The sequence below is a fragment of the Thalassospira sp. genome (assembly GCF_048059015.1).
GTDB lineage: Bacteria > Pseudomonadota > Alphaproteobacteria > Rhodospirillales > Thalassospiraceae > Thalassospira.
Genome location: NZ_JBLLNT010000004.1, coordinates 192843 through 247557, shown reverse-complemented (window position 1 = coordinate 247557; position 54715 = coordinate 192843). Strand labels below are relative to the sequence as shown.

Here is a 54715-nt window from a genome sequence, read left to right as displayed (position 1 = left end):
TATTGCGCCAGATAATGCAGTTCCTGTTCGGCCTGCCGGATGGCGGTCCGGTCCGAGACGATAGACACGAAATGGGTTAGCTCCCCATCATCGTCTTCGACGGCAATGATCTGGGTTGCCAGCGCAATCGGGTCGCCTTGGGCGTTGCGGGTATCGATATCGCGGTGCCAATGGCGGCGATTGCGAAGTGTTGTAAACAGCTCCTGATAAAATTCGGCCGAGAATTCTTCGGGGGCGAGAAAATAGGGGGGCTTGTTCAGCGTGCTTTTCGCGGTATGCCCCGTGATCCGGTAATACGCCTGATTGGCGTTGGTTACGGCCAGATCAGGATCAAGGATCAGGATGCCATCCTGGGTCGTTTCGTAAACGGCCATGGCTTCGCGAAGCTTGTCCTTGGTGATGCGCTGATCGGTGATGTCTTGCATCATGCCAATGATGCGTTGGGTGCCGTTCGGACTGCTGACAAAGGATCGGCCGCGCGCACGGAACCAACGATAATCCCGGCTTTCCCCGTTGCTACGGAAGACAACGTCATAAAATTCGCCGTTATGAACCGCATTGCTAAAGGTCTTGCGCACCATGTCGCGGTCTTCAATCGCGACACGGTTCAGGAAATCATCCCAGCTTTCGGTGACGGTTTCGGTTTCCTGAAGCGGACTGACAAAATTGCCAAGGCCTGTGCTGTGCATTTCACGGGTGGCGACATCAATTTCCCAGCAACTCATTTGCGCTGCTGTCATGGCAAGTGACAGGCGTTGCTGCGCATCACGCAAAGCCAGTTCGGCAATCCGGCGCTCCAACGCCATCTGGATGGTCGCATGGAGTTCACGGTCGGAGAACGGTTTGATCAAAAAGCCGTAGGGGCGGGTTTTCTGAGCCCGCGACAATGTCGCATCCTCGGAATGGGCCGAAAGATAAATGACCGGGATCATCAAGTTCTGGGGGATACCCGCCGCAGTTTCAATCCCGTCAATATCGCCATCAATGCGGATGTCCATCAAAATGATGTCGGGTGGATCGCGTTCGATCGCGCGGAGTGCGTCATAACCCTCGGTATGAACGCTTGTGCGCTCGTAGCCCAGCTTTTCAAGCTGCTTGCGCAGATGCAGGGCTATGATGCGTTCGTCTTCGACAATCATGACATGAACTGGATGACGCATCGTTCTCAGTTCCTTATCGCGAATGTGATGACAAAGGTGGTCGCGTCTTTGGTGTCGACCTCAAGCGTGCCGCCAATCTGATCGACAAGCAGTTCAATCAATTGCAATCCAAGGCCGCTATCCTGCCCCAATTTGAAGCCGGCAGGCATGCCGCAGCCGGTATCGGAAACGGTCAGTTCGACGATGTTGTTCTCATCGCGCTTGGTCGAGACGCGAATTTCGCCCTGGTGGCCATTCGGAAACCCGTGCTTGAGTGCATTGGCGATCAGTTCGTTGGCGATTAAGCCGCATGGCACTGCCTGATCAATCGCCAGTTCAACTTCGGCCATATCGCTGACGACGTGAATGCGTTCGAGGTCAATGTTATAGGCCGCAAACAGCGATGAAATCAGGCCTTCACAGAAATTGGCGAAATCGACTTTGGCGATGTCTTCGCTTTGATAGAGCGACTGGTGGATCTGCGCCATTGAGCGCACCCGGTTACAGCTATCGATCAGTGCATCGCGTGCACGTCTGTCTTCGACAGAAGCGGTTTGCATATCGAGCAGGCTGTGAACGATCTGGAGGTTGTTTTTAACCCGGTGATGGACTTCGGACAGAAGCGTTTCCTTTTCTCGAAGGGATCTTGCGATCTGTTCTTCGCGGTGTTTGCGTTCTGAAATATCGGAGATGGCCGCAAGGATTTGATGGCGTTCGCCACTTGTGATCGGGTTTAAGCCGATTTCCACGGGAAACTCGCTGCCATCTTTGCGAAGGGCAAATAAATCGCGCCCCGGACCCATCGGGCGCGGGGTCGGGTTATGTGAAAAGGATCCACGCAGGCCCGGATGTCCGGCGCGAAAACGCTCCGGGACGAGCATTTCGATCGGCTGGCCAAGCAGTTCCGCACGGGCATAACCAAAGATGATTTCCGTTTGCGCATTGACCATTTCCATCAGGCCTTCGGCACTGATCAGGATCATCGCATTGGGCGCGTATTCAACAACGCGTTCAAATCTTTGATCAGCACTGTCGACCGCAATTTTGTCGGTGGACTGCTGTGAAAGGCTGCCGCCAAGCGACATTTCGTACCTCATCTTACTGCATATAATCAGTAGTCCGGCGCGGCTTGTGCGCCCGTTACGAATGTCAGATACAAACGTATTAGTTTTGACTAATTCTGCAATTCGGCCCAATTGCGCGAATCTGCATCAATTTGGCGATTAGGTGGCGTTGTAATCGCGTTATAGTTGGATATCTGCCGCTAACAGGTCAGTTTCAACTACACTTAGGAGTAGGCGGGGCTGTTTTGGGTACTATTTTTGACCCGTATTTTCCGCAGATGCGAAAATGCGTGGAATTCCCGGATTATTTGGCAGCTATGCGCAACAGAAGCTTGATCTTGGCCACTGGTGAGGTATAGCTTCGCGCACGCGCGTGGTCCGGGTGACTATGCGCAGCTACGATTTCCAATCAAATCAACGATCAATTGACAAACAAGGTTTCAAAAATGACAGCCGATCTTCGAGATGCCGCACTTAACAGCAACGTCTGGGCCTTTCAGGAAGCCAGCAAGCTGGTCAAGCGGTATAAACAGAAGGCGCCTGAAAAGGGCTATGTCCTTTTTGAAACCGGTTATGGTCCGTCGGGTCTGCCGCATATCGGCACCTTTGGCGAAGTCGCGCGCACAAGCTATGTCCGCCGCGCGTTCGAAACCATGTGCGATATCCCGACCAAGCTGTTCTGCTTCTCCGATGACATGGACGGGCTTCGCAAGGTTCCCGACAACATCCCGAACAAGGACATGGTTGCCGAACATCTTGGCAAGGCCCTGACCAGCGTTCCGGACCCGTTTGGCACCCATGAAAGCTTTGCGCATCACAACAATGCGCGCCTGTGCGAGTTCCTCGATAGCTTCGGGTTTGAGTACGAATTCAAATCATCGACCGAATGTTACCGTTCGGGCATGTTTGATGCGGCACTTCTGCGCCTTCTGGAACGTTATGACGCGATCCAGAAAATCATGCTGCCGACCCTTGGTGAAGAACGCCGCGCGACCTATAGCCCGTTCATGCCGGTCGAGCCTGAAACCAACAAGGTTCTGATGGCGAAAGTCACCGAGCTTAATGTTGAAGCCGGGACCATCGTTTATGAACATCCGGAAACCGGCAAGCTGGTTGAAACCCCGGTGACGGGCGGTGCGTGCAAGCTGCAGTGGAAGCCTGACTGGGCGATGCGCTGGTATGCGCTGGGCGTGGATTATGAAATGGCGGGTAAAGACCTTATTCCGTCGACCGAACTGGGCAACAAGATCGTCCGTGCGCTTGGCGGTACCCCGCCGGAAGGCTTCAATTACGAGCTGTTCCTTGATGAGAACGCACAGAAAATCTCGAAATCCAAGGGCAATGGCCTTTCGATGGAAGATTGGCTGAAATATGCGCCGGAAGACAGCTTGTCGCTGTTCATGTTCCAGAAGCCGAAAACCGCAAAGCGTCTGTATTTTGATGTTATCCCGAAAACTGTGGATGAGTATCTGACCTTTGCTGAAAAGCTGAAATCCGAAACCGATCCGACCAAGATCCTGCAGAACCCGGCCTGGCACATTCATGCCGGTACCGCACCTGATCGCGACATTCCGCTGTCGTTCGGTATCCTTCTGAACCTGGTTTCGGTTTGCAACACCGATGACCGTGATCTTCTGTGGAAGTTCATTTCGCGTTACGCGACCGGCGCAACCCCGGAAACGTCACCGTATCTCGATAAACTGGTTGGCTATGCCATCAACTATTATCGTGACTTCGTCAAACCGACGAAGAAATACCGTGCCGCAACCGAGGCAGAGCAGGCCGCACTTAAGGACCTGCGTGATACCCTTTCGAAAATCGAACAGGGTACTGACCCGTCTGACATCCAGACCGAAGTTTTCACCGTGGGCAAAAACCACAATTACGAAAACCTCCGCGACTGGTTCAAAACGCTTTATGAAATCCTGCTCGGTCAGGAACAGGGCCCGCGTATGGGTTCCTTCATCGCCCTTTATGGCATTGAAGAAAGCGTTGCGCTGATTGACCGCGCACTTGCAGGTGAAGACCTGTCGGTCTGATCTGATCCGCAATAAACACCGATTAAAAACGGCTCGCCATTTGGTGGGCCGTTTTGCATTTGGCCTGTGGCCCATATCGTTCAATACTTGGCGGGTTTGATCGGCTATGCCGATCCTTTGCGTCACCAGCAAGGAATTGAATGTTATGGGATTTTGGCAGAAATCAATGATCGCGGTTGCCTGCTCCAAGCCGCTTCGCGCCATGGGCGAGGCGGCCGGTCGAAAGACCGGACTATCGGATCAGTTTGTCAGTGCCGGGGATGCGGATGGCCATGTCGCGCGCGCCTTGGCGCTTCAGGCCAGAGGTATTCGTATCTCAAGCTTTTATCTCGGCGAATATGTCGAGGATATCGGTCAGGTCCGCGAAACCGTTGATCAGCTTACCAAGGTCATGCCGGGCCTGCATCAGGCCGGACTTGATGTGCATGTCTCCATCGATCCGTCGCAACTGGGCTATATGCAGGACCCAGCGATTTTGGCCGAGAATGTCGATCTGATCGCAGCCCAAATCAAGGAAATCGCGGAACAGGCAGATAGTGCGCAAACCATCCGGCTGATGATCGATATGGAAGATTTCGACATGGTCGATGACACGCTGGCACTCCATCATCGCCTTTGTGATGCGGATGTGCCGGTTGCTCAAACGCTTCAGGCCCGATTACATCGGACCGAGGCCGATTTGGGCGACATGATTGCGCGCGGTGCGATGGTAAGGCTGGTCAAGGGGGCGATGGCCCCGCCCGCCAGTGTTGCCTTTACCAACCGTGATCAGATTGATCGCAATTACATGAAGCTGGCGGGCATGATGTTGTCTGATACGGCCCAGCAAAGCGGGTTTTTCCCGGTGTTTGGCAGTCATCACCGCGAATTGGTCATGAGCATCGCCAAGCTTGCCGATCAAAACGGCTGGTCGCGTGACGGGTTTGAGTTCGAGATGCTGTATGGCGTCAATCAGCCCCTGCAACGCGAATTGCTCGAAGCCGGATATCGCCTGCGCCTTTATGCGCCGTTTGGTCAGGACTGGTGGGCTTATGCCTGGCGCAGGGTAGGGGAGAACCCCAGAAACCTTGGGCTTTTGATGAAGTCGGGCTTTAACCGATAACGAAAACGGGGATCGTCACTTGATGATCCCCGTTTTAATTCTTGCTCGAAGTCCGGCCGACTATTGCTTGTCGGCGGCGTCCTTTTTGATGTCCTCAAGCGCCTTGACGACATCGTCAAGTTTGCCCTCCAGGACTTGCGGATCAATCGGCTCGTAACCCTTTTCGATTTCTTTGAGCAACAAAGCCGTTGCAGCCTGCATTGCCGCTTCGTTCGCGGCTTTATAGTCAGCAGCGGACAGAGCGCCATTCATATGAGCAAAGCAGTTATATGATCGCGCATCGCGATAAAACTGGATCGCCGCAGTCCGACGCAGAAGTGGTGTGATGTTTTCTGCTACAGCGCGGGAAAATTCAGCTTTGCCTTCAGCGTCAAGTTTGGAGCTTTCAAGCGACAGTCCTGCGGTGAGGGCCGCTGTCACGGCGACGGCAACATCAGGCGGTGGTTCCGGGCAGACGCGTGAGTCCTGATCGAATTTGGCAACTACAGTTCGATAAGAAGCCGTTGTCGACAGTGCGCCAACCTTTGGTTCACCGAGTAATGCGCTGCCACCGACAACCTGATCATGAATATCGCCACTGCATCCCGCCGTTAAAAACGACAGTGCTGTGACCCCCGCAAGCGATAACATTCTGGCTTTGTTCATCGTTGATTTCCTGAGAACGGGTTGATGTTACATATCCTATCAACGGACGCTAATGTTAGTTCAGGTTGTTGTTTATCTGCAAGTGGCAATCATAGGTATGCAAATCCTTGGAGGGTGATCCGGATTTTCGTGCGGATTGACAATCTGGAAACAACGATGTATTGAGTAAGTTAACTTACTCATTTTTAATTGGTGATGATCATGTCGGTCAAACTCAGCTCCGAAGAAAAGCGTAAGAAGCTTGCGCGTGCGGCGATGAATGTGATTTGGCGCGATGGCTATCACGGGGCCACCATTCAGGCTGTCGCCAAAGAGGCCGGATTGCCCGCCGGTGGCGTGTTTTATCGTTTCCCGAAAAAGCATGATCTAGCCCGGGCCGCGCTTGAAACGATGGAGGCCGAATTCACCCCGCTTTTGGGCAGTATTGCGACCAAGGGTACGGTTGATGAACGGCTTTCGATCTTCTTTGATTATCTGGATGCGATGACCCCGCGCCGGGTTAGCCATGGCTGCCCGCTTGCGCGTTTGATGCTCGATCTTCCCGATGATCCCGACTTTGCCGAGGCGCGCAAGATCGGGCAGGCAGTGTTTAATTCATTGATGGATTGGGTGTCGGATCAACTGGCAAAGGGCGGGCTTGATGCCAAGCGTGCAGCGATTGAAGGCCGCCGGATTGTTGCCCGCTGGCAAGGGGCGATTGTGCTGGCCCATTCGATGAATGATCGCAGCATTCTTGATGATGAAATCAGCGATCTGCGCGAAACCGCATCGGCGTTTGTCGCCGGGAATTAGAGTTCCGTTCCGGGCCGCCCCAGCCCGACGGTTCCCCAAGCCGACTTAAAACCAAATCCCCCTCGCAAGCCACCAACGCGAAAGTGCCCCACATGCTTCATACACCCCGTGTGCTAACCACAGACCTTGGCCGTGATCCGAAATCGGCCCTGATTTTCAACTTCGTCCGACTTGGCATTCGCGACAAGCTTTATGGGTTGCGCCAATGTATAGGGTTTGGCCGCCCCGATCGCGCGGTGCTGGATCATTTGGGTGTACCTGATAGCGCGATTGCGACCAAGGCAACCGAATGGGCCGCATCGATCCAGCCTGATTTCGTACAGTATCATGGGCTGCGCAGCTTCGCCTTTGGCGTCGCCTTGGCCGAATATCATGATGTTCGCTTTGATCGCGAGATGCTGTATATCGCAGCGATCCTGCATGACATTTCCCTGGCATCAAGTGCCCATGATGGTCCGGGCTCGTTCGAGGTGGAGGCCGCCGGATGCGCCCATCGCTGGTTGGCCGAACAAGGCTATGATCAGGAAAAGGCGGATGTCATCCATGAGGCCATGGCGCTTCATTCCGCAGTGTGCCACACCGGCCCGCGTGACCCGGAAGGGTTGCTGTTGCATCTTGGTGCGGGTGTTGATGTGGTCGGCATGCAGGTGATGAATATTCACCGCGATGTGCGCGCCAAAATCCTGCGCGATTATCCACGGACAGGCTTCGTGAAGGATTTCGGCCAACTGGTTGTTGATCAGGCCTATCACAAACCGCAATGTCATATCGCCGGGCTTGTGGATGTCGGTTTTAAGAAGGCTTTGGCATCAAACCCGTTGGACCGACCGGCGTGAATGCTTCTATCCTTGCCATGATCACGGCATTTTCTGGTGATGAAATCCTGCCTCTCACACGTCATATCATATGAAGGCGTGTGGTGGGCCGCATGCCATGGATGGACAAGGGATGGTGCGATGACGACGGTAAAACTTGCGATTGCCGGATTGATGGTCTTGATGCTGGGGGCTTGCGCCACAGGTCCGCGCGTTTACACCGATGCCGATCCGGCAACCGATTTCGGCCAGTTTGTCAGTTTTGCCTTCATGGAAGGGGCAGGCAAAAGCGGGTCTTCGCAATATCAAACCCTCCGTGGTCAGCGGATCGAAGATGCGATTTCAGCATCCCTTGAAGCGCGCGGATACGCCGTGGATATCCATAACCCCGACCTTTTGATCAATTTCCATCTTAAGACCGAAGAAAAAACGCGAACATCTCCGCCAGTCTATTATGGCGGCTATTACGGCTATCGCAGTGGCGTCTATATGGGCTGGCCGGGATATGTGGAGCCGGGCCATGTCGATACATATACCGAAGGCACGCTCAGCATTGATCTGGTCAATCGCCGCACCAATCAGATGGTGTGGGAAGGAACGGCAGTTGCCCGCGTCACCGATACATCCATGGCAAACACCGATCAGGCCGTGCGCGAAGCAGTAGCAGCGATATTTGCGCAATATCCGTTCGTTGCGGGAAGCGGGGTTCCAATCGCGCCCGCGCAATAAGATGTTTCCAAGTGCACAACGAAAAACGGGCCGGAAATCCGGCCCGTTTGTAATTAAATCTGCTTGTGATCAGTCTTCGCTGGCAGCGGTAAAGGCCATGTAAAGGTCCTGCGCACGCCGCGTGATCGGGCCGGGCTGCAGGTTGCGGTCGTCCAGTTTGACGCAGGGGGCGACCTTGTAATAGTTGCCGGTGCCAAAGATTTCGTCGGCGACTTCAAGTTCTTCGTATTTGCAGGTTTTCTCAATCACCTCGACACCGTTTTCACGCAGCAATGTAATCACGCGCTGTCGGGTCAGGCCATTAAGGAACGTGCCATTGATCGCCGGGGTATAGACCGTGCCATCCTTGGCGAAGAACAGGTTGGCGTAGGAAAACTCGGCCACATTGCCAATCGGATCAAGCATAACACCGGTATCATAGCCAGAACCGGTTGCCTCGGTCACCGCACGGCCGACATTGGGATACAGGCAGGCTGCCTTTGCCTCGGTCGGCGCACTTTCCGGCGACGGGCGGCGGAAGCTTGATTTGCGCGCGCTAAAGCCGGTTTCAACGGCTGCGGGCATTTCCGTGATCGAGATGCACAGAACGAACTGAGCACTTTCAGGTGTCGGAGCAATGAAGCCTTCGCCACCATAGACAATCGGCTTGATATAAAGGGCCAGTTCCGGGTCGAACTTCTGAACGCCTTCCTTCACGAGTGCGACGATTTCCTCGGTTGTGATGGCCGGTTTCAGGCCCATCAATTCGGCCGAACGCAGCACACGCGCACAATGCGGATAAAGGTCGGGCATCTTGCCGTTCATGCGGCGCGCACCGTCAAACACGGTCGAGGCCATCCAGACGCCATGGGTTTGCGGACCCATGATGTTGGGGTTACCTTCGTGCCATTCGCCTTTGTACCAAGTCCAGTTGGTGACGGTGTCAGAAGAAGTATCGGTGGCGGCGTGACCCATTATTATGCTCCTGATTGTCTTTTGGGGTTGCCAGCAAAGCTGTGCCTGTGGGGCGGTCTTTGTGTGTGGCCACAGAATAGGGTTTTTGCCCAAGTCGGGTCAAAGAAAACATCGTTCCGATACGCGTCGTAAAATTGTCATGAAAAGTTTCAACCATGCAGGGCATGTGATTTTGTATAGCTGTCTGATTCTGATCCGGTTTTGCCACCAATAGCTAGCCGACCAACCGATCCAAAAGGGGATGCACCATGGCCAATGACGTTAAACTTAATATCGACGCGCGGTTCGATCATGCCCGCGACGTCATCAAGGCCGCAGGCAAACGCGCCATGGAATATTATGACGGGATTGCCGGTGATCTTCAGATCGAAGCCAAGGCCAATGCGCTTGATATGGTCTCCATCGCGGACAAAAACGTTGAAGCCATCATCCGGGATCGTATTGCCGATGCCTTCCCCGAAGACGGGTTTTTGGGCGAGGAAATGGGGATTGAGAAGGGCGATAATGACTGTCTTTGGGTGATTGACCCGATTGATGGCACGGCCTGCTTTGTTAATCAGATCCCGACATGGTGCATTTCGGTTGCCCTGATGGTTGGCACTGAAGTCGTCATTGGCATGATCTATCACCCGTGTGGTGATGAATTCTTTAGTGCCAAGAAGGGCGAGGGGGCGTTTGTAAATGGTGAGCCGTTCAAGGCCCATGATGCCAAAACGGTGGGTGATGGTTTGATGGGTTTTGGGGCGTCGCATCGTACGACAAGTGCGGAGATTTCAGGCTTTGTTACTGATCTGATCGATCGCAAAGGCATGTTTGTGCGCAATGGATCAGGTGCGCTTTCGATGGCCTATGCCGCTGCCGGGCGTTTGATTGGCTATTACGAGCCGCACATCAATCCGTGGGATTGCATGGCCGCCATCCTTTTGATGCGCGAAGCAGGCGGTTGGACCAATGATTATCTCGGCGCGCCGGATGTTTTGGAAAAAGGTGCGCCGATCCTTTTGGCTGGGCCGAATGTGGCTGATGAGCTGTGCGAGATGACGGGTATTGCGCGCGGCTAAGGCAGCGTGTCTGGCGCTATTCGCCCACCGTTTCAAATCCTTTGCGGCGTTCGGACAGCATCCGGCTTTCAAGGCGGGTGAGTTCCGAATTGATCGCGTTGATATCAAGCGGCTTGGTGCAAAACGCATCAAACCCGGCCTCTTGGAAGGTTGACAGGTTATCGTTTGAGATATCAGCGGTCAGGGCCAAGACAGGAATGGTTGATTTGATCGGGTCGCTGAATTTGCGGATTTGACGGGTGGCTTCAAGACCGTCAAGGACGGGCATATGCACATCCATCAGAACCGCGTCAAAGTCCTGTTCGGACAGGATATCAAGGGCGACCTGACCATCCGCGGCCGGGGTGATTGAATGGCCCTGCTGTTCCAGCAGTTTCTGGGCGAGGATGCGGTTGATTTCGATATCCTCAACCAAAAGCAGGTTCCAGCCAACCACACGTGGTTTTTCATCCTGCGGGGTGTTTTTGTCCGCCGGATTGGCCGCGTCAAATTCTTTTGCCTCGGCTTCGGAGCTGCGCGGCAAGGTGACATCAAACCAGAAGATACTGCCTTGGCCTTCGGTACTTTCGACCTTAATCAGGCCGCCCATGGTCTGCACCATGCGTTGGCAGATTGCCAAGCCCAGACCCGTGCCGCCATAGCGCCGCGTGGTCGACGTATCGACCTGGGCAAAGGCCTCGAAAATGGCTTCCTGTTTATCCTTGGGAATGCCGATGCCTTCGTCGCGCACCGAAATGCGGAAGGAAAGCTGATCATCGGTCACGACAAGGGGCATGGCCGCGACATGGATATTGCCATATTTGGTGAATTTGATCGCGTTTGACACAAGGTTGGTCAGAACCTGTTTCAAACGGACCGGATCACCGACAACCCAGCGTGGCATTTCCGGATCAATATCAAGATGAAGCGTGTTTTCCTGCGCACGGGCCGGGACCAGCATCATGGAGGTAACTTCTTCACAGATGCGGTGGATGTTAAGTGGCACTTCTTCAAGGATCAGCTTGCCGGCTTCGATCTTGGAAATATCAAGAATATCGCCAATCAGGGACAGGACATGCTGGCCCGCACCACGAATGGTGGTCAGATATCCATGAAGGGTGCTGACCGATAGTTCCTTATCAAGGCTGTCGGTGGCAAGCTGCGTATAGCCTAGGATAGATGTCATCGGGGATCGGAATTCGTGGCTCATATGGGCGATGAATTCTGATTTTGCCCGGTCGGCATTTTGCGCCTGGTTCATGGCCTGTTCGGCGGCTTCGCGCGCATCTTCAAGTTCACGCGTGCGCTGAGACACCAGATCAACAATCTGCTTTTCCGTGCGATTAAGCGACCGCAGATAAATCAGCAGAAGAATACTGACCGTGCTGCCAAACACAAAGATCGCCCAAGGCTGCCAATAGAGCAGCGAGCCCAAGCCAGTGCTTGATGGATGAAGGACAATCGTCCAGTCGCGATAACCAAAGGTGAAGTTCGAGACATTCGGGTTGAATGGCTGTTCAAGTTCGGTCCGGACGTGGTTGATCGCATATTCGGCCAAGCGGTTCGAATAGATCAGTTTCTGGTCACCCTTGGCGTTCAGGTCAGCCAGATGAACTTCGAAATCAAGGGGAATGCGCGCCACACGTGATGCGCGGCTGATCATATCGGTCAGGCGCAAAACGCCAACAGCCACGCCAAGTGGTGGTCCGGTTCGGTCCCGTCTGTTTTCAACGGCAAGAAAAGCCAATGAAGTGATCACAGCCGAGTTTGCCTGCAAAAGCTTGACCGGTTCCGTCAGCGTGATGTTGCCGGTCTGAAGCGACGTTTCAAGTGCTCTGCGGCGTGATTCTTCGCTTAGCAGATCAAAGCCAATGATCTTTTCATTCCCGGACCGCGGGAAGACGTAAAAGATCGGGAAATAGATGTCTTTTTCCGAAGATACCTGAAGCTTGCCATCGACCAGTTCACGGATCGCGAAATCTGACACGCCGCGCAGTTCGGCGTTCTCTTCCATCAGTCCGCGCGCACGGCGCTCAACATGGGGTGCCCATTCAAGGGCGGCGACGCCAGGTCGGCGGCTGACCCATGGGGCAATCATCGCATCATAGGTATTGGCCGATACATCACCATGCACATCAAACAGGGTTCGGACGGCCACCAATGAGTTTGTTGCGCTGCCAAGTTCTTCGCGAAGGGATGCTTCAAAGGCAAGGCGATATTGCTCGGTCGAGGCACGGTCAGCCGAAACAAGCTGGGTATATGTGTACCAGGATGCAAAACCCGAGAAACCAAAGCCGATGACACCAATGACAATCGAAAGCGTGCGGCGCAGGCGATGCACATCATCTGATAGTCGGCCATCTCTGGTGCGTGTGGTGATGGAGGCAATCCGTTCCATCCCTGCAGCCAGGAACAGGGTGCCGATCGAAATGGCAATCACATAGCCATAAAGATTGCGAAGCCCTTCATTCAGGCCAATTCCGATAAAGGTTTTATTGCCCGCTGCGGCAAAAATGATGATGTCGGCAACAATGATCGCATTGATCAGGACCGCGCCCAAAAGGCCAAACCGTACCGCGCCCCAAACAACGAACGGCAAAGAGACAAAGACAAACAGATATTCCGGTTTGGAGATCAGGGGCGTGGTCTGTACCGCGGATGCCAGAATGACCGTTGCGATGGCTATGAAAGCCAGCTCGCCATATTGCTGGAACGAGCGTTGCGACATCCGCCAATTCATCAGTCGCAGGGCAAGCGGACCCACCACAACAGCGCCAACCAGATCGCCAAGGAACCATCCCTGCCAGATTTGGGCGAACTTCGAAAAGTCACCAATGACCAGTGTGCTAAGTGATGTCGTTCCCAAAAGGGCGGAAATGGCCGGGCTTGCGACGCCGCCAAAGGCAAGAAAGATCATCATGCCGCGGAACTTGGTAAGCGGATATTTGCCAGCCAGTCGGTTGATCAGCAAACCGGGCAAAACCGCAGCCAGCGTATTACCCGCCGCAATCATCACAGCAGCCGGAACCGATGGCGAGGTCGCCAGATTAACCAGAAGGGCACCGATAAAGACAGCCGGGAAATACCGCCAGCCCCAGAAAACCATTGCGGCAATGGCAATGCCCGAAGGCGGCCAGACCAGTGTGACGCTTGTGCCAAAGAAAGGAAGCTGCAATCCCGCATAGCCGGTCGCGAAATAGCAAAGTGCAATCACCAGGGAGCGCGCAATATATCGGTGTTGCAGCGTCAAGCGATCCTTCCTTTCCCCATATGTCAGCGGTTTTTAGTTGTTCGCTTTAATGTAGGGGGAGTTGGGATAAATTTGAATACACCATTCGCGTAATTCAATTTTTACCCTGCACTATTGGCTGCACCATAAAACGCGCGCGACCCAATCGATCTGATCAGCGGGAATAAAACGGTCTTCAAAGGCCGGGTTAAAGGATTTGAGTTCCACACCCAAAGCGCCGCGCCGCACCAGTTCCTTGGCCAGAACTTCGCCTTCGATGGTTTTGACAACCACGCGGTCCTGCGGGCGGATGTTGGACGCCGGACTGACAATGATCAGATCGCCATTGCGAAACACCGGCGCCATGGAATCCCCTGATATCCGTAATCCATATGCGGTCGGGTCGTGCAGGGCTGGAAAGGTGATGTCTTCCCATGATCCGCCGACCGGATAACCGGCATCATCAAAAAATCCCTGATTGCCAGCCTGGGCAAAGCCGATCACGGGAATGCGCCCAGCACCATTGCCATCAACCAGTTCGGAAAATTCGCGGAAACTGACATCGGTGACCGAAAGAACCTTTGAGATGCTTTCAGTCGATGGCCAGCGCGCCTTGCCCTGATTGGTGGTGCGTTTGGACCGGTTGAATGTTGTCGGGTCCAGTTGCGCCAATCGTGCCAGACCGGACGGTGTCAAACCGTGGTCCTTGGCGATTTGGTCAAGGGCTGCCCAAATTTGCTGATGTCTGATCATGCCCCATCCTAACAGGGCGGCTATCCGCTGGGAAAGGAATTCATTCCTTTCACGCGTCGATGTCACAGAAATTTCGGATGGTGGTTATTGAACCGTCAGGCGGCACAGGATCGTGTTGCTTTGTTCAAGATCCGGTCCCCAGATCAGGCGTGCATCGCGATCCCAGCGTATCCGATCATAGCCATCCTTGGGTCGAACCGCGCGTTCGGAATATTCAACGGCCTTGGGCCAGCTTGATGCATCAAATCCGGCCTGATCCCATCCGGCGGGTTCGGGTTTGGCGTCAAAGGTGCAGGGGCCAATGCCTGGTACCGGATTGCGTTCACGCGCGCAGGATTTATCAAGCGGGGCGGTATGAATGACCATGCAGGACCAGCCAGAATTGCTGACAGCAATGCTGTTTCCCGCAGAATCCCTGACTTGTACGATTACACCACCATCGCCCATTTGCTGACGGCGGGTGCCGATATATTCAAGGCCAGCGTCATCCTGTTTGAAGTCCTTGGCGACCAGACCGATGGTAAAGGGGCGGTCTGCATCGAAGCTGAAACTCTCAGCGTTAAAGGATCGCTCGGTCGTGATGGGAACGCTGTCTTCGGCAACTTTGGTGCCGTTAATGCGCATCTCAAACCAGTTATCGGCCCAGACATCGGTGCGGAATGTTTCCGCCATCAATGGACTCGTCGCAAGGCAAAGGAATGCGGTCTTTGCGAGAAGGCGTTTCATCACTTGGTCCCCGGATTTCAGCATCATTTGGGCCAGCTTAGCATGGAAATGGCATCCACAAGAACGCACTGTTTGCCGAAAACCGGCATCGAGCGCGATATGGGAGGCAACAAGGTTTCCGATCAGGTGCCGGTGTTTGCTATGTCAATTCAATGGTTTGGCATTGGAATTGGCAGAAGATCCGTTAATGCGGTAGGCGTGATACTCCCTTTGAATAGGAAATTAATCCTTTACAATGAGAACAAAAGTGGATTATAGCTTGCATATCAACACCGGAACTGCATCCAGAAGTAAGTCCTGACGCACAAGTCGGGCAGGACGTGGCAGCGGGCGTGACATCGTTGCCGGAGTTGGGCGGTACTGCCGCCTTTGGGGAAATCATTCAAGACCAGTCTGTCAGACATCCGCGATCCTTGCGGGTGAGCGAACAGCTTTGCCGTCCTCCATGAAATTATATGGTGGCGATCGGTCTTTGGCGGCTTTTTCCCGGATTGCATGGTCGGCGTTGGGACGTGAATTGAACCAGCAGGAGGGCGACGTGACCGAACAACGACTTTTTCCAAAACCCCTGTCCGAACGCGAAATTACACCGTTTGCCAGTGCCCGTCAGGCGTGGTTCTGGTTTGTGCGCTGTCAAACCGCACGCTTTGAAGGCGCACGTGTTGTCGCCGATGCCGGCGAGGTGGTGCGACCGTGCGATCCCGATGATGTTTATAATGCGGTCATGCGCCTTAAACAGGCCGGAACGCTTCATGATCGACATTTGCAGGTGATCGAATATTTCGGCCTTGTTGAACGCGAACCCGATCCGCGTGACCCGCGTGAAAAGGGCAAGGATACACTGTGGCAACAGGCAATGACGGCGCTTGAAAATGTTCTGATCACGCGCGGGATAGTCAAGCGCGGGCGTGAAGACAGCTTTCATGATGACGAGGTGATGGTGCAACTTTCCGGGGATTTGTCGCCATGCGGGATATGATGTCAGATCCGCAAACCGATATTGACGCGCTTGCGGATCAATGGGGTGCGCAATCCTCATCAGGGCGTGAAATCTCGGTCCTGGTGGTGTTTGCCGATGCGCCCGAAAAGCCACTGTTGCGTTTGCTGAAACCGGGCTTTCGCCATTGCTTTGTGCTGGTGTCGGGCGTGCGGGCAGGGGAATGGATTTGCCTTGATCCGCAAAGCCATCGGTTGCGCCTTGAAAGCTGGTGTTATTCGCCGATCTTTGACCCGGAAGCTTATTACCGCGCCCTTGGTCATCATTGTGTTTGGGTGTCCTATCCGCGCGACGTCACCCGACAGGTCCGGTTTGGCCCGATAAGCTGTGTCGAAATCATCAAGCGATTGCTGGGCATTTCGGCATTTTCGGTCATTACCCCCTGGCAACTTTATCGTCATTTGACGGCAGCCGAGCACGCCATTGAAATCGGCGATGTTTATTTTTCTGAAAAATGTTCTTGATTTGTTCTTTTTAGTGTGACATAAGAGACAAATCAACGCCAGAGCTGCGCCCGCAGGGTTCTTACCCTTGCGGGCGTTTTTGTTTGGGGTGGAGCGCGCTGCTCTGGGTCCCCGCCTGCGCGGGGATGACGGTGTTCAATTCCTTGCATGGAACGAATGTCATTCCCGCGCAGGCGGGAACCTCGAACCACAAGCTCTAGCCGCCATATTGATCTTCACACTCCGGAGGCCCCAATGGGAAGTTTGTTTTCCACACCAAAGCCGGTTGTGCCAGCAACCCCGGCGGTGGTCAGCAATTCGATCAGTGATGCCGACGATACCAGCGCCGAAGAAGCCGCAAGCAAGGCGCGCAAAGAGGCGCTGGAGCGTCGCCGTTATGGCCGGTCCAGCCTGATCGCCACCAGTTATCGCGGGCTTTTATCTGATCGGATCAATCAGGCTGCTGGCGGCAAGAACCTGCTGGGGGATTAGGGATGAAAAAGGACGTTTCGAAATCAGCAACACCAATCGATGATGCCGATGGTATTGCCGTCGATCACTTGCGCCAGCGCTATCAAAAGGCGCTTGGCAATCGCCGCAATTGGTTGGCCCATTGGCAGGAATGTTATGAATTTGCGCTGCCACAACGCAATGGCGCGGCAAACCAATCAAACGGTGGCAAGCGCCTTGATCGGGTGTTTGATGCAACGGCACCCGATGCGGTTGAACAGCTTGCCGCAAGCCTGATGGCCGAAATCACCCCGCCTTCGGGTGGCTGGTTTGATCTTGAAGCGGGTGGCAATGTGGCGGGTGCCGACCGGCAGGTTTTGACAGAGCAACTTGGTCGCGCGGTGCGTATCCTTCAGGGGCATTTTGACCGATCGAACTTTGCGGTCGAGATGCATCAGGCGTTTCTCGATCTGGTCACGGCGGGAACGGCCTGTTTGCGACTGGAAAAGGCTGATCTGCAAAGCCCGTCGGCCTTTCGTTTTACCGCCGTACCACTTCGTGAATTGGCGTTCGAAGAACGATCTGATGGCAAGATGGACGGCGTGTTTCGCAAACTATCGCTGACCCGATCCGAGATCGAACGCAATTGGCCAGATGCCAAGAACTTGCCGGGTAAAGCCAATGATGAAGACGGGCAAAAACGCTTTGCCGTGATCGAGGCGGTCGTACCGGCCCCGAATGGCAAATCGGGCTATGACATCGCTGTGTTTTTCGAAGAGGGGAGTGCGTCTGATCAAGGCACGCTGATCTATCGCGACCGGTTTGAAGTCTCGCCCTATATCGCCTTTCGCTGGATGAAGGCCCCGGGTGAGGTTTATGGCCGATCGCCTGTAATGAAGGCGCTGCCTGATATCAAAACCGCGAATAAGGTGGTTGAGCTGGTGCTTAAAAATGCCTCCATCGCGGTGACCGGGATTTGGCAGGCCGATGATGACGGGGTGTTGAACCCGGCGACCATTCGCTTGGTTCCGGGCAGCATAATCCCCAAGGCGGTGGGGTCGGCAGGGTTAAAGCCGCTTGATGCGCCGGGGCGGTTTGATGTGTCTGATCTGGTCCTGTCGGATTTGCGCGATCGTATTCGCCGGTGCTTGCTGGCCGATCGATTGGGGCAGGTCGATCAACCGGGTATGACCGCGACCGAGGTGCTTGAACGGGCTTCGGAAAATGCGCGTCTTTTGGGCGCGACTTATGGCCGGTTGCAGGCCGAATTGCTGTATCCGTTAATGCGCCGTGCCCTTTATATCCTGACGCAAACTGGCGAGCTTCCCGACATCCCGATTGATGGAGATGTGGTGGTGTTGCGCCATTCCGCACCACTCGCCCAATTGCCCAAGCGCGTGCAGGCAGGCCAAGCCCTTGATTGGCTCTCAAAGATCGCCGGTCTTGGCCCTGAAGCCTTGGCCGAGGTTGATCTGCCGGTCATGGTGCGTTGGCTTGCTGATCAGTTTGGCGTGCCCGATCATTTGCTCCGCCCCGCTTTGCCGACCAGCGTTTTGGAGGCTTCGTCATGACTGAACATGGTTGGGAATGGTTTGAACCGGCGGATGAATTGCCATCACGTGACGGCATCGATCATTGGCAGGCCTGCTTTGCCAGTGCAGCGGGCGAAAGCGTGATGGCGGAGCTTAAGGCGCAGATCGTAAATTCCGCGCTTGGGCCGGAGGCATCAAATGCCGCGATCTGGATGCGCGAAGGGCAGCGTGCCTTGGTCCTGCATATGATCCGGCTGGCAAACCCGCGTGATGAGAATAAGGAGGTTGGCGATGACTGAAGACATGCTTGAAACCGAAAGCCTTCTAACGCCCGATGCCGTGCCGGTTGAGGATGCTTTGGATGGGGTGGAAGCAGAATTGCCAGCACCCGCGTCCGATGAGCCGGTTTTCGATCCGCTGATCGTGCCAGACCATGCAAAGGACTATGTGCTTCAGATTGACGAAGCGCTGGGCGAAATTGATCCGGGCCTCAATGACCGGCTGCATGAAGCAGGGTTTAACAATGCGCAGGCCCAGCTTGTTTATGATCTGGCGGCCGAAATCATCCCATCCATGGTCGATCAGGTCAGTCAGGCAGGCCAACGTGCTGCAGATCGCGCGACCCTGATGGCCGAGTTTGGCGGGGCTGATCAATGGCGGCAGCTAGCCACCAAGCTTGAAAATTGGGGACAGGCCAATCTACCCAAAGACGCGTTTGATGCCATGTGTCAGACGGCCGATGGGGTTCGATCCCTGCATCGTTTAATGACAGGCGGGCAAGAAGCGAAGCTTGCCGGGGGTGGCGCAACTGATGCCATTAGCGACATTCGTGCAGGCATCCGGTGCAAGATGAATGATCCGCGGTATTGGCGTGATCGCAACCCGGATATTATTGCCGAAGTACAGGCAGATTTTGCCCGATTATCAAACCCCTAACGGTGTTTTGTCCTGCACATTTTTTACGTGCATTGCGCAAGCCCGCATCAATCAATGGCTGGTATAAAGATTGCATTGGATTTGGTAATAACCAAAACTAGGAGGACACGATGATCGGCGCTACCAACTCCGATGCGATCAGTATCTTTTCAACTGGCCGCAACCAATCGACCACGACCGGTGGGACAGCTCAGGCTTTCGCCCAACAACTGACATCTTCCATCGAAAAATCATCCCTGCAAAGCAATCACACCACATCGGGTGCACCGGCGGGTGGCACTGCAGCCTTTCAGGCGGCTTTGCTTCAGGGCAAGGATAACTTGGGGGATGACGTGGTTGGCGCAGATGCCAATGACGGTGTGAATGGACGACCGGGCATTCCCTTTGCCAATGCGCCCGCTATGGAAGACTACTATTCCAACGATTACACCATGCCGGCCAATGGCAATTTGATCGATATGGCACCGCTTCGCATGCCAAATGCCGAGGATATTTCGGCACTGAGCAGCTTTGTTTCAAACAAGTTCAATCAGTTCCTGTCTGAAAACAGTATTCCAAAAGCCCCGGAAACCATCCGCTTTGATGATCACGGGCAGATGGTTTTGCCAGATGATTATCCCTATGGGGAGGAGCTGAAAGGCGCACTTGCCAATAATCCGGGGATGGAGCGGGCATTGCGTGATCTTAACGGCCTATCAAGCCAGTTTGCCGAAATCCAGAAACTGAAACCCTATCTTGATGAAGTTGCCGGGGCGACAACACAGGCCGAGGCCGACGCGATTGTTGCCAAATATATGCATCTGTTTGATCAGAACCGGCCAGCTTCGCAGATCGCCCTGCGGTTTTCCGATAATGGCGAGCTTGCGGTAACTGCCGATGGCACGCCCTTGGACCTTGGTGCTGAAAGTGTCGTGGCCTAAGCTTTTAGCGACCTAAACCAAAAGAAAAAACGCGATCGGCACGCATTGGTGTCGGTCGCGTTTTTGTTTCTGTGCCGCACGTTTACGAGCCGATCAGCCTTCACTCTCGCTGCCAAACAGCAGTGACGCGCGGTTTAACACCGCATCAATATAGTCCGGGACCGGCGTAAGCGGCAGGACGAAATAGGCGGCAACGCCAAGCCCGACGAGGGTGAAGAATAACAAAACCGACTTTCGCACAACGACACTCTTAACTTCGATTTTTGCGCGCAGGATTGACCGTACGGTGCAACAGGTCGGGACAAATCCTGCACGTGTCCCGGATCGGGACCGCACTCTTTAATCACGAAACCATGACCGGAAAATGACCAGTTTGCGGGCAATTGTGGCACCGGCTGCAATTGGGGACTGGCTGTGCGCGCGATCTGGTTTGAACGCCATTTGCAACAAGGGGATCAAGACCGATGACAACCACGATTGATCAAAGCTTTGTCGATCATTTTCAGGCCGATGTGCATCAGGCCTATCAACGCATGGGATCAAAGCTTCGCAATACGGTGCGGGTGAAAAACGCGATCAAGGGGGCCTCCACCGTTTTCCAGAAGGTCGGCAAGGGCACGGCCACCACCAAGGCCCGCCATGGCAAGGTGCCGGTGATGAATGTCGATCACGAAGCGGTGCGCTGTGATTTGCGCGATTACTATGCCGGGGACTGGGTTGATGCTTTGGATGAGCTTAAAATCAACCATGATGAAAAGATGGTTTTGGCCAATGCCGGGGCCTATGCGCTGGGGCGCAAAACCGACGAGCTGATCATTAATGCGCTGGTCGGAACCGATGACATCATCCCTGACAATACCGAGGGTATGACCCTTGAGAAGGTAATGATGGCGTTTGAAGGCATGGGCGAACGTGATGTGCCCGATGATGGTCAGCGCTATGCGATTGTTGGCTGGAAACAATGGTCGGAACTGCTTCAGATCGATGAATTTGCCCGGTCTGACTATATCGGTGATGACGATCTGCCCTGGAAGGGAACGCAGGCCAAGCGGTGGCTCGGCACCCTTTGGATGCCCCATTCCGGCCTTCCGGTGGCAAGCGGTATTCGATCCTGCTTCTGGTATCACCGCACCGCCATTGGCCACGCAATTGGATCAGATGTTCAGTCCGACATCACCTGGCACGGCGATCACGCAGCGCATTTTGTCAATAACTCCATGAGCCAGGGCGCGACGCTGATTGATGGCGATGGGGTGGTTTGTCTGAAGGCGCAGGAGTAGCGCCAAAGCCCTTCTCAACATGCGGTTCGAGGTTCCCGTACCCGTCTTCACGGGCACAAGCTCTGCGCGGGAATGACGTTCGTTCCATGCACCTTATTTAGCGCCGTCATCCCCGCGAAAGCGGGGATCTCGCGCCTGACGCTCAACTCAACTTTTCCCAACATCAGGAGCCCAAAATGGCAGAAGGTTTCAAAGCCAGAAACCTCAGTGTTCTGGCCTATGCCAACGGCTTTACGCTTTGGCATTACATCACACCCGACGTCGCAGCCGACGTCGATACCAGCGACTATTTCCTTGAAGCCCGCGACATGCTGCGCGTTGGCGACTTCATCATCGCCAATACCAACCGTGATGCCACCATGTCCGGCGGGCTGTTCGTCGTCGCCAGTGCCGGGGCAGGCGGCGTTGATGTGCGTGACATGACAGCGATTGGTACGAGCAACACTGACTGATCGACGTTTTCCTTTTCCCTCATCCTCCCTCGACCTCGACCCCGGCAGGAAACTGTCGGGGTTTTCTTTTCCAACCAAGCAAGGAGATTGCCCATGCAGGGTAATAACGCTGTTGAATGCGAAATCCTCAATGTCATTCAGGGGGCTGGCATCTGGCCGGACTGCGATGACAAAACCCAGCTGTTTCAGGCCATCGAAATCCTGATCGCCGGTGGTGGTTCGGGCGGTGGCGTCATCGCAGGCAGCGAAATTGGCGCAGTATCGGCATTCGCCATGCCAACCCCGCCGGAAGGCTGGCTGGTCTGTGATGGTGCCGCCATCTCACGCACCGATTATGCCGATTTGTTTGCTGCCATCGGGACCGTTTGGGGGGCGGGTGACGAAATCTCCACCTTCAACCTCCCGGACCTACGTGGCGAGTTCGTGCGTGGCTTTGATGCCGGGCGTGGAGTTGATGTGGATCGTGTATTTGGTTCTTGCCAACTCGATCAAATGCAGGGACATATTCACAGCTTCAACGTAGCCGCGAATTTCCCAAATACTGGCTTTAGCGTGCAAGGTCTCAGAGATGGAGATGCTGTCCAGGAGACGACCGTGGACAATGTCGGTGTCGCTAAAACTGATGGTGTAAACGGTATTCCGCGTGTTGGCCAAGAAACCCGCCCACGCAACATCGCAATGACCTATGCGATCAAGGCGTTCTATCCGACGGCCAACGTCGGTCAGTAAGGCCTTCTTAAACTGACTACCACCCCGGCAGGTTTGACTTGCCGGGGTTCTTTTTGCCCCACAATTGGAGAGTTTATATGCAGTGTCAAAACCCGGTTGAAAGCGAAGTTCTCAACGTTGTGCTTGCCGCTGACATCGTGCCGGACCGCATGGACGATACGCAGTTGCTTCAGGCGCTTGAGGCGTTGTTTGGCGGCGGTGGGACTTCTGGTGCCGCGGTGCCGGTCGCGACAATTCTGCCGTTCGCAGGTTCTGTCGCGCCGGAAGGTTTCATGCTGTGTGACGGTGCGGAGCTTCTCGCCAGTGAATATGCCGATCTGTTTTCGGCAATCGGTTCGACCTATGGCGTCGGGCAGGCGGCGGGTAGCTTCAAACTTCCTGATTTGCGCGGTCGTAGCCCGATCGGTGTTGGTCAGGGTGAAGGTTTGACCGAACGTGTTGTTGGTGCGACTGGTGGTGCTGAGCAGCATCAGCTGACTGTTGATGAGATGCCAAGCCACAACCACAATAATGCGCTGGTTGGTGGTGACTTGCAGCTCTACGGGATGGTCAATGAACCCCAGTACCATAATGGAGGGCAATTCCTTCAGATGGCATCCGACGGCGGCGACCAGCCGCATAACAACATGCAGCCATTCCTGGTGGTGAATTACATCATCAAGGTTTGATTTGCTTTGCGGGGGCCGGGTGACTGGCCCCCGTTTTTGTAACTTTTAGTTCCCGTTCCGCGCGCGGTAGCGTTCGAATTCGGCGGCGGCGCGCGTGCGTTGATCAGGGGTGACATAGGGTTCGATGGTGTCGCGCCAGATATGTGCGTCCGGGTGGTCGCCGTCTTCGGCGATCAGAAGGTAAAGCCAGGCGCGTTCCATGTCCTCTGTGACATATTCGCCGTAGGAATACATTCGCGCCATGGCGGCATAGCCATTGGCATCATCCAGTTCGACGGCCTTTTGATACCAGTTGATCGCTTCTAGCGGTTCTTCGGCGCCGCCGATGCCGTATTCAAGGAAATAGCCGTAATAATAGGGTGCGTCGGGATCACCATTTTCGGCCGCCTTTCCCATCCAGTGGCGCGCAAGCGCAAGATCGGTGGGGATGTCTGGCTGGTCTTCGGCCTGATAGATCCAGGACAGATTGAATTGGGCTGTGGTGTTGCCAAGCTCGGCCGCCTTGGTCAGCCATTCAAGTGCGCGGGTGCCATTTGCCTCGACCCCGGTGCCATTAAGATAACAATCGGCCAGACTTGCCATGGCATAACTGTCGCCAAGTTCTGCGGCACGGCGGAAATGATAGGCGCCCTCGGACGCGTCAGCCGTAACGCCAAGCCCGTCGCGATGGATGATGCCGATCAGATGAATGGCGCCCGCATGATCAAATGCTGCGGCTTCTTTGGCGAGGTTAAGGGCATCGGTGTAGTTTTCCGCCTCAAACGCGTCAAAGGCAGCCCCGTAGATTTTCTCGGCAAGTTCTGGGATGACGGAACTTGTGGTGTCTGATGCCGCCGTATCGATTGGTTGGGCGATGGGTGCCGGGGCGTCATCTACCGCCTCTGGATTTGGATTATCGGCCGTGTAACCGGCCCCGGTATAGTGGCATTCGCCGGTTTCGCTGATATCGAAATTGACCGGGATGTCTTGCAGATCATCAATTGCAGGCTCGTAGCCCTGAAGGGCAGCACATTCGAGCCAGCGGACGACTTCAAACATCTCGTCCTCAGTGACCTCGCCGTCTTGGGCATAGTCATGCGACAGCTTGATCGCATAGGTGCGTTGATAGAACGCATCGCCCTTGAACGCCTCTTCGCGGAGCCAATCATTTGTTTCATCGGCCAAACTGGATGTGCCGGGCAGCGCGGTGCCAAGCATGGTGGCGCAAAACAGGGCCGATAGCAGGGATCGGGACATTGGGGCTCCGGGTGAAGATCGCCTTGGACGGGCGTTGCGTTTGGTGGCGTCTGCGACGCGTGGCCGGATTTTGACAATATTTTTGCCCTGACAGCAACAGCAAACCGCGAGCCTTAATCAAGGAGAAGGAGAAACGACATGGCGCTTAGTGATGTGGCCCTTTGCGCGCGTGCTTTGATCATGATCGGGGCAGCACCGATTTCATCCTTTGAGGAGGACAGCAGCGAGGCAGAAATCGCCCGTATGCTTTATCCGACGCTGCGTGATGGTATGCTGGCAAGCTATCCGTGGCGCTTTGCTGCCAAGGGTATGTGGCTGTCAAAACTTGCCAATGAGGGTGCCGATCCGGCCGCTGACGGCATGGTGCAATTTGCCTTGCCGCGCGATTTTGTCCGCTTGCTCAGCCTTGAGGGGGATGGTGGGAAAATCACCCGGTTTGAGCTGCGCGGCCGGGTGGTTTTGTGTGCATCTGACAGTGCGTATTTGGGCTATGTCGCGCGGTTGGAAGAGGGCAGCTTTCCACCCTGGTTTGATCTGGCCCTGATCACGCGATTGGCGGCCGAGTTCTGCCTGCCGCTAACTGAAAGCAGCACGCGCGCGGAATATCTGTTCAAGCGGTCCGAAGATCAGTTCAAACAGGCCCGCCTTGCTGATGCGCAGCAATCAACCCCGCATGCGATTGAGGGTTTTTCGCTGATTTCGGCGCGGGGGTAGGTGATATGGCACGCCGTGTACTTGAGAAGAATACCTTCTCAACGGGGGAAATTGCGCCCGAATTGTGGGGGCGATCGGACCTGAATGCTTATGCCAATGGGGCAGCGCGGTTACGCAATGTGTTTATCGAACCATCGGGTGGCGTGCGCCGTCGTCCGGGTATTCGATTGATTGATGCACTGCCCGGTCCGGTGCGGTTGGTTCAGTTTGAATTCAATACCGAGCAGACCTATCTGCTGGCCTTTGGCGACAAGCGGGTTCAGGTGTTTGAGGACGGGATCGAGACCCTGTGGTTTGAAACGACATTCGGGCCCGAACACCATGATCTTTTGAATTGGACGCAAAGTGCCGACACGCTTTTGGTCGTGCATCCCGATGCGCCGCCCGTGCGCCTGACTCGCACCAAGGATGGTGATTGGCAAATGACGCTGTGGGCCTGGCGCGAGACCAATTTCAAAACCAGCCAGCCCTATTACAAATTTGCCGATCCCGCAGCGACCCTGACGCCATCTGGCACTAGTGGCACGGTGACGATAAGCGCCAATAGTGATGTGTTTGTCGATGGTCACGTTGGCACCCTGTGGCGGATTGCCGGGATCGAGGGTGAAATTACGTCGGTTGGCGGGCCAAGGACGGCGACGATTGCGCTAAAACAGGCCCTGCCAAACACGGATGAGACAGTCGATTTTGTCGAGCAGGCCTTTTCGGATGTGCGCGGCTGGCCGCGCAGTGTGACATTCCATCAGGATCGCATGATCATTGGCGGATCGCGCGATCTGCCCAATCGGCTGTGGATGTCGCAATCGGGTGATTTGTTTAATTTCGAACTGGGCGAAGGGCTGGATGACGAGGCGATTGAATTCGCCCTTCTGGCCGATCAGGTCAATGCGATCACCGGCATCTTTGCCGGACGGCATTTACAAGTTTTCACCAGCGGGTCGGAATGGATGGTGACGGGTGATCCGTTAACACCTGCCAATGTGCAAATCACCCGCCAAACCCGGATTGGCAGCCAGGCCAACCGCACGGTGCCATTGGTCAATGTCGATGGGGCGACGCTGTTTGCCGGGCGCAGTGGGCGCGAAATTCGCGAATTCCTGTTTACCGATGTCGAGCAGGCCTATGGATCATCCGATCTGGCATTGCTGTCACGCCATTTGATCAAGGGGCCGATTGATCAGGCCTTTGATGCGAATCGGCGGTTGCTGCATGTGGTGATGGGCGATGGATCGCTTGCCACCCTGACGCTTTATCGGTCCGAAGCCATCACCGCCTGGTCGGCGCAATCGGTCAAGGATTGCAGGTTTGAGGTCGTGACCGTTTCGGGCGGGGATGTCTATGTCACGCTTAAGCGCGGGGAACGTTATTTCCTCGGCGTGTTTGATGAAAGCTGCGGTTTCGATCTGCAGCGCAGCCAAAATGCGAAAGACGGTAAAGCACGTCGTCATTGGGGTAATCTTGAACCGCTTGATGGCGTGCCGGTCAGTGTCTGGAGCAATGGCAGGCTTGCCCATGAGATCGAAATTGCCGGTGGCACGATGAGTTTGCCCGCAAGCTTTGGCGCGGTTGAAACGCTTGATGTCGGATTGCCCTTTACCCACGAGATTTTTGCCCTGCCACCGGCGGCATCAGATGGCAGTCGTCCGCATGGTGGGAATGCCATGCGGCTGATTGCGCTGACACTTCGGCTGCAAGAAAGCGGGCAGCTTCGGGTGGATACGGGCCGCGGGCTTCGCGATGTGGCGCTGCCGATTTTGGGCAGTGCCGAGGACGGGCTTTATAGCGGGGATATCACCCTGCGGTCGCTTGGATGGCGGCGGGGCAGTGGCGGCAAGTTAAATGCCGGATTGTGGCGGGTGGCCGGGGATTTGCCCCGGCCTTTTTTATTGCTGGGATCGGCAAGTGAAATGGGGGTGAATGACTGATGGGTGGATTTACATCAATCGTGCCGATTGCAGCATCAGTGCTGCAAGCTGGCCAGCGGATCGAGGCCAACCGGGCCAGTACGCAAAACCAGATCGCGCGTAATGAGGCCGCCCGACAGGCCGAACTGGCCGACATCGCTGCCCAACAAAAGCAGGAAGATGCGGAACGTGCTGACACCCTTCGTCGGCAACAGGCCGGGATCCGCGCGCGCCAAGGGGCATCTGGCCTGATTGCGGGTGGCAGCGGGTCGGCCAGTGCGGTTTTGGCCGGTTATGAAAAGGCCGCAATGCAGGATCAGGAAACCGATCAGGCAGCCGCCATGCGCAAACGCAATCAGATCAATCAACAGGCAAGCTGGCGGGAAAAGTCGCTTTTGCGATCGGCACAGGATGACACGGTTGCACGGCTTTCAGCCTGGTTTTCGCGTCGTGACGGTTTTTAATCGGGGGAGGTGACATGGGCGCTGTTTTTTCCAATCAACGGATCGCATCGACACGCTTTGTTGGCGACGGGGTGCGCGATGCATTCCCGTTTGATTTTGATGTGTTTGATGCGGGTGATCTGCGGATATCGGTTAACGATGTTCACATCGAAACGGGCTTTCACATCGCCCTTTCCGGCCCCGACATCGCGGGCGGTACGGTTCATTTCGAGACGCCGCCTGACACAGGTGCGGAGATCGATATTGCGCGGGTCTTGAGACTACGACGGTTAAGTTCCTATGACGCTATGTCCTTGCCGCGCGGCGATGCGATTGACCGTGATCTTGATTTCCTGACCGCTGCGATTGGCGATATCGATCGTGCGCTTGCCGGGACGTTGCGGTTTGGTGCAACTGATCTGGATGGGGCCTCGGCGGAGCTTCCGGGCATTGATCCGGGCCGCGCACTGATCTGGAATGAAGCCGGAAACTCGCTTGCCAATGGCCCGGATGTTGCGGACATCACAGCGGCCGTTGATAATGCAGAGCGCGCATCAGATGCCGCCAACCGGGCAGAGGCGGCAGACGTTCGGGCACAAACCGCGCGGCAATCCTTTGTGCAAAGCGATGCGGGCGCGTTCCTTGATCTTGATTTTCGCAGCGGTGATGTCCTTGCGTGGGAGGATGAACGCCGCATGCCGGTCATTGATGCGCCCACCAATCGCATCATGGATATCCGCGAAACCGGATCGCTGGTGAGGCTGTCAAACGGCGCGCGCCTGAGCTTGCCGGTCGCATCGATTGCGCGCAATGGGGTGCGCTATCGGGTGTTTAATGGCGACGGCACGCTGGTTGATATTGCGGCCGCCAGTGGCGATCTGATCAAGCCGACCCACGGCGGGGTAGAAGCCAGCATTCATAAATTGCCACTTCGGGGCGATATGGTTGATCTGGTCTGTGATGGTGGACGGTGGTTTGTTTTGCCGATCCATCAGGTTGGGCCATTGGTCAAATTGCTGCGTACGACATCGCAAAGCGTCCCGGCCGGGGGTGCCTTTCTGATCGAATGGGATCAGGTGGTGGAAGACAGCCACGGGCTCTATGACGGGGCCGCGCATGGCATCACCAATCTGCCGCCGGGCCATTATCACGTGGATGTCGGTGTGTGCTTTCCAATCACGGCCCAGTCGGTGGCAACCACGCTTTCGCTGGAACGCTTTGATGGCACAAACTGGTCAAGCCATTTGCAGGCCAATGATATTACTGCGACTGGAACCGGTGCATCGCACAGCTTGCGCCTAAGCGGTATTGCCCGGATCGGAACGACGCCCGGTACGGGCCTTCGGGTGCGGTTGCTTCATACCGATGGCGACACGCGCGAGATCGGGGCAAGTGATCTTCTAAGCTTCTTCCAACTGCACCGTATCGGCGGGTAATCCCGCAGTCCAAAACAGTCTTGATAAAGGGGGATGCATCCAATGGGAGTGCGTTATCAGCCGCTTGCGGCCTGCATGAACCTGAGCCGGGCGAGTGCCAAGCTTATCCGTGGTGCCGATGGCCTGATCGCGCCACTGGGTCATGATCAGCCGGGTTTTGATCATGATCGGCTTGGTCGTCGTTTGGGGCTATTGATCGAGGGGGCGGCAACCAACCTGCTGCGCCATTCCAGGGCATTTGAGAACGCACTTTGGGAAAAGGATGGCGGCGTTGTGATTGGCAATAGTGCCATCGCCGCCCCCGATGGCAGCCTTGATGCCATGCAGCTTGACCTGCCCGGCGGGTCGGCGGGGCTTTATCAGAATGTCGGAAACTTGACGACGTCGGAGCCCTATAGCCTTGCGATCTGGATACGCGCGGTATCGGGTACGGCGGATATCACGCTGGGCGGGATTGATGGCCCGTCGACCCATGGCTTTACCCTTGATGAAACCTGGCAACGGGTCTGGATGTCCGAGCCCGCATCCGGCACAACGCGCTATCCGAAAATCAGCACGGCGATTTCGGGGCTTCCGGCAACTGTCCTGATCTGGAATGCGCAGCTTGAAGCTGGTGTTGTTCCAACCAGCGACATCATCAGCAACGGCATCCCGGCAGCGCGCGCGTGCGATGATGTGCGGCTTGATCCCGGCGACTGGTTCGCGCAAGGGGCGGGCACGTTTGTGTTTGATCTGGTGACGCCTTCGGACTGGAGCGGGATTTGGCGGATTGTTCAGATGTACTCCAACAGTCTCAATGACGATCATCTTGACCTTGGCTATGACAGCGATGCCGATCAGCTGCGCATTTCGCTGCGAAAATCGGGCACGCCGATCATCACCCAGTCGCTTTATGGCCAACTTGCCAGGAACACCCGCCATCGCATTGCGCTTGCGTGGGAGGATGATGTTATCGCGGTGGGACTGAACGGATCGGTCCTGAAATCCCCGCAGGGCTTTGCCATGCCGCGCAATTTTTCCAACATCGTTCTGGGCTCCTATGACGGGGTTGATAAGAACATGAACGGGCATTTGCGTAATCTGGCTTATTGGCCCGAACGCCTTAATGATGCGCGGTTGTCGGCTCTTTCGGAAAATTAACCCCATGGACAGTGACAAAGAAGCCGATCCGCTGGCGGTTTTGCGGGGTGATTTGTTGCGTGATCTGCCCGGTGACATCAAGCGCGTGCGCAATGCCTATCGCCGGGCGGCACAGCAGGCCGCCCTTATGCGTGATGCCAAGGATTTTACGGCACATCAGGCAGCCTGCAAGGCCGGGCTTTCACATCTTGATAGCTTGATCAAGTTGCTGCGTTGGGCGTCAGAGGGGGCGGAAAGGTCGGGATGCCAACCGGCAGCTGGGGACGAAAAATCGATTGATCAGCTGATTGCAGAAGCGCGGCGTTCCTTACAAGGCACATGACAATATGGGTTTCCGCACCCGTCGTTACGGGCGCAGGCTCTTCGCGGGAACGACGGAGAGGGGGGGGGCGCGCACATCGTCATCCCCGCGAAGGCGGGGATCCATCTTGGGGTGGAGCTCAAACCTGGCATGGATGCCCGCCTGCGCGGGCATGACGCGTTGGGGTGTTTGGGCGCTGAATTTAGGCGTTCAATTGATCAAACAGGTCGTGCCAAAGCGGGTTGTGTTCCTCGATCAGGCGGATTTTCCAGTCGCGTCGCCATTTCTTGATGCGTTTTTCTCGCAGGATGGCATCTGGCATTGAACTGTGCGGCTCGAAATAGACGAGTTGCTTGATGTCGTAGCGCTCAGTGAAGCCTGAAACAGCGCCAATTCTATGTTGGTGAATACGCTGGCGCAAATCACTGGTCACGCCGACATAGAGCGTTCCGTTCGGTCTGCTGGCAAGGATGTAGACGAAGGGCTGCTTCATGATGGCAGTTTAGCACACTTATTGGTTGTGGGATGCGTGTTCTATAGTGCTTGCAGCTCGGGTTCCCGTACCCGCCTTCGCGGGCACAGGCTCTGCGCGGGAACGACGTTTGGGGGATAGCCCGTCATGCCCGCGAAGGCGGGCATCCATAATGCCGTTGGGTGTTGCGCGAGGTTCTTGGCCGGGGAAGGGGACGCAATGACAGCACACACGCAATCCGCTCGCTTTAGCGAATTCGTCTGGATCTGGGATCAGATGTTGGGGCTGAGCCTGCCGTCCCATCACCGCAAGATGGCGGATTGGCTGGAAGACTGCTGGAATGCCGGGCGGCGGGAGATGCTGTTGATGGCGTTTCGTAATTCCGGGAAATCAACGCTGGTCGGGTTGTTTTGTGCCTGGTTGCTTTATCGCGATGCGGATCTGCGCATTCTGGTTTTGGCGGCTGACCTTGATCTGGCAAAAAAGATGGTGCGCAACGTCAAACGCATCATTGAGCGCCATCCGCTGTTGGCTGCGCGCTTGCCCGCGAAACTTAGCGATTGGGGGAGCGAGCGGTTTACGGTCGAGCGCCCCGGGGTTTTGCGTGATCCATCAATGCAGGCGGTTGGCATTGGCGGCAATATCACCGGATCGCGCGCCGATGTGGTGATTTGCGATGATGTCGAGGTGCCCAAAAATAGCGACACCGCGCATAAGCGATCGGAACTGCGCGAGAAACTGTCAGAAATCTCCTACGTCCTGTCCCCCAACGGCGCGCAGATTTATGTCGGTACGCCTCACAGCTTCTATTCGATCTATGCCGACGAAGCCCGGACCGAGATTGGCGAGGTCGCGCCATTTCTAAACGGCTTTTCACGCTTTACGCTTCCCATCGTCAATAAGGACGGAACATCAAGCTGGCCGGAGCGGTTTGATCGGGCGGCGATTGACGCGATCCGGACGCGCACGCCAGAGCGGAAGTTTCAAAGCCAGATGATGCTTGAAATGGTCGCCCCGACACCGGGGATACTCGACCCGGGCAAGCTTCATTATTACGACGCCCCGGCCGAGATCAGCCATGGCAATGGCCGCATGCAGCTTCGCATAGCTGATCGTTTGATGGTCGCAAGTGCATGCCATTTTGATCCAAGCTTTGGTGGGCTCAACAGCGACGGGGCGGTGGTGGCATGCGTTTATATCTGCGATCAGGGGGAATATTGGCTCCATGACATGGCATGGTTGCGCGCGTCTGACCCGGCGGCGGTCAAGGATACGGCGCGGCGCGATGAAGCCAGTCAGTTGTGTGGTCAGGTCGCAGCCTTTATGACGCGCAATCATGTGCCATCGGTCCGGGTTGAGACCAACGGGATTGGCCGGTTTCTGCCAAATATCTTGCGCCGGGAATTAAAATCAATCGGATGGGCCGCAAGCGTCGTAGAACATTATGAGGCAATAAACAAAGCCACCCGGATCGAGGATGCATTCGGGTCCGTGATGGGGGCGGGGTTGCTACATGTTGCCAAATCCATCGGCACTACGCCGTTTTTGCGCCAGATGCGCGAATGGCATCCCGATGGAAATGGTGCCGATGACGGGCTTGATGCGGTGGCGGGCTGTATTCTGGCCGAGCCGGTCCGTCTTCCACGGGTTGATCTGCCCATAAAACGGGCAGATTGGCGATCAAACAGCGGATTTTTCCAAGCGGATAATCATTTCAATCCGTGAGCGAGAAAAAAACTTTCTCACAATGCCAAATGGTTAGCGGCCCTCTGTATCACAATTGTGAAATATTCATGGAAAATTCAGTTTTCGCCCCTACGTTTATTATATGAAAGAATAGTAAAGCCATTTTGTTCCTATACTAAAGAGTGAATTTCAGCCAGAGAAACACGGGATCGTTGCCAAAAAAGAGGGTCCCAGGAAACGGCCAGGATCATTTGTTGATCAATTTAGCAGTCCAGGAAAACAAGACGCCCCTGTGGGCGCACCTGACTGTCAGGAGGCCTGACCATGTTGAAAACACTGAGCTTGATTGCTGTGGTTGCAGGTGCTGTCACAGTTGCTATTCCAGAGGCTTACGCATCCCCGGTGTGCGGTGACCGTTCCAAGGTTATCGACAGCCTGAGTGCCAAATATTCCGAAGAACCGGTGGCCGTTGGCGTGACCTCAAACGGTGGCGTGATCGAGGTGCTAAAGGCACCCGACGGGCAAACCTGGACCATCCTTTTCACATATCCGTCCGGGCCAAGCTGCCTTGTGGCATCTGGCGAAGCCTGGCAGGAACTTGAAGAAAAGATCAAGGGTCCAGCAGCCTAGGCAGGGTGTTCGAGAATGCCCAACGCCTCCTGATCAGATATCGGGTCTGGGCGCACTGAATGGTCTCCATTTTAGGTGCGCCGACCCGGAAGGCTTTAATGCCGCTCATCAAAACCGGTTTTGTCCGGCCATGATGACCTCCTTTGACTAACCCGCAAGCCGCCCGGTTTGCGGGTTTCTTTTTGCAAAATCACGAGGCCGACTGATGTCCGAGCTTGCCCAGCCCGTCGATGTGATCTGGTGGATCACGGCGGTCGAAATCCCCGTGGTCGCAAGCCTTTACTGGCTTCATTGGCGGATGCGGTCCGAACTTTTGACCCGGCTTGAAGATCAGCGCACGCGTCATGATGACGATGCCGGGATGCTCAAATCCGATCTGGCCGACTTCAAGCTCGATGTCGCGCGCAACTATGTCTCGATCCCGTATCTCAAGGACATTGAAAAACGCCTGACCGGCCATTTGCTTCGGATCGAAGCCAAACTCGACAGCCCCCAGAAAAAGGATGCCCTGCATGACTATTGATCTGACCCACCGCGCGGATGCACGCGCCCATACCCCAAATCCTCAACCGGAACCCGAAACCCTGCCGGATGCCGAAATCCTTGCCAGAACACTCTATGGCGAAGCGCGCGGCGAGGAACTTGCCGGGATCGAGGCGGTGGCATCAGTGATCCTCAACCGCGTGGCTTTTGCGCGCCAACGCGGGCGCTATTGGTGGGGCAATGACGTCAAAGCGGTGTGTTTGAAGCCGGGGCAGTTTTCCTGCTGGAACGCCAACGATCCCAACCGCAAAAAGCTTCTCGCGATCAATCCGCGCGACCCGGCCTATCGGCTGTGCAAACGCATCGCCAAGCGCGCAGTGGCGGGCGACCTTCGCGATCAAACCGACGGAGCCACGCATTACCACACCCATGCGGTCGATCCGTGGTGGGCGCGCGGCCATGTGCCGGTCGCGGAAATCGGCGGGCATCTTTTCTACAAAAACATTGGGTAGGGAGGTATCACGTGATCCCAGCACTGCTCGCCCAAATTGGCCTGCCATTTCTGATCAAGGCGGTCGGTGCCGGGCTCGATCAGATCGATAACCCGATCGCCAAAACGGCGGCCGAAGGCCTCAAACAGGTCGAAACCGCCGTCACCAAAGGCGACGTCACGCCCGAACAAATCAACGCTGCCAACCGCCACACCGAACGCATGGCCGAGATTGAACTGGCGCGCGACACCGAAACGCTCAAATCCGTCAACCGCACCATTCGCGCCGAGGTCGCCAGCGAAGACGCCTTTGTCCGCCGCTGGCGCCCAAGCTTCGGCTACGCCGTCGCACTCACCTGGATCATGACCATGGGTGCAATCGCTTACGCGATCATCCTAACCCCGCTTCAAGCCCCGGCCATCATCGCGGCCCTTGTTAATACCAGCCCGATTTGGGGCATTGCATTGGGGGTTTTGGGGGTGAGTGTGGTGAAGCGGAGCGCGGATAAGAAGCTCACTCAATAACGACAAGGAAAGGAGGGATAAGATGAAAAGTTCTTTTCTTCGCGGCGTTTTGGCGTCGAACGCTGCCGCTCATCCGGATGATGTTATTGTGGTTCGGAGAACGCTCAATGGTGCTGGAGTAACAGTTGGAAAAGATGAGTCTTATCCGACATCAGAGTTGTTCAACGGGATACGCGCATTCCAAAAGGGCCATGGGCTTGTAGTTGACGGTCAAATAAATCCAGGCGGTGAAACAGAAAATAGTCTTAAGGACTATATCGAGCTTACTAACCTCACACGATGCAGAAACTGCGGGGTTTTGCACGGAGGCGTGTACTCTCCATTCTACTGCTCCGACTGCTTAGGTAAAATGTTGCAATGATTTTTGCTGTGGTTGAGGAATGCATTGATGTCTTCACGAGAATATCCCAACAACTCTCCCATCCGAGCGGAATCTGCGTCGTGATCCTTAACAGTTCCAGAGCATAAATTTCGACACAAGACCAAGGCTTCCTCAATCCGCCATTCTTCGCCGGGCAGGGCGTAAAACAGGTAACGCATGTCGTACGGCTCTTTGGGGATGATCTCTTCAACCCGAATGAAACGGCCTGCTTCGACATGCGGGGCAAAGTCGGCTTCGGGGAAATAGTCGCTGACGTGGACCGCGTCCGAGAACATCGCCATCGGCTTTGTTCCGACTAGCATTAGCTCCAGTTCGCGGTCATTGTGCGGGCCGATGCCCGGTGGCAGCTCGAAGTCGTCATTCATTGGATCACCCCAGTTTTCTGATCCAAGCTTCACATCGGTTCGATACTTCGTCAACGATCACATCAAGCCTTGGGCTATCGGCAGCCGTGTCGCGTAATTCATTGCGCAGTGGGGGCATGGCTTCCTGCACTTTCTTTGCCATGGTCAGGAGTGCTTTGCGAAGCGCGGTTGGGGAGCTGCCAATCATGCGGGCTTGGGTTTCCCAATGCGACCAGTCTAGTTCGGTTGGATCAAAGCATCCGCCGATGGACTGGGCGAGGCGGGCGCGTTGGCTTTTGAAACAATCGCGGAATGCCGCACCATTATTGACGTCGTAAAGTGGACTGATCGCTGTTTGGACCGATTTGGGGTTCTGGCGATAGATCAGTGAATAGTTTTTGGCGTGCGCATCGGGGTTGCCAATCAGGAAATTGAACATGACAAAGCCCAGAAGTTTGGGAATGTCGCGCGCGGGGACGGTGGCGGCCTTTTTGGTCATTGCGAACATGGTTGAAAGGTCCGGTCCGCCCTGTCTTTCATATTTTAGATCCGGGTTGATGCCGCTTGCCTGGCAGAAATCTTCCTGATGCAGGCGGGTAACGCGCACGCCATCAGATGTTTGGGCATAGGCGCGGTCAAATCGGGTGACAAACAGTACCGGGCGGTCATTGAATATACGGATTTTGGTGCGTGCTGCATCCAGTCCGACCCGGCGCGCCAGTGTCATACAGAAATGCTCGGTCCGAGTGGAATCCGGTAATCGTTCGATATCTATTTTGAGGATATGGGTGCTTGGATATCCGCCAATTGGCAGAGAAATTTCCCCGCTGTTTGGATCGATGTAAACAGCAGCCTTGTCATTCACACCTGCCAGCGACAGGACTACTTCATCCTCGTCAATGAATAGCGGTCTTTGCGGCAGTTCGGCAATGCGCCCGGCAAGATCGTTGGTCGAGATTGGCGAAAGATGTGCCGTGTCCGGGCCAGTGGCCGCAGGTGCATCTGGCGAGACCAGCATCAAGGCGCCGGCGCAATCACGCCCGATATGCTCAAGAATGCCAAACTCGTCGGTCGGGGCGACGTCAAACAGCTCGCCAATCTGACGGCGGACATCCTTTTTATCAGGCAGAAGACCGTCAAAGAACGGTTCGATGGCTGTGTGATCAAACGAACCGGCGCGGAGAGGAATGCTTTGCGAGATTGGATAGGAAATCGGGTTCACCAGCCAGTTTTCGTCATATTCAAACGCCATATAACCGCGATCATCGGCTTTCAGAACGCCCACGCGGTCATGGCCATTGGCAAGAACAAGCAGAGATTTGCTCATGCCGCTCCCTCGCCGGGTACTTCAATGTCGGCCTGAAAGTCAGCGGAGGCTGAATTCATCCAGGTGATTTCGACCTGCCCGCCAAGGGCGCGGGTAATATCAATCACATTGGCAAAGCTTGGATTGTCGGCCTTGCCGGTTTCAAGCTGACTGATGAATTTCACGCTTAAACCCGTCGCAAGCGACAAGTCGGTTTGAGACAGGGAAAGGGCCTTGCGTGCCTTTCGGATTTCCGGCCCCAGTTGATCCATGCTGATGATGGGCAAGGTTACCTCCAAATTTACCTATCGGTAAATTTAGGGACTTTTTCAGTGAATGTAAATAGAAGTTTACCTATGGGTAAAATTATCTGGTTTTGTGTTCTGAATGCGTAATTGTTTACCTATGAGTAAAGTTCGGGCGCTTCGAGGCATGTGCATCGAGGCGCCCGATAATTCGGGGCGAGTTACAGGCTGATTTCCAAGGATTTCATCACCTTGCCCTGACCGCCTGCCAGAAGGCCGGTGATCTGGCCGTTTTTAAGGTCCAGCGTAACCTTGATTTGGCTCGGCGACGGCTCCGCCATGAATTCGCCTTGGGTGATCAGGAAGCTGTCCTTCTTTATGTCCAGGAAATCATACAGCACGCAGGCAAGCGGGCCGGCGGCCATGCCGGTGGCGGCTTCCTCAGAGATGCCATAGCGCGGCGCGAACATGCGGGTGGTGGCGTCGATGTTGGTATCGCCGGTTTCGGTGGTGAAGATGTAATAGCCGATCAGGTCGAGCTTTTCGCTGATCTCGTTAATCGCGTCCTGATCGGGTTTGATGTTGGCAAGGGTTGCCTGATCCTTGACCGCAACGACGATGAAGTTGTTGCCTGTATTGACCAGAACCGGGTTGGTGCGGGGATCAAGGTCCTGGTGGCTTAGGTTAAGCGATCCCAGCACATCATCGAGCGTTACGCTATGTTCGGCCCAGTTGGTGGCAGGCGTGTAGGTCGGGGCGAGTTGCTCCATATAGGCCATACCGGCATCGAGGATGATTTTGCGCGGGCCATCGACGGTTTCCTTGGATGTTTCGCCATCGCCAAACCGGCCCAGTTCGGCCAGATAGGAAAAGGTCGCGATGGTCGCGTGGCCGCAATGGGCGATGCGTTTGGTCGGCGTAAAGAAATCAAGTTTGATCCCACACGTTTCGGATTTTGAAACAAACGCCGTTTCCGAAAGTCCGACCTTTTGCGCGATCAAGAGCTTTTCCGCTTCGCTATATTGGTCGGCATCAAGCACGACACCGGCCGGGTTTCCGCCCTGATTATCCTTAACAAACGCATTGACGATCTGGACTGCGACGGTTTTGGTTATTTCTTGAGATGTACTCATAACTCTGTTCCTGCTAGAATCTCTGTTGGTCCCGTTTTAATAGCAAATACAGAGATATTGAATTCATATATAGATGAAGAAATCTCATGAAAGTCACCGCGTGAGCCTGATGGCCAAGGCCAATCAAAATGCGCCGCTTCTGGCCGCGATTGCCCGTGCGGGCAGCTTTAGCAAGGCGGCCGAGGCCTTGGGCGTGCATCAATCGGCCATCAGTCATCGGGTGACGTTGCTGGAAGAGGCGCTTGGCTTTGCCCTGTTTGAGCGCACCACGCGGCAGATCACCCCGACTGAACATGGGCGTATCCTTTGTGCGGCGGCAATCGATGCGCTGGCGCATTGGGATACGGCGTTTGATCAGATCGACAAATTTGCGAGCGAGGGCGCGGTAAGGCTTTCGGTTTCATCGTCGCTGGCGATGAAATGGGTGTTGCCGCATTTGGGAAATGCAGCAGATGCCGGGCTTGAGATCGCGCTTGATGTCAATGATCGCCCGGTGGATTTCAGGGCCGGGGTGATTGATGCCGCGATCCGCTTTGGCGTTGGGCCTTATCCGGGGCTTCATTCCACGTTGCTCAAAAAGGCCGAGCTGATGCCGGTTGCCCGACCGGATTATGGGGCCGGGGATGCATCAATCAAGCAACTGGCCAAGATGCCCGGCACCACGTTCCTGACTGATGCCACCGGTGCCCAGGATGAAACCGATTTCAGTTGGGCCTATTACATGGACAAGGCAGGCCTGAGCTTCGAGACGGACGCGCGCCAGATCAGCTTTGATCGCGCCGATCTTGTCCTGCAGGCCGCGATCAATGGCATGGGCATCGGGCTTGGCCGCACCCTTTTGATTGAGGGGGATATTGCCCAAGGGTTCCTAGCCCCCGTCGGGCCGGCGGCTGCGATGAAATCGGCTTATTGGCTGGTATGTAGTCCCGATTTCGCCGGAACTGAACGCTATGCGTCGCTTTTGGGCTGGTTGGAGGGGCAGATGAAATAGGCTTGCCGTTTGCGTGCGCCCTGCCTAAATTCCCGCCATGACAAACACACATGAAATTATTTACCGCGTACTTGGGTCGGACGAATGGGCGGAAGCGCTCAGTGCCGGGCAGTATGACGGCGCGCCGCATGATATCGCCGATGGCTTTATCCATTTCTCCACCCAGGAGACATTGGCAGCCACATTGGCGCTGCATTATGCCGGGCGCGATCATTTGAAACTTCTGCGCGTTCCCGTTGCCCCGATTGAGGCGAAACTCAAATGGGAACCCGCGCGCGGCGGCACATTGTTCCCGCATCTTTATGATGTCCTGTCGGTCGAACATGTGACCAAGGTTGATGACATCCGCCTTGATCAGCAGGGCGTGCATATTTTGCCAGAAGATCTGCGTTAAATCCGCGATCGGGCATTGGAAACAGAAAACCGGGCCGCACCGTGATGGTGCTGCCCGGTTCTTTTTTGCGTTTGGGGGAGCGCATGGGAGTTAGGCGTATTGGCAGATCGTTGGGTGAGCCGGTCAGTTAGACCAGCTCGGCCAGGGCGGCTGCGTTAAAATCTTCAAGCTGATCAAACGCACCCTTGGCGACCTTGTTGGGCCATTGGGCATCGGTGATCAGCGCGCGACCAACCGCGATCAGGTCAAACTCGTTGCGCTCCATGCGTTCGACCAGACCATCGAGGTTTGATTTCTCGGACGCCTCGCCAGAGAACGCGCCAATGAAGTCGGATGACAGGCCGACCGAGCCGACCGAAATGGTCGCAGCCCCGGTAAGCTTTTTCGCCCAACCGGCAAAGTTCAGACCCTTTTCACCGTCAATTTCCGGGAATTCCGGTTCCCAGAAACGGCGTTGGGATGCGTGGATGATATCGACACCGGCCTCAACCAGCGGGGCCAGCCATGCGGTCATTTCATCTGGCGTGGTCGCAAGGCGGGCGGCAAAGTCCTGCTGTTTCCATTGGCTGACACGCAGGATGATCGGGAAGTCCGGGCCAACGGCCGCGCGCATCGCGGCAACCACTTCGCGGGCAAAGGTTGCGCGCTCTGCAATGGTTTTGCCGCCAAAGCGATCGGTGCGCAGGTTCGTGCCCGACCAGAAGAACTGATCGATCAGATAGCCGTGCGCGCCATGGATTTCAAAGGTATCAAAACCGGCATTTTTCGCATCAAGGGCGGCCTTGGCAAAGGCTGCGATGGTATCAGCAATATCGGCATCACTCATGGTGTTGCCGCGCGGCTGATCCGGGCCAAGCAGGCCAGACGGGCTTTCAACCGGGGCATCGGGTTCCCATTCGGTGAAGGCACGGGTCGATCCGGTATGCCAGATCTGCGGGCCCATTTTGCCACCGGCAGCATGCACCGCATCGGCGACATTTTTCCAGCCGGCCATCGCCGCATCACCATGGAAGAACGGAATGCCCGGATCGTTGCGTGATGCCGGGCGGTCAACAACCGTGCCCTCGGACAGGATCAGGCCAACGCCGCCTTCGGCGCGTTTGCGGTAATATTCGGCATTGATCGCGCCCGGAATGCCGTCCTTTGCCTTGGTGCGGGTCATTGGCGCCATGACGATACGGTTGGGCAGTTCAAGGGTTTTCAGCGTAAATGGCTGAAACAGAATATCGGTATTTGTCATCACGGAAGTCTCCGGTTCATGAAAGTCTATGTTGGAGACTAGATATATCGTATATACTTGGTGTCAATCAGGCACCTTGATGATACCAGGTATACTCAAGGAAACTGCACATCGCGGGTTGAGGGCGGACATCCCCCAAATCCGCCCGCTGAAAACGAAAGGCCGCCATGCCCATGAAAGAATGCTCCATCCAGGAATTCCGCTCGGAATGCCCGTGTCGGGGATTGTTTGACCAGGTTGCTGATAAATGGTCGATGATGATTTTGGCGGTGCTGGCCGACGGGCCGCTTCGGTTCAATGCGATCAAGCGCGGGCTTGAAGGCATCACGCAAAAGGCCCTGACCCAGACTTTGCGCAAGCTTGAACGCAACGGCATCATTGCGCGCCACGTGATTGCAACATCGCCCGTGGCGGTCGAATATGAAATCACGCCACTTGGGCGTACGCTGATCGAGCCGCTCAAGGCGCTTTATTACTGGACCAAGGAAAAGCTGCCCGAGGTGGATGCCGCACGCGCCGAGTTTGATATGCGGATGGAAGAGAGTGCGTAAGCGCGTTCCTTAACCTGCATTGATATCCTTCATTGATCCTTGCCCAATTGCGGTCGTACGCGTAAGAACAGGGCATGTCTTTACAATCACGGAGCGCGCGCGTGGGGTGGTATAAATCACTGGTTTTGCCGGTTGTCCGCTGGATCGATGCCGAGACCGCACATGGTCTGGCCATCTGGGCCTTGAAAAACAATCTGGTGCCGCGCGATGATGACGCGACGGACGCAACGCCAAGCCTTGAAACCGAAGTGTTCGGGCGCAAATTTGCCAACCCGGTTGGATTGGCTGCGGGCTTTGACAAAAACGGCGAAGTGCCCAATCAGGCCCTTTCGCACGGGTTTGGCTTTGTTGAAATCGGCTCTGTCACGCCATTGCCGCAACCGGGCAATCCCAAGCCCCGTCTTTTCCGGCTTTATTCCGACCGCGCGGTGATCAACCGCATGGGCTTCAATAATGACGGGGCCGAGGTGGTGGCAAGCCGCCTGCGCAAACGTGCGCGCCGCGGTATCCTTGGTGCCAACCTTGGCAAAAACAAATATTCCGAAGATGCGGCCGATGATTACGTCAAGGGGGTCCAAGCGCTTGGACCCTATGCCGATTATCTGGTGGTCAATGTATCCTCGCCCAACACGCCGGGACTGCGGGCGCTTCAGGGCCGCGCGCCGCTTGAGAAGTTGCTCAAGGCTGTGTTGAAGGCGCGTGACAGCTTTGCGTCGGGTGTGCCGGTATTGTTGAAGGTCGCGCCGGACCTGACCGAAGAAGACAAATCCGATATTGCCGCTGTGGTGCTCAAGGTCAAAATCGATGGCATGATTGTCTCAAACACGACGATTGAGCGCCCGGTCGGGCTTAATTCCTATGATCAGGATGAAAAGGGCGGTCTTTCGGGTCCGCCGCTTATGGAGCCTTCGACCAAGGTTCTGGCAGACTTTTACCGTTTGACCGAGGGCAAGGTACCGCTGATCGGGGTTGGCGGGATTGCATCGGGCAAGGATGCCTACGAGAAAATTCTTAATGGCGCGTCGCTGGTGCAGCTTTACTCGTCACTGGTCTATCACGGGCTTGAGCTTGTGAGCGATATCAAGGAAGACCTTGAACGTCGCCTGCGCAAGGATGGCTTTGCCAATGTGTCCGACGCGGTCGGTGCCGCCTTCCCGGAAATTTCGGGCAAGGGCATCCCGGTGGATGAGGCGCGTGCTGCCAAGGCGGCACATGAGGCCGAGGCCGCCAAGAAAGATTGAGCTTGTGGATCGAGGTCCTCATACCCGCCTTCGCGGGTACAAGCTCTTCGCGGGGATGACGGTGCCAATCCAACGTTTTGTCATTCCCGCGCAGGCGGGAATCCAGATGCTTCAGGAATGCGTGGAACGATGGGCTCCCGCCTGCGCGGGAGCGACGGGTACCGAAAGATACATCTTCATCTCCGCAGCGGCGGGATATCAATCCGCTGATGATCATATTTGAACAGGAACATGTAAATGCGAACCGCCCCCTATGAAATGATCAATGGCCTTTCTGATGTGATAGGCAATTATGATGCCGTGATCCTTGATCTTTGGGGTGTGGTGCATGACGGGGTGAACCCTTACCCAAGCTCAATCCCGGCGATGACGGCGTTGAAGGAGGCCGGTGTTCCGGTCGCGCTTTTGTCCAACGCGCCGCGCCGGTCGGCAGTCGTTACTGCCCGCATGGAAGAAATGGGCATTGCGCGTGACCTTTATGGTCCGGCGGTGGCATCGGGTGAGATCGCCTATCATCAGCTGCTTGCGCGCACAGACCCGTGGTATGCGGCTTTGGGACGCAAGGTGTTTCGTACCGGTCCAGTGCGTGATCATTCGATGTTCGAAGGGCAGGATGTCGAAGTTGTCGAAAGCCTTGAGGATGCAGACTGGCTGCTGTGTACAGGTCCGAATGACGATCATGCCAAAGTGGCGGATTACGAAGATATGCTGCATGGTGCCTTGGCGCTCAAGTTGCCGATGCTCTGTCCGAACCCGGACCGCGAGGTCATTCGAGGCGGCGTGCGCATCATCTGTGCCGGTGCAATCGCCGGGCGCTATGAAGAACTTGGCGGCAATGTCCGCTGGGAAGGCAAACCGTTCGCCAGCGCCTATGATTTCTGCCTGCAGGCGTTCGACAAGGGCCCGGATGCCAAGCTTCTGGTCGTCGGCGACAGCATCTCGACCGATATTGCCGGTTCAAATAATGCCGGCCTTGATGTCGCGCTTGTGACGGGTGGTATTCACGCAGCGGAACTCGACGCGCCGCGCGGAACATTGCCGAGCCGTGAAAAGCTTGATGCACTTCTGGCCGCCACGGGCCGTCACATCACCTATGCGATCGGGGATTTTTGCTGGTAAGTAACAGCAACCTGATCTGGGATGGAGGATGCCATGCTAACCGATGAAATCCGTGATTACGCCAACCGGTCGGTTTTGTGCTGGCTTGCAACCATGTCCGACGATGGCCCGTCGGTCAGCCCGAAGGAAATCTTTGCCTGTTTTGGTGAGGATCGCATCATCATCGCCAATATCGCGTCCCCGCGGTCTATCTATAACGTCGCATCCGAGCCGCGCGTTTGTGTGAGCTTCGTTGACGTTTTCTCGCAAAAGGGCTGGCAGCTTTATGGGGAGGCCGTCCTGATGCGCGCTGGTGATGACGGTTATGACAATCGTCATGCAATCTTGCAGGGCATGGCGGGCGATGCTTTTACTGTCGGTTCCCTGATTGATGTGACGATCACCAAAGCCAAGGAAATCTTGGCCCCCAGCTATCGGTTCAATCCTGATGCCAATGAGGCCGCCATGCGGGCCGATGCCATGATCAGTTATGGTGTTAAGCCGCGCGATTAGGACGAAATCACTTACGGCTTTGCCTCAACCTTGCTTTCGCGGAAGATGACGAAAAGTCCGCTTGCGGTAATGATGGCGGCCCCGATGAAGGTCAGCATATCGGGTGTTTCGCCCCAGAAATACCAACCCAATGCGGTTGCCCAGACAAGGGCTGTGTAGTCAAACGGTGCTACCGTAGGGGCCTCTGCCAGGCGGAAGGCCTGGGTGATCATGGTCATGCCGCCGGTGCCGACAAAGGCGATGGCGACAAACAGCCCGATATCTTCAAGCCTTACCGGCACCCAGAAATACCAGACCATCGCACCGCTTAGGATCGCGCTGGTGAAGCTGAGGTAAAATAAAAGCGTCCACATGCTTTCGCGCGGGTCCAGCAGGCGCGCACTCAGCATCAAAAGCGCATAGGTAAAGGCGGTGGCAATCGGCAGGAGCGAGACGGGCTCAAAACTTGCCGCACCGGGCCGGACAATCACCAAAACGCCCAGAAACCCGACCACAACCGCCAGCCAGCGTCGCCAGCCAACGCGCGCGATAAAGATCGCCGAGAGGGCTGTGATAAAGAGTGGGGCGACAAAGGCCAATGCGGTGGCCTCGGCCAGGCCCATCAGATGGATGCTGGTAAAGAACATCACCGTTGCGGCAATCCAGATGACGGTACGCATGAAATGCACGCCAACCCGGTTGGATCGAAGCGCGTGGATCCCGCCCATTTTAAGCGCCAGCAACGCGGCAAAGGGAAGGGCGATGGTGTTGCGCAAAAAGATGATCTGGACCGGGGAATAATGATCCATCAATCCCTTGGCCAAGCCATCATTGGCGCACAGCAAAGCAACCCCGGCACACATGAAAAGAATGCCGGTCATGTTTTGATTGCGTGCTTGTGTCGACATTTCCATTGGTGGCGTCCCTGTCGCTTTTGGCGCGCTTATGTTGGGGCGATGCGCGCTTAAGTATTGAGCTTTAAGTGAAATTGACGCGACAGGCCAGCAAAGAAAAACGCCGCCCGAATGAACCGGCGGCGTTTTGCAAATTAACTTCCCTGAGGGAGGGAGTTGATCGCTTTGGCGTTACATCGCGGTTGCGCGGTTGGCTTCGATGTAAATCTCGCGCAGGCGTTTGGCGATTGGGCCAGGCACACCTTCGCCGATTTTCTTGCCATCAATCTCGGCAACCGGGCAGACAAAGGCAGAAGCCGAGGTGGAAAAGGCTTCCTTGGCGTTCTGGGCTTCTTCGATCGTGAAGTGGCGTTCTTCGACTTTGAGCTGCAGCTCTTCGGCGCATTTCAGAACCGATGCGCGGGTGATGCCGTGCAGGATGTCGGTCGAAAGCTCGCGCGTTACGATCGTGTTGTCCTGGGTGACGATATAGGCGTTGTTGCTTGAGCCTTCGGTGACAAAGCCGTCCAGCACCATCCATGCATCATCTGCACCCTTTGATGCGGCTTCGGTTTTCAGAAGCGACGCATAGAGAAGCTGGGTGGTTTTGATGTCGGACCGGCGCCAGCGGATGTCCGGGAAGGTAACGATTTTCTGGCCACGTTCGGCGAGGGCCGATTTGATCAGGCCCTTGCTTTGGGTGAACATAACGATGGTCGGCGGCGTTTCCGGGTCGATTGCGAAATCGCGATCCCCCGCCGACCCACGCGAGACCTGAAGATAAATCAGGCCTTCGGTGATGTCATTGAGCTTTACCAGCTCGCGATGGGCTTCAAGAAGCTGATCAATGTCAGGCTTGAATTTGAATTTCAGCTCAGCCAGCGACCGTTCGAGGCGCTTCATATGACCCATAAAGTCAATCAGCTTGCCATCAAGAACCGAGGTCACTTCATACACGCCATCGGCGAACAGGAAGGAGCGGTCAAAAATCGAAATCTTGGCTTCGGTTTCCGGCAAAAACTCGCCGTTCACATAAACAGTACGCATGGCAACTTTCCTGGCTCAGGAACGGATATTTCATCCGTCGGTGATCGATGTAGCGACGTTTCCATTGGTTCGGCCAGATCAATCCGATCAGCGACCTTTTGTTCCTACGCTATTTGGATATCTAGTTAGCATAGTGCGAGGCCCACTGTCGCGCGAAAGCTATATATCGTGCGTATAAAAGGTGGAAAGTTGCTTTGATGGGCCATGATCAATCCAGATTTGGAATGATATAGTCGGTTATTACCGGTAATGTTCGCAGATTATTCGATTTATATTTTTTCGATTTTTTGCGTTTGACCTTAACATAAGTTCAGGTTCTATCGTCCTGTTCCATGAGATGAAAAAACATCATCAAGAAATGGAGCCTTGTGATGAATAGCCACCAGCAAATCGCCCGCGACGTCGCCGTTGCCAATGACCGAAATGATCTGCAAAGCCGGATCAATGCCAGCTGGGCCGCGCCTGTAAAACGCCCGGCACAGGAAGTTGATCTGGATGCCTATTTCGCCCGCATCGGTTATGACGGCCCGCGCGAAGCAACGCTTGAAGTGTTGCAGGCCTTACATGCCCTGCATCCGGCAAATATCCCGTTTGAAGCGATTGATGTTTTTAACGACAAACCGATCAATATCAGCCCGGAACGGGTCGATCAGAAACTGATCCATGGCGGACGCGGTGGATATTGTTTTGAGCAAAACGGCCTGTTTCGCCGGGTGTTAAGAAGCCTTGGTTTTCAGGTCGAAGGTTTGGCTGGCCGCGTTTTGTGGGGCTATGACCCGAATGGCGCACCCCGTCCGCGTTGCCACATGGCCAATCGGGTGACGATTGATGGCGAAGCCTGGCTTGCCGATGTCGGCCTGGGCGGATGCGTGCCAACAGCCCCCTTGTTGCTCGATGTCTCAACGCCGCAAGTTACCCCGCATGACACATACCGCGTGACCAAGGGTGAACATAGTTACCTGACCGAACTTGAACGGGATGGCGAATGGAAAGCCGTGCATGAGGTCGATATCGCACCGGTATCTGACATCGATTACGAGGTCATGAACTGGTACGCATCCGATCACCCGGAAAGCGGATTTTGCAAGACGCTTATGGTCGCGCGCTCTGCCCCGTTTGCGCGTTTCACGCTGCTTAATAACCGCCTGACCATCCGTCTGGTCACCGGCGAGGAAGAACAACATACGCTGAGCGTCGGTGACATCCCGCAGACGCTTAAAGACATTTTTGGCATCGATCCGGACCCGGCATGGCGCTGGGCCTTTGCAAGATTGGTCAATCACAGTCACGGGTAAACGATTGTGCGGTGTTTATGCCGCCTGTGAATGATCAAGGGCGGGGAGTTTTGGCTCCCCGCCCTAAATTTTGTCTTAGTCGTGATGACCGGAATGCGGTTCGCTTATCGGAGGTAACCGCCATTCAGACGCGGTGTCAAAGACATGAACCTTTGTAATGTCAAAGGCGATGTGGATGAAGCTATCAACCGCGTAGGTCGGGCGATCCATGGTGAAGATCTTGATCGGTTTGCCCGCAAGCGTCACATGGACAAGGGTCGATAGGCCCATCGGTTCGATCAGTTCGACCTTGGCCGGAAGGCCGCCATCGGCATCCGATACGATAATAATATGCTCCGGGCGGGCACCAAGTGTTACCGCCTGATTGTTTGCGGCCTCTTTGACCGGCAGGACCGGGACGAGGGCGCCATCGGTTAGCCTGATGCCAGCCGCATTTTCACCAACGAGTTCATAGCTGCCTTCAAGGAAGTTCATCGCCGGTGACCCGATGAAGCTTGCGACGAAGATGTTGGCAGGCTTGTCGTAAATCTCGACCGGGCTTCCGACCTGCTGGATGATGCCGTCATGCATGGCGACAATCCGGTCTGCCATCGTCATGGCTTCGATCTGATCATGGGTAACATAGACCGATGTCGCGCCAAGGCGGCGATGCAGCTTGCGGATTTCGGTGCGCATCTGTTCGCGCAACCGGGCATCAAGGTTTGAGAGTGGTTCATCAAACAAAAACGCCTGCGGTTTGCGGACAATAGCACGGCCCATGGCGACACGTTGGCGTTGACCGCCTGAAAGCGCCTTGGGCCGACGTTCAAGAAGGGCGGTCAGGCCAAGGATTTCGGCAACGCCTGAAATGGCGTCCGAGATTTTTTCCTTGGCGGTTTTGCGCAGTGTCAGCGCGTAGCTCATATTTTCTGCGACCGACATATGCGGATAGAGCGCATAGGACTGAAACACCATGGCGATGTCGCGATCCTTTGGTTGCAGGTCATTGACGACATTTCCGGCGATTGAAATATCGCCCGATGTGATGTCCTCAAGCCCGGCAATCATGCGCAGCAACGTTGATTTGCCACAGCCCGACGGGCCGACAAGAACAATGAATTCCCCGTCCGAGATATTCAGATCAATGCCGTGCAGCACATCAACCGCGCCATAGCTTTTGCGGGCATTTGCAATTTGAATGGAAGCCATTGGAAACCTCTTATCCTTTGACCGCGCCAGCCGTCAGGCCCTGCACCAGATAACGCTGGATCAGCAGGAAGAACAGACAGGCGGGAATAAGTGCCAGCACGCCAGCAGCCATCATTTGACCGAAATCGACGCTGAATTTTGAAACGAATGACAGAAGCCCGACCGGGAAGGTCGATGCGGACTCACTGCTGACCAGCATCAGGGCAAATAGAAGCTCGCTCCAGGCGGCGGTAAAGACAAAGCCAAGCGTTGCCGCCACACCCGGAAGCGTCAGGGGCAGGATGATCGCGCGAAACGCTTCAAATCTTGTGTTGCCATCGATCATGGCTGCTTCTTCGAGATCCTTGGGGATGCCATCAAAGAAGGACTGCATCAGGAAGGTCGCAAACGGCACATTGAACGCCGTATAGACAATGATGAGGCCCGTGAGGCTGTCGGTCAGGCCAAGCGGGGCGAGAATTTTAAAGATCGGCGCGATCAGCATCACCAGCGGGAACATCTGCGTAATTAGCATGAGTGCGACGATGATGACCTTGCCGCGAAAGGCAAAACGCGAAAATGCGTAGCCGGTGAGGGCCGCGACCAGCGTTGTGACGATGGCGGTTGTGCCCGCGACAATCACGGAATTTAAGAAATAATGCGGGAAGTTGCTTTGGGTCAGAACGAATGTGTAGTTCTCCCACGTCGTGCGTGACGGCCACATGCGGACACCTTCGGTATAAAGAATGTCGTTGGGCGTCACGGAAACCTTGAGCAACCAGTAAAGCGGAAACAGCGCAAAGATCACAAAGGCGGCAATCATCAGATAATGACTGCCCCAATAGAGCCATTTACGCGTTGATGTTTGTCCAGTCAGGGTCATGGGGCAAATCCCTAGCTATCTGCGTGCGTCATGGCACGGCGAAGCGCAATCACACTAAGCGCATAGGCCAGCAACAGAACCAGAAGGACCGCTGCAATCGCCGAGGCATAGCCGAAATCAAGGCGGCGGAAAGCCTGGGTGAAGATGTAGGATGCGACAATCTGGGTGGAATCTGCCGGGCCGCCATTGGTCATGACAACGATCAGATCGGCGAAATTGGCAATCCAGATGGTGCGCAGCATCAGTGTGATGGCAATGGTGGGCGCAAGGAAGGGCAGGGTAATGCTGATAAATTGCTGGCGCGTGGTTGCCCCGTCAATTGAAGCCGCTTCGTACAGTTCCTTGGGGATGGATTGAAGGGCAGCCAGCATCGTGATGGCAAAGAAGGGAATGCCAAACCAGATATTGGCAATGATCGGACCCCACATCGCAAGGTCGGGATCAGACAGAATATTGAACGGCTCTGCCATCAGGCCAAGCGACGTCATCCAGTGCGGCAATGGACCCACCACGGGATTAAACATCCAAGCCCAGTTCAGCCCCGAAAGAAATGTCGGCACCGCCCATGGCAGGAACACCAATGCCTGTACCAATCGGCGACCCAGAAATTCGCGGTTCAGCAGCAGGGCCAAAATCAATCCCAGACCAAACTGAAACAGCAAAGACCCGAACGTCCACCATGCGGTATTGGCAAGCGCGCCGAGAAACGCCTGATCAGAAATCAGGGTTTCGAAATGCGCCGTTCCGACAAAGCCGCCGCTAAACGGATTAAGGATACGGATATCGCGAAACGCGTAGCTCAGGCCCAGAACCAGCGGCATCAACATGACCGCGATGATCAGGACAAGGGCGGGCGAGACATAAAGATAAGGTTCGATGATCCCGGAAATCTTCTTTGAGAAGCCCCCCGTCTTTCGACGGGGAGTTTTCCGGTTTGGGTTACAGTGGTCACTGATTTGCCTGCATCCATTTTTTCTGTGCCGGGGTCAGATATTCTGCCCACTGATTTGCCAGCTCTTCCGGGCTGATCCGGCCAAGCATCGCTTCCTGACTGGTGCGGATGACAAGGCTGTCTTTGAAGAAGGCAAATTCTTCAAGATGGGTCGGCATCACAGTCGGATGCACATCCGGATCAGACAGTTCGGCAAACCATCCTTCAAATTGCGGGCTGGCAAAGAACGGATCGCTTTCAGCGCCATTGTGGATCGGAAGTGCGCCAATGCGCTTGTTCCAGGCAAGGTTGCTTTCCTTGGATTTAAGATGGGCAATCAGCTTCCAGGCTTCGTCCTTGTTCTCGCTGTTTGAGAACATCGACCAACCGGCATAGCCAATGGTCGGGAACGCCTTGCCAGACGGGCCTTTGGGCATGGTGGTGACACCAAAGTCTTCTTCTTTCATGCGGCTTGAAATCGCGATCAGGGCATCGGGGTCCTGATCAAGCATCGCGCAGGTGCCGGAATAGAAACCGGCGACGATTTCGTTAAAGCCCCAGTTCAGGCTGTCTTTCGGCGCCAGACCGTCCTTGTAAAGATCGATCAGGTACTCGAGACCACCTTCCCAGCCATCGGAGTTAAAGGTGCTTTGGCCGTCTTCGGTGAAGAAGTCGTTTGATCCGGCTTCGGTCGCACCAAACATCACCCAGCCATTCAGGCCACCCGGACCACCTCGCATGCAGTAGCCATATTTCCCCGGAAGGGCGGATACTTTTTCAGCCGCTGCACGGAAGTCTTCAAGCGTTTCGGGAACTTCGGTTACGCCGGCTTCTTCGAACAGCTTTTTGTTATAGAACATCGCGCGCAGATAGAAGCCATATGGCAGCATATAGGCGGTGTCACCGGCGGAGCGGGCAAATTCAAGCGCGCGGTCATTGAGCGTCTTTGCGCCATCCCAATTGGCCAGATACGGCTCAAGACTTTCAAGCGCGCCATTATTGGCATAAAGCGTCAGCCATGTGTCGGGCATTTCAACGATGTCAGGCGTCTGACCGGCCGAGACCATGGTGGCGAATTTCTCGAACGCCTGTCCCCATGGAAGGGATGTGATTTCAACTGTCACACCGGGATTGGCGGCCTCGAACTCGGCAACCAGCCCTTTCAGGGTCTCGGTGCGTTCGGGGCTGGTGATGACTTCAACCAGCTTGAGTGTCGTGTCGGCATAGGCCTGACTTGTTAGCGCAATAGACGTCACACCTGCCAGTAGCGTTGTTTTCCAGTTCATTGTGAAGTTCCCTGTTTTAAACGATAGTGTTCTTACTTCAGGCTTGCCTCGATTGCTGTCGCCAGGTCAGACCAAAGGTCTTCGGCGCTTTCGAGGCCGATATGCAGACGGACCAGATTTTCAGGCACGCCAAAGCGCATGGCCGAATTCGGTCCGCCCACTTGCGCCCGCGTGACAAGTGCGGGGACAATCAGGCTTTCATGCCCACCCCAGGACACGCCGATCTTGAAAAAGCGCAGCGCATCAACAAAGGTCGGAATGTCGACCTGTTGGGTGAACTCGAATGAAAATAATCCGGATGATCCACTAAGCCCCGGTGCGGCTGGTTCCATCAAACCGGGATAGTGAACAGCAGTTACCATCGGATGGTCGGCAAGGTTTCGGGCAATGATCAGGGCCGATCTTTGATGTTCGCGCATGCGTGCAGGCAGGGTGCGCAAACCGCGCAGCAACAACCATCCATCAAATGCCGACAGCTTCCCGCCGAGATAGGGCAGGATGGTGGAGCGTACCTTGCCAACAAACTCGTTTGATCCGGCAATCACGCCCGCGACCACATCACTATGGCCACCGATATATTTCGATGCGGAATGAATAACGACGTCACAGCCAAGGGTGGCAGGCTGGCAAAAGACAGGCGATGCCCAGCTGTTATCGATCATGGAAACTGCGCCATGGTCGCGTGCAATATCGCAAAGGGCTGCTATATCGTGGGTATGGAAAGTCCAACTGGTCGGGCTTTCAAGATAAAGGATCTTGGCACCGGGGATGGCGGCCCGGACGGCATCCAGATCGCGGCCATCGACATAATCGACGCTGACATTCATGTCGCGCAGGAACATCTCGAAAAAGCGATAGGCATCTGGATAGCAATGCTCGACCGAGACAATGCGATCACCGGGTCTGACAACGGACAGGACAGCGGACGAGATCGCGGCCATACCGCTTGCCAGACCAAGTGCGTCTTCGGTCTTTTCCAGTTGGGCGATCTTTTCTTCGAATGCGCGGACGGTCGGGTTCAGGCCACGGGAATAGACCGGGCGGGTTTTGCGCCCGGAATATGTTTCGACCATCTCGTCGAAATTCTCGAACGTGAATAACGAGTTCTGAAAGATCGGCGGGACGACGGCATTGGCGAAATGTTCGACGTCATAGGCGACGATACTTTCAGGGCTGCTTGGCGCTTGATTGTGATTGTTCGGATTATTGTTGTTCTTCATCAGACATTCTCACGATGTCGTTTTCAACGACTTCAAGGATGGCAAGGGTGTGCTGGCGGGCCAGTTCGGCATCGCCCGCGACGATGGCGTCAAACAGCATGCGGTGGAATTCGAACGAGGAGCTGGCAAAGTCCGGGCGGTTGAATGGCTGGGCAAAGAAGCTTTCAAAGGCTTCGCGCATCTGACCCAGAAGCTGTTCAAACAACGGGTTTCCCGACGCCTTATAGATCGATAAGTGAAACACTAGGTCGGCTTCGCCCGCGGTGCCGAATTCAAGATGTTCGGCCTCCATCGCATCAAGGGCGGTGCGCATTTCATCGATGTCTTCAGCGGTGGCGCGCTTGGCAGCCAACATGCTGGCTTCGACTTCCAACCCGCGGCGAACTTCAAGGGTTTGCAGCAATCCGTCGCGCTGGGTAGCAATCGAAAGCGGCATGAACAGCGTCTTTTCACTGACCGGGCGTTTCAAATAAGTACCCGACCCGCGCCGGATTTCGACCACACCCAGTGCCTGCATATGGCCAATCGCCTCGCGGATGCTGGATCTGCCGACTTTAAGCCCTGTCATCAATTCGCGTTCCGGCGGCAGGCGATCGCCCGGTGTCAGTGCAGAACTGACGATGAAATCGGTCAGCGCTTCGAGGATCGCGTCACGACGCCCCGATGTTTCAATGGGTCGAATGGTAGCCCCGGCGACCTGCGGCACATCACACCTGCTTGCTTGTCATCACCATGTCTGATCCAACCAAATGCCATGGTTCATTGTGGTCAGTCATCAGACGTCAGACCAATTTTTATTTTAAATCGGTTCAAGTCAAGTTCAAATGCAATCAACAGGTGATTTTTGCGCCCGCGAAAATAGACTAAAGCGCTGTTTTAAAGGGGATGTGGGCGAACAACGTTTGCGCCAAATTCGCAGCGCAAAGATCGCCTGAATTTGATCAAAAACGGAGTTTGGCGATCAAAATATTGGTGAATTGGCGCTTATGTGGGCCGATTCATGCAATTGGTTGGAGGCTTTGTTTCGGCCCGACGCGTGTTACTTGCTGCTTTTGGCCTCTGCTTCCTGTGTCAGGCTTTCCATATAGGTCAGAAGATCCGCAATGCTTTCCGGTGTCAGGGAAAATTCCGGCATGGTCATATTGTCATGCGAAACCGTGATCCCCTCGGCTAGGGCTTCTTCAAGATTTTCAAGTGGCCAGCGTTGACCGAAGCTTGCAAGCGACGGTGCGTCGGTGATGGTTGGGTCGGGCAGGGGATCGCCATCAAATTTGGTGTGGCAGCGCAGGCAGGTTTGCTCGGCAATCGATTGGCCGCGCGTGACATCACCATGTTCTTCGCCCTTGCGGGCCATATAGTCGCTAATGCCCCACATGCCCGCGGCGACAATGCCGGTCACAAGAATGACAAGGCTGATTTTCTGCATGGTGATCTCCCCAAAGGCGATTGTTTCTTGTTGATCTGAGGTCAGCTTAACGCGCCAAGGTAACGAATTTCCTAAGCAAAATGCAGCCCTCAAAGCAAAACGGCCGCCTATTGAGGCGACCGTTTCACGCTTGAAGCGAATATGTTCGCTACTCGCGCAGTTTCTCGCGGGCCGGGGCGCCGCCGCGACCGCGTTTGAGGCTGGGCAGGGCCAGCATGGCGAGAACGAAAAGGCCCGTGGCCAGTTTCAGATCGGG

At 55.4% G+C, this 54715-nt stretch carries 61 protein-coding genes (2 of these 61 only partly in view); 36 read left to right on the top strand and 25 right to left on the bottom strand.

Annotated features, from left to right (window positions below; all coding sequences use genetic code 11):
- Positions 1–1160, bottom strand: partial view of an EAL domain-containing protein gene (locus ACMZ66_RS07710; RefSeq protein ID WP_416936032.1) — the 5' portion only. The gene continues 1282 nt to the left of window position 1, outside the view; 1160 of the gene's 2442 nt are visible here — the first part of the coding sequence; the start codon lies at positions 1158–1160; its stop codon lies beyond the left edge, outside the window.
- 5 nt (positions 1161–1165) lie between these two features.
- A complete protein-coding gene (locus ACMZ66_RS07705; RefSeq protein WP_416936030.1) occupies positions 1166–2224 on the bottom strand; it encodes a sensor histidine kinase in 1059 nt (352 codons plus the stop codon).
- Between the two features lie 425 nt (positions 2225–2649).
- Here ACMZ66_RS07705 and ACMZ66_RS07700 point away from each other — a divergent pair, with 425 nt between their 5' ends.
- Together ACMZ66_RS07700 and ACMZ66_RS07695 are read left to right on the top strand one after the other, a co-directional pair.
- On the top strand, positions 2650–4242 hold the full coding sequence (locus tag ACMZ66_RS07700; RefSeq protein ID WP_416936028.1) for a lysine--tRNA ligase: 1593 nt from the start codon (positions 2650–2652) through the stop codon (positions 4240–4242).
- 145 nt (positions 4243–4387) lie between these two features.
- Positions 4388–5344 (top strand): proline dehydrogenase family protein, encoded by a 957-nt coding sequence (locus tag ACMZ66_RS07695; protein ID WP_416936026.1) that lies wholly within the window; start codon positions 4388–4390, stop codon positions 5342–5344.
- 60 nt (positions 5345–5404) lie between these two features.
- Here the strand turns inward: ACMZ66_RS07695 and ACMZ66_RS07690 are convergent, their stop codons facing one another.
- Positions 5405–5989: a hypothetical protein gene (locus ACMZ66_RS07690; RefSeq protein ID WP_416936024.1), complete on the bottom strand. Its 585-nt coding sequence runs from the start codon at positions 5987–5989 to the stop codon at positions 5405–5407.
- A 201-nt stretch (positions 5990–6190) separates the two neighbouring features.
- Between ACMZ66_RS07690 and ACMZ66_RS07685 the strand changes: the two genes are divergently transcribed.
- From ACMZ66_RS07685 to ACMZ66_RS07675, 3 genes are all read left to right on the top strand, one after another.
- The gene (locus ACMZ66_RS07685; protein WP_416936022.1) at positions 6191–6781 is read left to right on the top strand and encodes a TetR/AcrR family transcriptional regulator; all 591 of its coding nucleotides are present in this window, start codon (positions 6191–6193) and stop codon (positions 6779–6781) included.
- A 92-nt stretch (positions 6782–6873) separates the two neighbouring features.
- On the top strand, positions 6874–7617 hold the full coding sequence (locus ACMZ66_RS07680) for a hypothetical protein (protein ID WP_416936020.1): 744 nt from the start codon (positions 6874–6876) through the stop codon (positions 7615–7617).
- A 120-nt stretch (positions 7618–7737) separates the two neighbouring features.
- Positions 7738–8325 (top strand): DUF4136 domain-containing protein, encoded by a 588-nt coding sequence (locus ACMZ66_RS07675; RefSeq protein ID WP_416936019.1) that lies wholly within the window; start codon positions 7738–7740, stop codon positions 8323–8325.
- Positions 8326–8394: 69 nt separating this feature from the next.
- Here the strand turns inward: ACMZ66_RS07675 and ACMZ66_RS07670 are convergent, their stop codons facing one another.
- A complete protein-coding gene (locus ACMZ66_RS07670) occupies positions 8395–9279 on the bottom strand; it encodes a branched-chain amino acid aminotransferase (protein WP_416936017.1) in 885 nt (294 codons plus the stop codon).
- A gap of 248 nt (positions 9280–9527) precedes the next feature.
- On the opposite strand from ACMZ66_RS07670, the gene ACMZ66_RS07665 reads away from it, so the two are divergent.
- Entirely contained in the window at positions 9528–10340 is an 813-nt protein-coding gene (locus tag ACMZ66_RS07665) for an inositol monophosphatase family protein (protein ID WP_416936016.1), read from the top strand.
- Between the two features lie 16 nt (positions 10341–10356).
- On the opposite strand, the gene ACMZ66_RS07660 is transcribed toward ACMZ66_RS07665, so the two are convergent.
- From ACMZ66_RS07660 to ACMZ66_RS07650, 3 genes are all read right to left on the bottom strand, one after another.
- A complete protein-coding gene (locus tag ACMZ66_RS07660) occupies positions 10357–13569 on the bottom strand; it encodes a CHASE domain-containing protein (RefSeq protein WP_416936014.1) in 3213 nt (1070 codons plus the stop codon).
- A 111-nt stretch (positions 13570–13680) separates the two neighbouring features.
- Positions 13681–14301 carry a LexA family transcriptional regulator gene (locus tag ACMZ66_RS07655; RefSeq protein WP_416936012.1) on the bottom strand — a complete coding sequence of 207 codons (621 nt, stop codon included), beginning with the start codon at positions 14299–14301 and terminating at the stop codon, positions 13681–13683.
- 84 nt (positions 14302–14385) lie between these two features.
- Positions 14386–15027, bottom strand: coding sequence for a hypothetical protein (locus tag ACMZ66_RS07650; RefSeq protein ID WP_416936010.1), 642 nt, complete (start codon positions 15025–15027; stop codon positions 14386–14388).
- Between the two features lie 538 nt (positions 15028–15565).
- Here ACMZ66_RS07650 and ACMZ66_RS07645 point away from each other — a divergent pair.
- The 7 genes from ACMZ66_RS07645 (at position 15566) to ACMZ66_RS07615 (ending at position 20305) form a co-directional block, all read left to right on the top strand.
- Positions 15566–16006, top strand: coding sequence for a hypothetical protein (locus ACMZ66_RS07645; RefSeq protein WP_416936009.1), 441 nt, complete (start codon positions 15566–15568; stop codon positions 16004–16006).
- Positions 15994–16488, top strand: a complete 495-nt coding sequence (locus ACMZ66_RS07640; protein WP_416936007.1) for a hypothetical protein — start codon at positions 15994–15996, stop codon at positions 16486–16488. Before ACMZ66_RS07645 ends, ACMZ66_RS07640 begins: the two co-directional genes overlap by 13 nt.
- Before the next feature lie 234 nt (positions 16489–16722).
- Entirely contained in the window at positions 16723–16959 is a 237-nt protein-coding gene (locus ACMZ66_RS07635) for a hypothetical protein (RefSeq protein WP_416936005.1), read from the top strand.
- Positions 16960–16961: 2 nt separating this feature from the next.
- On the top strand, positions 16962–18488 hold the full coding sequence (locus ACMZ66_RS07630) for a portal protein (RefSeq protein WP_416936003.1): 1527 nt from the start codon (positions 16962–16964) through the stop codon (positions 18486–18488).
- Positions 18485–18748, top strand: coding sequence for a hypothetical protein (locus tag ACMZ66_RS07625; RefSeq protein ID WP_416936001.1), 264 nt, complete (start codon positions 18485–18487; stop codon positions 18746–18748). The genes ACMZ66_RS07630 and ACMZ66_RS07625 overlap by 4 nt, the downstream gene beginning before the upstream one ends.
- Positions 18741–19385: a capsid assembly protein gene (locus ACMZ66_RS07620; RefSeq protein ID WP_416935999.1), complete on the top strand. Its 645-nt coding sequence runs from the start codon at positions 18741–18743 to the stop codon at positions 19383–19385. The genes ACMZ66_RS07625 and ACMZ66_RS07620 overlap by 8 nt, the downstream gene beginning before the upstream one ends.
- 110 nt (positions 19386–19495) lie before the next feature.
- A complete protein-coding gene (locus tag ACMZ66_RS07615) occupies positions 19496–20305 on the top strand; it encodes a hypothetical protein (protein WP_416935997.1) in 810 nt (269 codons plus the stop codon).
- 93 nt (positions 20306–20398) lie between these two features.
- Here the strand turns inward: ACMZ66_RS07615 and ACMZ66_RS07610 are convergent, their stop codons facing one another.
- Positions 20399–20545 carry a hypothetical protein gene (locus tag ACMZ66_RS07610; protein WP_416935995.1) on the bottom strand — a complete coding sequence of 49 codons (147 nt, stop codon included), beginning with the start codon at positions 20543–20545 and terminating at the stop codon, positions 20399–20401.
- A gap of 224 nt (positions 20546–20769) precedes the next feature.
- Between ACMZ66_RS07610 and ACMZ66_RS07605 the strand changes: the two genes are divergently transcribed.
- From ACMZ66_RS07605 to ACMZ66_RS07590, 4 genes are all read left to right on the top strand, one after another.
- Positions 20770–21585: a phage capsid protein gene (locus tag ACMZ66_RS07605; protein ID WP_416935993.1), complete on the top strand. Its 816-nt coding sequence runs from the start codon at positions 20770–20772 to the stop codon at positions 21583–21585.
- 176 nt (positions 21586–21761) lie between these two features.
- Positions 21762–22037, top strand: a complete 276-nt coding sequence (locus ACMZ66_RS07600; protein ID WP_416935991.1) for a hypothetical protein — start codon at positions 21762–21764, stop codon at positions 22035–22037.
- Between the two features lie 93 nt (positions 22038–22130).
- On the top strand, positions 22131–22766 hold the full coding sequence (locus ACMZ66_RS07595; RefSeq protein WP_416935989.1) for a phage tail protein: 636 nt from the start codon (positions 22131–22133) through the stop codon (positions 22764–22766).
- A gap of 77 nt (positions 22767–22843) precedes the next feature.
- Positions 22844–23434, top strand: coding sequence for a phage tail protein (locus ACMZ66_RS07590; protein ID WP_416935987.1), 591 nt, complete (start codon positions 22844–22846; stop codon positions 23432–23434).
- 45 nt (positions 23435–23479) lie between these two features.
- Here the strand turns inward: ACMZ66_RS07590 and ACMZ66_RS07585 are convergent, their stop codons facing one another.
- Positions 23480–24670: a tetratricopeptide repeat protein gene (locus ACMZ66_RS07585; RefSeq protein ID WP_416935985.1), complete on the bottom strand. Its 1191-nt coding sequence runs from the start codon at positions 24668–24670 to the stop codon at positions 23480–23482.
- A 138-nt stretch (positions 24671–24808) separates the two neighbouring features.
- Here ACMZ66_RS07585 and ACMZ66_RS07580 point away from each other — a divergent pair, with 138 nt between their 5' ends.
- The 6 genes from ACMZ66_RS07580 to ACMZ66_RS07555 are packed head-to-tail and all read left to right on the top strand — an operon-like array spanning position 24809 to position 30629.
- Positions 24809–25384 (top strand): hypothetical protein, encoded by a 576-nt coding sequence (locus ACMZ66_RS07580; RefSeq protein WP_416935983.1) that lies wholly within the window; start codon positions 24809–24811, stop codon positions 25382–25384.
- Positions 25385–25389: 5 nt separating this feature from the next.
- Positions 25390–27309 carry a hypothetical protein gene (locus tag ACMZ66_RS07575; RefSeq protein ID WP_416935981.1) on the top strand — a complete coding sequence of 640 codons (1920 nt, stop codon included), beginning with the start codon at positions 25390–25392 and terminating at the stop codon, positions 27307–27309.
- Positions 27309–27752, top strand: coding sequence for a hypothetical protein (locus ACMZ66_RS07570; RefSeq protein ID WP_416935979.1), 444 nt, complete (start codon positions 27309–27311; stop codon positions 27750–27752). Before ACMZ66_RS07575 ends, ACMZ66_RS07570 begins: the two co-directional genes overlap by 1 nt.
- 14 nt (positions 27753–27766) lie before the next feature.
- Positions 27767–29167, top strand: a complete 1401-nt coding sequence (locus ACMZ66_RS07565) for a hypothetical protein (RefSeq protein WP_416935977.1) — start codon at positions 27767–27769, stop codon at positions 29165–29167.
- A gap of 42 nt (positions 29168–29209) precedes the next feature.
- Positions 29210–30307, top strand: a complete 1098-nt coding sequence (locus ACMZ66_RS07560) for a phage head spike fiber domain-containing protein (RefSeq protein WP_416935975.1) — start codon at positions 29210–29212, stop codon at positions 30305–30307.
- Between the two features lie 4 nt (positions 30308–30311).
- Positions 30312–30629: a hypothetical protein gene (locus ACMZ66_RS07555; RefSeq protein WP_416935973.1), complete on the top strand. Its 318-nt coding sequence runs from the start codon at positions 30312–30314 to the stop codon at positions 30627–30629.
- A 181-nt stretch (positions 30630–30810) separates the two neighbouring features.
- On the opposite strand, the gene ACMZ66_RS07550 is transcribed toward ACMZ66_RS07555, so the two are convergent.
- Positions 30811–31101, bottom strand: coding sequence for a GIY-YIG nuclease family protein (locus ACMZ66_RS07550; protein ID WP_416935971.1), 291 nt, complete (start codon positions 31099–31101; stop codon positions 30811–30813).
- A 198-nt stretch (positions 31102–31299) separates the two neighbouring features.
- Here ACMZ66_RS07550 and terL point away from each other — a divergent pair, with 198 nt between their 5' ends.
- From terL to ACMZ66_RS07520, 6 genes are all read left to right on the top strand, one after another.
- Positions 31300–32805 (top strand): phage terminase large subunit, encoded by a 1506-nt coding sequence (gene terL, locus ACMZ66_RS07545; RefSeq protein WP_416935969.1) that lies wholly within the window; start codon positions 31300–31302, stop codon positions 32803–32805.
- A 285-nt stretch (positions 32806–33090) separates the two neighbouring features.
- Positions 33091–33396, top strand: coding sequence for a hypothetical protein (locus ACMZ66_RS07540; protein ID WP_416935967.1), 306 nt, complete (start codon positions 33091–33093; stop codon positions 33394–33396).
- 205 nt (positions 33397–33601) lie between these two features.
- Positions 33602–33919 carry a hypothetical protein gene (locus ACMZ66_RS07535; protein WP_416935965.1) on the top strand — a complete coding sequence of 106 codons (318 nt, stop codon included), beginning with the start codon at positions 33602–33604 and terminating at the stop codon, positions 33917–33919.
- Complete coding sequence (locus tag ACMZ66_RS07530; RefSeq protein ID WP_416935963.1) at positions 33909–34391, top strand: cell wall hydrolase; 483 nt, start codon at positions 33909–33911, stop codon at positions 34389–34391. The genes ACMZ66_RS07535 and ACMZ66_RS07530 overlap by 11 nt, the downstream gene beginning before the upstream one ends.
- Positions 34392–34402: 11 nt before the next feature.
- Complete coding sequence (locus ACMZ66_RS07525) at positions 34403–34894, top strand: 3TM-type holin (protein WP_416935961.1); 492 nt, start codon at positions 34403–34405, stop codon at positions 34892–34894.
- A gap of 22 nt (positions 34895–34916) precedes the next feature.
- Complete coding sequence (locus ACMZ66_RS07520; RefSeq protein WP_416935959.1) at positions 34917–35255, top strand: peptidoglycan-binding domain-containing protein; 339 nt, start codon at positions 34917–34919, stop codon at positions 35253–35255.
- Here the strand turns inward: ACMZ66_RS07520 and ACMZ66_RS07515 are convergent.
- The 4 genes from ACMZ66_RS07515 to ACMZ66_RS07500 form a co-directional block, all read right to left on the bottom strand.
- The gene (locus tag ACMZ66_RS07515; RefSeq protein WP_416935957.1) at positions 35219–35641 is read right to left on the bottom strand and encodes a hypothetical protein; all 423 of its coding nucleotides are present in this window, start codon (positions 35639–35641) and stop codon (positions 35219–35221) included. The genes ACMZ66_RS07520 and ACMZ66_RS07515 overlap by 37 nt on opposite strands.
- A 4-nt stretch (positions 35642–35645) precedes the next feature.
- Positions 35646–36947 carry a type II toxin-antitoxin system HipA family toxin gene (locus ACMZ66_RS07510; protein ID WP_416935955.1) on the bottom strand — a complete coding sequence of 434 codons (1302 nt, stop codon included), beginning with the start codon at positions 36945–36947 and terminating at the stop codon, positions 35646–35648.
- The gene (locus ACMZ66_RS07505) at positions 36944–37213 is read right to left on the bottom strand and encodes a helix-turn-helix domain-containing protein (protein ID WP_416935954.1); all 270 of its coding nucleotides are present in this window, start codon (positions 37211–37213) and stop codon (positions 36944–36946) included. The genes ACMZ66_RS07510 and ACMZ66_RS07505 overlap by 4 nt, the downstream gene beginning before the upstream one ends.
- Before the next feature lie 179 nt (positions 37214–37392).
- Positions 37393–38304: a PhzF family phenazine biosynthesis protein gene (locus ACMZ66_RS07500; protein WP_416935952.1), complete on the bottom strand. Its 912-nt coding sequence runs from the start codon at positions 38302–38304 to the stop codon at positions 37393–37395.
- Between the two features lie 73 nt (positions 38305–38377).
- On the opposite strand from ACMZ66_RS07500, the gene ACMZ66_RS07495 reads away from it, so the two are divergent.
- On the top strand, positions 38378–39295 hold the full coding sequence (locus ACMZ66_RS07495; protein ID WP_416935950.1) for a LysR family transcriptional regulator: 918 nt from the start codon (positions 38378–38380) through the stop codon (positions 39293–39295).
- Positions 39296–39332: 37 nt separating this feature from the next.
- A complete protein-coding gene (locus ACMZ66_RS07490; protein WP_416935949.1) occupies positions 39333–39689 on the top strand; it encodes a DUF952 domain-containing protein in 357 nt (118 codons plus the stop codon).
- A 127-nt stretch (positions 39690–39816) separates the two neighbouring features.
- On the opposite strand, the gene ACMZ66_RS07485 is transcribed toward ACMZ66_RS07490, so the two are convergent.
- The gene (locus ACMZ66_RS07485) at positions 39817–40929 is read right to left on the bottom strand and encodes an NADH:flavin oxidoreductase (RefSeq protein WP_416935947.1); all 1113 of its coding nucleotides are present in this window, start codon (positions 40927–40929) and stop codon (positions 39817–39819) included.
- 167 nt (positions 40930–41096) lie between these two features.
- Between ACMZ66_RS07485 and ACMZ66_RS07480 the strand changes: the two genes are divergently transcribed.
- The 4 genes from ACMZ66_RS07480 (at position 41097) to ACMZ66_RS07465 (ending at position 44332) form a co-directional block, all read left to right on the top strand.
- Positions 41097–41480 carry a winged helix-turn-helix transcriptional regulator gene (locus ACMZ66_RS07480; RefSeq protein WP_416935945.1) on the top strand — a complete coding sequence of 128 codons (384 nt, stop codon included), beginning with the start codon at positions 41097–41099 and terminating at the stop codon, positions 41478–41480.
- A 74-nt stretch (positions 41481–41554) separates the two neighbouring features.
- Positions 41555–42721 carry a quinone-dependent dihydroorotate dehydrogenase gene (locus ACMZ66_RS07475; RefSeq protein ID WP_416935943.1) on the top strand — a complete coding sequence of 389 codons (1167 nt, stop codon included), beginning with the start codon at positions 41555–41557 and terminating at the stop codon, positions 42719–42721.
- A gap of 237 nt (positions 42722–42958) precedes the next feature.
- Positions 42959–43840 (top strand): TIGR01459 family HAD-type hydrolase, encoded by an 882-nt coding sequence (locus ACMZ66_RS07470; protein ID WP_416935941.1) that lies wholly within the window; start codon positions 42959–42961, stop codon positions 43838–43840.
- Positions 43841–43873: 33 nt separating this feature from the next.
- Positions 43874–44332, top strand: a complete 459-nt coding sequence (locus tag ACMZ66_RS07465) for a pyridoxamine 5'-phosphate oxidase family protein (RefSeq protein WP_416935939.1) — start codon at positions 43874–43876, stop codon at positions 44330–44332.
- 11 nt (positions 44333–44343) lie between these two features.
- Here ACMZ66_RS07465 and ACMZ66_RS07460 read toward each other — a convergent pair whose 3' ends face one another.
- A complete protein-coding gene (locus ACMZ66_RS07460; RefSeq protein WP_416935937.1) occupies positions 44344–45225 on the bottom strand; it encodes a DMT family transporter in 882 nt (293 codons plus the stop codon).
- A gap of 171 nt (positions 45226–45396) precedes the next feature.
- Positions 45397–46251, bottom strand: coding sequence for a D-amino-acid transaminase (locus ACMZ66_RS07455; RefSeq protein WP_416935936.1), 855 nt, complete (start codon positions 46249–46251; stop codon positions 45397–45399).
- A gap of 371 nt (positions 46252–46622) precedes the next feature.
- Between ACMZ66_RS07455 and ACMZ66_RS07450 the strand changes: the two genes are divergently transcribed.
- Complete coding sequence (locus ACMZ66_RS07450; RefSeq protein ID WP_416935934.1) at positions 46623–47546, top strand: arylamine N-acetyltransferase family protein; 924 nt, start codon at positions 46623–46625, stop codon at positions 47544–47546.
- Positions 47547–47621: 75 nt separating this feature from the next.
- Here the strand turns inward: ACMZ66_RS07450 and ACMZ66_RS07445 are convergent, their stop codons facing one another.
- From ACMZ66_RS07445 to ACMZ66_RS07410, 8 genes are all read right to left on the bottom strand, one after another.
- A complete protein-coding gene (locus ACMZ66_RS07445) occupies positions 47622–48734 on the bottom strand; it encodes an ABC transporter ATP-binding protein (protein WP_416935932.1) in 1113 nt (370 codons plus the stop codon).
- A gap of 10 nt (positions 48735–48744) precedes the next feature.
- A complete protein-coding gene (locus ACMZ66_RS07440; protein WP_101247420.1) occupies positions 48745–49596 on the bottom strand; it encodes a carbohydrate ABC transporter permease in 852 nt (283 codons plus the stop codon).
- 11 nt (positions 49597–49607) lie between these two features.
- On the bottom strand, positions 49608–50417 hold the full coding sequence (locus ACMZ66_RS07435; protein WP_416935929.1) for a carbohydrate ABC transporter permease: 810 nt from the start codon (positions 50415–50417) through the stop codon (positions 49608–49610).
- A 127-nt stretch (positions 50418–50544) separates the two neighbouring features.
- A complete protein-coding gene (locus ACMZ66_RS07430) occupies positions 50545–51813 on the bottom strand; it encodes an ABC transporter substrate-binding protein (RefSeq protein ID WP_416935927.1) in 1269 nt (422 codons plus the stop codon).
- A gap of 32 nt (positions 51814–51845) precedes the next feature.
- Positions 51846–53033: a PLP-dependent transferase gene (locus ACMZ66_RS07425; protein WP_416935925.1), complete on the bottom strand. Its 1188-nt coding sequence runs from the start codon at positions 53031–53033 to the stop codon at positions 51846–51848.
- Positions 53017–53739 (bottom strand): FadR/GntR family transcriptional regulator, encoded by a 723-nt coding sequence (locus tag ACMZ66_RS07420; RefSeq protein ID WP_416935923.1) that lies wholly within the window; start codon positions 53737–53739, stop codon positions 53017–53019. The genes ACMZ66_RS07425 and ACMZ66_RS07420 overlap by 17 nt, the downstream gene beginning before the upstream one ends.
- A gap of 333 nt (positions 53740–54072) precedes the next feature.
- Positions 54073–54459, bottom strand: coding sequence for a c-type cytochrome (locus ACMZ66_RS07415; RefSeq protein ID WP_416935921.1), 387 nt, complete (start codon positions 54457–54459; stop codon positions 54073–54075).
- A gap of 148 nt (positions 54460–54607) precedes the next feature.
- On the bottom strand, positions 54608–54715 hold the final stretch of the coding sequence (locus ACMZ66_RS07410; protein ID WP_416935919.1) for an ABC transporter permease. Its footprint extends 819 nt past the window's final position; the window shows 108 of its 927 coding nt (coding positions 820–927); its start codon lies beyond the right edge, outside the window — the gene reads right to left on this strand; its stop codon occupies positions 54608–54610.

What these genes read in the sequence shown, in the direction of transcription:
- ACMZ66_RS07680 (WP_416936020.1), top strand. Translation starts at nt 6,874, where the DNA reads ATGCTTCATACACCCCGTGTGCTAACCACAGACCTTGGCCGTGATCCG.
- ACMZ66_RS07605 (WP_416935993.1), top strand. Translation starts at nt 20,770, where the DNA reads ATGACAACCACGATTGATCAAAGCTTTGTCGATCATTTTCAGGCCGAT.
- ACMZ66_RS07510 (WP_416935955.1), bottom strand. Translation starts at nt 36,947, where the DNA reads ATGAGCAAATCTCTGCTTGTTCTTGCCAATGGCCATGACCGCGTGGGC.
- ACMZ66_RS07555 (WP_416935973.1), top strand. Translation starts at nt 30,312, where the DNA reads ATGGACAGTGACAAAGAAGCCGATCCGCTGGCGGTTTTGCGGGGTGAT.
- ACMZ66_RS07515 (WP_416935957.1), bottom strand. Translation starts at nt 35,641, where the DNA reads ATGAATGACGACTTCGAGCTGCCACCGGGCATCGGCCCGCACAATGAC.
- ACMZ66_RS07705 (WP_416936030.1), bottom strand. Translation starts at nt 2,224, where the DNA reads ATGTCGCTTGGCGGCAGCCTTTCACAGCAGTCCACCGACAAAATTGCG.
- ACMZ66_RS07440 (WP_101247420.1), bottom strand. Translation starts at nt 49,596, where the DNA reads ATGACCCTGACTGGACAAACATCAACGCGTAAATGGCTCTATTGGGGC.
- ACMZ66_RS07640 (WP_416936007.1), top strand. Translation starts at nt 15,994, where the DNA reads ATGCGGGATATGATGTCAGATCCGCAAACCGATATTGACGCGCTTGCG.
- ACMZ66_RS07700 (WP_416936028.1), top strand. Translation starts at nt 2,650, where the DNA reads ATGACAGCCGATCTTCGAGATGCCGCACTTAACAGCAACGTCTGGGCC.
- ACMZ66_RS07690 (WP_416936024.1), bottom strand. Translation starts at nt 5,989, where the DNA reads ATGAACAAAGCCAGAATGTTATCGCTTGCGGGGGTCACAGCACTGTCG.
- ACMZ66_RS07630 (WP_416936003.1), top strand. Translation starts at nt 16,962, where the DNA reads ATGAAAAAGGACGTTTCGAAATCAGCAACACCAATCGATGATGCCGAT.
- ACMZ66_RS07560 (WP_416935975.1), top strand. Translation starts at nt 29,210, where the DNA reads ATGGGAGTGCGTTATCAGCCGCTTGCGGCCTGCATGAACCTGAGCCGG.
- ACMZ66_RS07590 (WP_416935987.1), top strand. Translation starts at nt 22,844, where the DNA reads ATGCAGTGTCAAAACCCGGTTGAAAGCGAAGTTCTCAACGTTGTGCTT.
- ACMZ66_RS07685 (WP_416936022.1), top strand. Translation starts at nt 6,191, where the DNA reads ATGTCGGTCAAACTCAGCTCCGAAGAAAAGCGTAAGAAGCTTGCGCGT.
- ACMZ66_RS07600 (WP_416935991.1), top strand. Translation starts at nt 21,762, where the DNA reads ATGGCAGAAGGTTTCAAAGCCAGAAACCTCAGTGTTCTGGCCTATGCC.
- ACMZ66_RS07670 (WP_416936017.1), bottom strand. Translation starts at nt 9,279, where the DNA reads ATGGGTCACGCCGCCACCGATACTTCTTCTGACACCGTCACCAACTGG.
- ACMZ66_RS07635 (WP_416936005.1), top strand. Translation starts at nt 16,723, where the DNA reads ATGGGAAGTTTGTTTTCCACACCAAAGCCGGTTGTGCCAGCAACCCCG.
- ACMZ66_RS07450 (WP_416935934.1), top strand. Translation starts at nt 46,623, where the DNA reads ATGAATAGCCACCAGCAAATCGCCCGCGACGTCGCCGTTGCCAATGAC.
- ACMZ66_RS07490 (WP_416935949.1), top strand. Translation starts at nt 39,333, where the DNA reads ATGACAAACACACATGAAATTATTTACCGCGTACTTGGGTCGGACGAA.
- ACMZ66_RS07535 (WP_416935965.1), top strand. Translation starts at nt 33,602, where the DNA reads ATGTCCGAGCTTGCCCAGCCCGTCGATGTGATCTGGTGGATCACGGCG.
- ACMZ66_RS07470 (WP_416935941.1), top strand. Translation starts at nt 42,959, where the DNA reads ATGCGAACCGCCCCCTATGAAATGATCAATGGCCTTTCTGATGTGATA.
- ACMZ66_RS07495 (WP_416935950.1), top strand. Translation starts at nt 38,378, where the DNA reads ATGAAGAAATCTCATGAAAGTCACCGCGTGAGCCTGATGGCCAAGGCC.
- ACMZ66_RS07585 (WP_416935985.1), bottom strand. Translation starts at nt 24,670, where the DNA reads ATGTCCCGATCCCTGCTATCGGCCCTGTTTTGCGCCACCATGCTTGGC.
- ACMZ66_RS07480 (WP_416935945.1), top strand. Translation starts at nt 41,097, where the DNA reads ATGCCCATGAAAGAATGCTCCATCCAGGAATTCCGCTCGGAATGCCCG.
- ACMZ66_RS07615 (WP_416935997.1), top strand. Translation starts at nt 19,496, where the DNA reads ATGATCGGCGCTACCAACTCCGATGCGATCAGTATCTTTTCAACTGGC.
- ACMZ66_RS07675 (WP_416936019.1), top strand. Translation starts at nt 7,738, where the DNA reads ATGACGACGGTAAAACTTGCGATTGCCGGATTGATGGTCTTGATGCTG.
- ACMZ66_RS07620 (WP_416935999.1), top strand. Translation starts at nt 18,741, where the DNA reads ATGACTGAAGACATGCTTGAAACCGAAAGCCTTCTAACGCCCGATGCC.
- ACMZ66_RS07625 (WP_416936001.1), top strand. Translation starts at nt 18,485, where the DNA reads ATGACTGAACATGGTTGGGAATGGTTTGAACCGGCGGATGAATTGCCA.
- ACMZ66_RS07475 (WP_416935943.1), top strand. Translation starts at nt 41,555, where the DNA reads ATGTCTTTACAATCACGGAGCGCGCGCGTGGGGTGGTATAAATCACTG.
- ACMZ66_RS07595 (WP_416935989.1), top strand. Translation starts at nt 22,131, where the DNA reads ATGCAGGGTAATAACGCTGTTGAATGCGAAATCCTCAATGTCATTCAG.
- ACMZ66_RS07425 (WP_416935925.1), bottom strand. Translation starts at nt 53,033, where the DNA reads ATGAAGAACAACAATAATCCGAACAATCACAATCAAGCGCCAAGCAGC.
- ACMZ66_RS07540 (WP_416935967.1), top strand. Translation starts at nt 33,091, where the DNA reads ATGTTGAAAACACTGAGCTTGATTGCTGTGGTTGCAGGTGCTGTCACA.
- ACMZ66_RS07570 (WP_416935979.1), top strand. Translation starts at nt 27,309, where the DNA reads ATGGGTGGATTTACATCAATCGTGCCGATTGCAGCATCAGTGCTGCAA.
- ACMZ66_RS07565 (WP_416935977.1), top strand. Translation starts at nt 27,767, where the DNA reads ATGGGCGCTGTTTTTTCCAATCAACGGATCGCATCGACACGCTTTGTT.
- ACMZ66_RS07485 (WP_416935947.1), bottom strand. Translation starts at nt 40,929, where the DNA reads ATGACAAATACCGATATTCTGTTTCAGCCATTTACGCTGAAAACCCTT.
- ACMZ66_RS07415 (WP_416935921.1), bottom strand. Translation starts at nt 54,459, where the DNA reads ATGCAGAAAATCAGCCTTGTCATTCTTGTGACCGGCATTGTCGCCGCG.
- terL (WP_416935969.1), top strand. Translation starts at nt 31,300, where the DNA reads ATGACAGCACACACGCAATCCGCTCGCTTTAGCGAATTCGTCTGGATC.
- ACMZ66_RS07665 (WP_416936016.1), top strand. Translation starts at nt 9,528, where the DNA reads ATGGCCAATGACGTTAAACTTAATATCGACGCGCGGTTCGATCATGCC.
- ACMZ66_RS07575 (WP_416935981.1), top strand. Translation starts at nt 25,390, where the DNA reads ATGGCACGCCGTGTACTTGAGAAGAATACCTTCTCAACGGGGGAAATT.
- ACMZ66_RS07430 (WP_416935927.1), bottom strand. Translation starts at nt 51,813, where the DNA reads ATGAACTGGAAAACAACGCTACTGGCAGGTGTGACGTCTATTGCGCTA.
- ACMZ66_RS07530 (WP_416935963.1), top strand. Translation starts at nt 33,909, where the DNA reads ATGACTATTGATCTGACCCACCGCGCGGATGCACGCGCCCATACCCCA.
- ACMZ66_RS07695 (WP_416936026.1), top strand. Translation starts at nt 4,388, where the DNA reads ATGGGATTTTGGCAGAAATCAATGATCGCGGTTGCCTGCTCCAAGCCG.
- ACMZ66_RS07445 (WP_416935932.1), bottom strand. Translation starts at nt 48,734, where the DNA reads ATGGCTTCCATTCAAATTGCAAATGCCCGCAAAAGCTATGGCGCGGTT.
- ACMZ66_RS07500 (WP_416935952.1), bottom strand. Translation starts at nt 38,304, where the DNA reads ATGAGTACATCTCAAGAAATAACCAAAACCGTCGCAGTCCAGATCGTC.
- ACMZ66_RS07435 (WP_416935929.1), bottom strand. Translation starts at nt 50,417, where the DNA reads ATGCCGCTGGTTCTGGGCCTGAGCTACGCGTTTCGCGATATCCGTATC.
- ACMZ66_RS07455 (WP_416935936.1), bottom strand. Translation starts at nt 46,251, where the DNA reads ATGCGTACTGTTTATGTGAACGGCGAGTTTTTGCCGGAAACCGAAGCC.
- ACMZ66_RS07650 (WP_416936010.1), bottom strand. Translation starts at nt 15,027, where the DNA reads ATGAAACGCCTTCTCGCAAAGACCGCATTCCTTTGCCTTGCGACGAGT.
- ACMZ66_RS07550 (WP_416935971.1), bottom strand. Translation starts at nt 31,101, where the DNA reads ATGAAGCAGCCCTTCGTCTACATCCTTGCCAGCAGACCGAACGGAACG.
- ACMZ66_RS07580 (WP_416935983.1), top strand. Translation starts at nt 24,809, where the DNA reads ATGGCGCTTAGTGATGTGGCCCTTTGCGCGCGTGCTTTGATCATGATC.
- ACMZ66_RS07465 (WP_416935939.1), top strand. Translation starts at nt 43,874, where the DNA reads ATGCTAACCGATGAAATCCGTGATTACGCCAACCGGTCGGTTTTGTGC.
- ACMZ66_RS07520 (WP_416935959.1), top strand. Translation starts at nt 34,917, where the DNA reads ATGAAAAGTTCTTTTCTTCGCGGCGTTTTGGCGTCGAACGCTGCCGCT.
- ACMZ66_RS07460 (WP_416935937.1), bottom strand. Translation starts at nt 45,225, where the DNA reads ATGGAAATGTCGACACAAGCACGCAATCAAAACATGACCGGCATTCTT.
- ACMZ66_RS07655 (WP_416936012.1), bottom strand. Translation starts at nt 14,301, where the DNA reads ATGATCAGACATCAGCAAATTTGGGCAGCCCTTGACCAAATCGCCAAG.